Origin of the sequence: Clostridium sp. AUH-JLR23 (assembly GCF_964238065.1) — a bacterium.
In the GTDB taxonomy this organism is placed as follows: Bacteria; Bacillota_I; Bacilli_A; order Erysipelotrichales; family Coprobacillaceae; genus Allocoprobacillus; species Allocoprobacillus merdigallinarum.
Map to the genome: position 1 here is coordinate 1 of NZ_CAXSKY010000022.1, position 47,979 is coordinate 47,979.

At 31.2% G+C, this 47,979-nt stretch carries 45 protein-coding genes; 15 read left to right on the forward strand and 30 right to left on the reverse strand.

The features are described 5' to 3' along the window. Positions 1-103: 103 nt before the first annotated feature. The 11 genes from ACESR5_RS10380 to ACESR5_RS10430 all read right to left on the reverse strand — a co-directional run bounded on the left by ACESR5_RS10380 (position 104) and on the right by ACESR5_RS10430 (position 9,920). On the reverse strand, positions 104-2,110 hold the full coding sequence (locus ACESR5_RS10380) for an FtsX-like permease family protein (RefSeq protein ID WP_373155573.1): 2,007 nt from the start codon (positions 2,108-2,110) through the stop codon (positions 104-106). 1 nt (position 2,111) lies between these two features. Next, positions 2,112-2,870: an ABC transporter ATP-binding protein gene (locus tag ACESR5_RS10385; protein ID WP_087244351.1), complete on the reverse strand. Its 759-nt coding sequence runs from the start codon at positions 2,868-2,870 to the stop codon at positions 2,112-2,114. A gap of 102 nt (positions 2,871-2,972) precedes the next feature. Beyond that, positions 2,973-3,956 (reverse strand): sensor histidine kinase, encoded by a 984-nt coding sequence (locus ACESR5_RS10390; protein ID WP_373155576.1) that lies wholly within the window; start codon positions 3,954-3,956, stop codon positions 2,973-2,975. Continuing rightward, positions 3,949-4,626, reverse strand: coding sequence for a response regulator transcription factor (locus ACESR5_RS10395; RefSeq protein ID WP_373155579.1), 678 nt, complete (start codon positions 4,624-4,626; stop codon positions 3,949-3,951). The genes ACESR5_RS10390 and ACESR5_RS10395 overlap by 8 nt, the downstream gene beginning before the upstream one ends. Positions 4,627-4,649: 23 nt before the next feature. Next, the gene (locus ACESR5_RS10400) at positions 4,650-5,645 is read right to left on the reverse strand and encodes a YafY family protein (RefSeq protein WP_087296835.1); all 996 of its coding nucleotides are present in this window, start codon (positions 5,643-5,645) and stop codon (positions 4,650-4,652) included. Positions 5,646-5,654: 9 nt separating this feature from the next. Continuing rightward, positions 5,655-6,257 carry a hypothetical protein gene (locus ACESR5_RS10405; protein ID WP_373155582.1) on the reverse strand — a complete coding sequence of 201 codons (603 nt, stop codon included), beginning with the start codon at positions 6,255-6,257 and terminating at the stop codon, positions 5,655-5,657. A gap of 131 nt (positions 6,258-6,388) precedes the next feature. Next, positions 6,389-7,447, reverse strand: coding sequence for a hypothetical protein (locus ACESR5_RS10410; protein WP_373155585.1), 1,059 nt, complete (start codon positions 7,445-7,447; stop codon positions 6,389-6,391). A 218-nt stretch (positions 7,448-7,665) separates the two neighbouring features. Further along, positions 7,666-7,923 (reverse strand): hypothetical protein, encoded by a 258-nt coding sequence (locus ACESR5_RS10415; RefSeq protein WP_373155588.1) that lies wholly within the window; start codon positions 7,921-7,923, stop codon positions 7,666-7,668. A gap of 102 nt (positions 7,924-8,025) precedes the next feature. Continuing rightward, positions 8,026-8,721: a hypothetical protein gene (locus ACESR5_RS10420; protein WP_373155591.1), complete on the reverse strand. Its 696-nt coding sequence runs from the start codon at positions 8,719-8,721 to the stop codon at positions 8,026-8,028. Positions 8,722-8,771: 50 nt separating this feature from the next. Beyond that, positions 8,772-9,044, reverse strand: a complete 273-nt coding sequence (locus tag ACESR5_RS10425) for a hypothetical protein (RefSeq protein WP_373155593.1) — start codon at positions 9,042-9,044, stop codon at positions 8,772-8,774. Between the two features lie 12 nt (positions 9,045-9,056). Further along, entirely contained in the window at positions 9,057-9,920 is an 864-nt protein-coding gene (locus ACESR5_RS10430; protein ID WP_373155596.1) for a DegV family protein, read from the reverse strand. Positions 9,921-10,021: 101 nt separating this feature from the next. Between ACESR5_RS10430 and ACESR5_RS10435 the strand changes: the two genes are divergently transcribed. The 3 genes from ACESR5_RS10435 to ACESR5_RS10445 all read left to right on the forward strand — a co-directional run bounded on the left by ACESR5_RS10435 (position 10,022) and on the right by ACESR5_RS10445 (position 11,784). Continuing rightward, positions 10,022-10,618, forward strand: coding sequence for a YigZ family protein (locus ACESR5_RS10435; RefSeq protein ID WP_373155598.1), 597 nt, complete (start codon positions 10,022-10,024; stop codon positions 10,616-10,618). Positions 10,619-10,716: 98 nt separating this feature from the next. Beyond that, a complete protein-coding gene (locus ACESR5_RS10440) occupies positions 10,717-11,277 on the forward strand; it encodes a manganese efflux pump MntP family protein (RefSeq protein ID WP_373155600.1) in 561 nt (186 codons plus the stop codon). 54 nt (positions 11,278-11,331) lie between these two features. Then, positions 11,332-11,784, forward strand: coding sequence for a dUTP diphosphatase (locus tag ACESR5_RS10445; RefSeq protein WP_087244340.1), 453 nt, complete (start codon positions 11,332-11,334; stop codon positions 11,782-11,784). Between the two features lie 38 nt (positions 11,785-11,822). On the opposite strand, the gene mfd is transcribed toward ACESR5_RS10445, so the two are convergent. From mfd to ACESR5_RS10485, 8 genes are all read right to left on the reverse strand, one after another. Next, positions 11,823-15,266: a transcription-repair coupling factor gene (mfd, locus tag ACESR5_RS10450; RefSeq protein ID WP_373155603.1), complete on the reverse strand. Its 3,444-nt coding sequence runs from the start codon at positions 15,264-15,266 to the stop codon at positions 11,823-11,825. A gap of 13 nt (positions 15,267-15,279) precedes the next feature. After that, positions 15,280-15,834, reverse strand: coding sequence for an aminoacyl-tRNA hydrolase (gene pth, locus ACESR5_RS10455; protein ID WP_087244338.1), 555 nt, complete (start codon positions 15,832-15,834; stop codon positions 15,280-15,282). Between the two features lie 9 nt (positions 15,835-15,843). Next, entirely contained in the window at positions 15,844-17,940 is a 2,097-nt protein-coding gene (gene pulA / locus ACESR5_RS10460; RefSeq protein WP_373155608.1) for a type I pullulanase, read from the reverse strand. A gap of 172 nt (positions 17,941-18,112) precedes the next feature. Then, positions 18,113-19,780, reverse strand: coding sequence for a Na/Pi cotransporter family protein (locus tag ACESR5_RS10465; protein ID WP_373155611.1), 1,668 nt, complete (start codon positions 19,778-19,780; stop codon positions 18,113-18,115). 236 nt (positions 19,781-20,016) lie between these two features. Continuing rightward, entirely contained in the window at positions 20,017-22,413 is a 2,397-nt protein-coding gene (locus ACESR5_RS10470; protein ID WP_087304322.1) for a glycogen/starch/alpha-glucan phosphorylase, read from the reverse strand. A 16-nt stretch (positions 22,414-22,429) separates the two neighbouring features. Beyond that, the gene (glgB, locus tag ACESR5_RS10475) at positions 22,430-24,301 is read right to left on the reverse strand and encodes a 1,4-alpha-glucan branching protein GlgB (RefSeq protein WP_087245702.1); all 1,872 of its coding nucleotides are present in this window, start codon (positions 24,299-24,301) and stop codon (positions 22,430-22,432) included. Positions 24,302-24,445: 144 nt separating this feature from the next. Next, positions 24,446-24,652, reverse strand: coding sequence for a helix-turn-helix transcriptional regulator (locus ACESR5_RS10480; protein WP_087245696.1), 207 nt, complete (start codon positions 24,650-24,652; stop codon positions 24,446-24,448). Positions 24,653-24,806: 154 nt separating this feature from the next. Then, positions 24,807-25,793 carry a nucleoid-associated protein gene (locus tag ACESR5_RS10485; RefSeq protein ID WP_087936415.1) on the reverse strand — a complete coding sequence of 329 codons (987 nt, stop codon included), beginning with the start codon at positions 25,791-25,793 and terminating at the stop codon, positions 24,807-24,809. Positions 25,794-25,872: 79 nt separating this feature from the next. On the opposite strand from ACESR5_RS10485, the gene ACESR5_RS10490 reads away from it, so the two are divergent. The 4 genes from ACESR5_RS10490 to ACESR5_RS10505 are packed head-to-tail and all read left to right on the forward strand — an operon-like array spanning position 25,873 to position 27,800. Beyond that, positions 25,873-26,577, forward strand: a complete 705-nt coding sequence (locus ACESR5_RS10490) for a YaaA family protein (RefSeq protein ID WP_373155615.1) — start codon at positions 25,873-25,875, stop codon at positions 26,575-26,577. Between the two features lie 19 nt (positions 26,578-26,596). Further along, complete coding sequence (locus ACESR5_RS10495; RefSeq protein ID WP_129738607.1) at positions 26,597-26,836, forward strand: hypothetical protein; 240 nt, start codon at positions 26,597-26,599, stop codon at positions 26,834-26,836. Beyond that, positions 26,833-27,468 carry a GNAT family N-acetyltransferase gene (locus tag ACESR5_RS10500; RefSeq protein WP_373155619.1) on the forward strand — a complete coding sequence of 212 codons (636 nt, stop codon included), beginning with the start codon at positions 26,833-26,835 and terminating at the stop codon, positions 27,466-27,468. The genes ACESR5_RS10495 and ACESR5_RS10500 overlap by 4 nt, the downstream gene beginning before the upstream one ends. 2 nt (positions 27,469-27,470) lie before the next feature. Further along, complete coding sequence (locus tag ACESR5_RS10505; protein WP_087296850.1) at positions 27,471-27,800, forward strand: inorganic diphosphatase; 330 nt, start codon at positions 27,471-27,473, stop codon at positions 27,798-27,800. A 25-nt stretch (positions 27,801-27,825) separates the two neighbouring features. Here ACESR5_RS10505 and ACESR5_RS10510 read toward each other — a convergent pair whose 3' ends face one another. Further along, the gene (locus ACESR5_RS10510; protein ID WP_087245685.1) at positions 27,826-28,371 is read right to left on the reverse strand and encodes a DJ-1 family glyoxalase III; all 546 of its coding nucleotides are present in this window, start codon (positions 28,369-28,371) and stop codon (positions 27,826-27,828) included. A gap of 115 nt (positions 28,372-28,486) precedes the next feature. On the opposite strand from ACESR5_RS10510, the gene ACESR5_RS10515 reads away from it, so the two are divergent. After that, positions 28,487-29,659, forward strand: a complete 1,173-nt coding sequence (locus ACESR5_RS10515; protein WP_373155622.1) for an AI-2E family transporter — start codon at positions 28,487-28,489, stop codon at positions 29,657-29,659. A 23-nt stretch (positions 29,660-29,682) separates the two neighbouring features. Here ACESR5_RS10515 and ACESR5_RS10520 read toward each other — a convergent pair whose 3' ends face one another. Beyond that, positions 29,683-30,414, reverse strand: coding sequence for a nitroreductase family protein (locus ACESR5_RS10520; protein WP_087304316.1), 732 nt, complete (start codon positions 30,412-30,414; stop codon positions 29,683-29,685). Between the two features lie 90 nt (positions 30,415-30,504). Here ACESR5_RS10520 and pepT point away from each other — a divergent pair, with 90 nt between their 5' ends. From pepT to ACESR5_RS10535, 3 genes are all read left to right on the forward strand, one after another. Then, positions 30,505-31,725: a peptidase T gene (pepT, locus tag ACESR5_RS10525; protein ID WP_373155624.1), complete on the forward strand. Its 1,221-nt coding sequence runs from the start codon at positions 30,505-30,507 to the stop codon at positions 31,723-31,725. Position 31,726: 1 nt separating this feature from the next. Further along, a complete protein-coding gene (locus ACESR5_RS10530) occupies positions 31,727-33,097 on the forward strand; it encodes an aminopeptidase (RefSeq protein ID WP_191492702.1) in 1,371 nt (456 codons plus the stop codon). Positions 33,098-33,179: 82 nt separating this feature from the next. Beyond that, entirely contained in the window at positions 33,180-34,241 is a 1,062-nt protein-coding gene (locus ACESR5_RS10535) for a hypothetical protein (RefSeq protein WP_373155626.1), read from the forward strand. 133 nt (positions 34,242-34,374) lie between these two features. Here the strand turns inward: ACESR5_RS10535 and ACESR5_RS10540 are convergent, their stop codons facing one another. The 6 genes from ACESR5_RS10540 to ACESR5_RS10565 all read right to left on the reverse strand — a co-directional run bounded on the left by ACESR5_RS10540 (position 34,375) and on the right by ACESR5_RS10565 (position 41,108). Then, positions 34,375-35,340: an ABC transporter ATP-binding protein gene (locus ACESR5_RS10540; RefSeq protein WP_168080858.1), complete on the reverse strand. Its 966-nt coding sequence runs from the start codon at positions 35,338-35,340 to the stop codon at positions 34,375-34,377. Continuing rightward, positions 35,340-36,341 carry an ABC transporter ATP-binding protein gene (locus tag ACESR5_RS10545; protein WP_168080860.1) on the reverse strand — a complete coding sequence of 334 codons (1,002 nt, stop codon included), beginning with the start codon at positions 36,339-36,341 and terminating at the stop codon, positions 35,340-35,342. The genes ACESR5_RS10540 and ACESR5_RS10545 overlap by 1 nt, the downstream gene beginning before the upstream one ends. 6 nt (positions 36,342-36,347) lie before the next feature. Next, positions 36,348-37,346 (reverse strand): ABC transporter permease, encoded by a 999-nt coding sequence (locus tag ACESR5_RS10550; protein WP_168080862.1) that lies wholly within the window; start codon positions 37,344-37,346, stop codon positions 36,348-36,350. Positions 37,347-37,356: 10 nt separating this feature from the next. Continuing rightward, on the reverse strand, positions 37,357-38,301 hold the full coding sequence (locus ACESR5_RS10555) for an ABC transporter permease (protein WP_168080864.1): 945 nt from the start codon (positions 38,299-38,301) through the stop codon (positions 37,357-37,359). Positions 38,302-38,414: 113 nt separating this feature from the next. Then, positions 38,415-40,070 (reverse strand): ABC transporter substrate-binding protein, encoded by a 1,656-nt coding sequence (locus tag ACESR5_RS10560; protein WP_373155629.1) that lies wholly within the window; start codon positions 40,068-40,070, stop codon positions 38,415-38,417. A 222-nt stretch (positions 40,071-40,292) separates the two neighbouring features. Next, positions 40,293-41,108, reverse strand: a complete 816-nt coding sequence (locus ACESR5_RS10565; protein WP_191341688.1) for a mechanosensitive ion channel family protein — start codon at positions 41,106-41,108, stop codon at positions 40,293-40,295. A 178-nt stretch (positions 41,109-41,286) separates the two neighbouring features. Here ACESR5_RS10565 and ACESR5_RS10570 point away from each other — a divergent pair, with 178 nt between their 5' ends. The 3 genes from ACESR5_RS10570 to ACESR5_RS10580 all read left to right on the forward strand — a co-directional run bounded on the left by ACESR5_RS10570 (position 41,287) and on the right by ACESR5_RS10580 (position 44,986). Then, entirely contained in the window at positions 41,287-42,156 is an 870-nt protein-coding gene (locus ACESR5_RS10570) for a DegV family protein (protein WP_087244499.1), read from the forward strand. A gap of 269 nt (positions 42,157-42,425) precedes the next feature. Continuing rightward, entirely contained in the window at positions 42,426-44,168 is a 1,743-nt protein-coding gene (gene rnjA / locus ACESR5_RS10575) for a ribonuclease J1 (protein ID WP_087244498.1), read from the forward strand. After that, positions 44,165-44,986 carry a metallophosphoesterase gene (locus ACESR5_RS10580; RefSeq protein WP_373155633.1) on the forward strand — a complete coding sequence of 274 codons (822 nt, stop codon included), beginning with the start codon at positions 44,165-44,167 and terminating at the stop codon, positions 44,984-44,986. Before rnjA ends, ACESR5_RS10580 begins: the two co-directional genes overlap by 4 nt. On the opposite strand, the gene ACESR5_RS10585 is transcribed toward ACESR5_RS10580, so the two are convergent. The 3 genes from ACESR5_RS10585 to ACESR5_RS10595 all read right to left on the reverse strand — a co-directional run bounded on the left by ACESR5_RS10585 (position 44,980) and on the right by ACESR5_RS10595 (position 47,068). Then, complete coding sequence (locus ACESR5_RS10585) at positions 44,980-45,813, reverse strand: MurR/RpiR family transcriptional regulator (protein ID WP_087244496.1); 834 nt, start codon at positions 45,811-45,813, stop codon at positions 44,980-44,982. The two genes, ACESR5_RS10580 and ACESR5_RS10585, sit on opposite strands and share 7 nt — an antisense overlap. Further along, a complete protein-coding gene (locus tag ACESR5_RS10590; protein ID WP_087244495.1) occupies positions 45,810-46,571 on the reverse strand; it encodes a metallophosphoesterase in 762 nt (253 codons plus the stop codon). The genes ACESR5_RS10585 and ACESR5_RS10590 overlap by 4 nt, the downstream gene beginning before the upstream one ends. Positions 46,572-46,681: 110 nt before the next feature. Then, the gene (locus ACESR5_RS10595) at positions 46,682-47,068 is read right to left on the reverse strand and encodes a DUF11 domain-containing protein (RefSeq protein ID WP_373155636.1); all 387 of its coding nucleotides are present in this window, start codon (positions 47,066-47,068) and stop codon (positions 46,682-46,684) included. 121 nt (positions 47,069-47,189) lie between these two features. Between ACESR5_RS10595 and ACESR5_RS10600 the strand changes: the two genes are divergently transcribed. Continuing rightward, positions 47,190-47,816 (forward strand): PTS sugar transporter subunit IIB, encoded by a 627-nt coding sequence (locus ACESR5_RS10600; protein ID WP_158093999.1) that lies wholly within the window; start codon positions 47,190-47,192, stop codon positions 47,814-47,816. Positions 47,817-47,979 lie beyond the last annotated feature (163 nt).

Below are 47,979 nucleotides of genomic sequence, written 5' to 3' on the forward strand. Positions count from 1 at the left end.
ACAATGGATATAATACCATATATTCTTTCATTTGAAAACTAAAAGCTGTTGACTTTTTTACTTTGTCAACAGCCTGAGAAGATGAACATTCATTCATCTTCTATTAATTCTTAACAATACGATAATATGTTCTTGATGTAAAGACATAGACAATCGCATAAACAATCGCCACAATAATGACTGAGATGATTGTACATGTAATAAACACCTCTGTTCCACTCAAAACAATATAACTAAACATCATAGTTATCAAATGGAAAGCAAATGCCATGTGAATAACTGAAGCTATCAGTGGTAAAAAGAAGAAGATTAAAACTTGAGAACGAATAGTCTGTTTCACTTCTTTTGTACTCATTCCAACTTTTTGCATAATTTCAAAGCGTTTTTGGTCTTCATAACCTTCTGATAACTGTTTATAGTACATAATTAATATTGTAGCCATTAAAAATAAGATGCCTAAGAAAATACCTAAGAAAAATAAACTTCCATACAATTCCATCAACATGATTCTGACTTCATATAATGAAGAACGATAGAAAGAAATGCCTCCCTGTTCTGTCTCTGTTTCTAAGGAAAAGTTATCTAAACACTTTCTTAATATGTCTTCAGCTTCTTTTTCTTGAGACTGATCCTGATATACAATAGAAAGATTTTCTGTTGGCTGGATAGTATCTCCAAAGAAATACGACATCATCTCTTGAATAGCTTCTTCATCTTTCATAATGACAATCAGATTTCTTTGTGCAGTAGGATTTTCATTAGGTAATAAATAGGGTTGATGCACAACTTCCTGAATTGGATATTTTTGTTGATCTATGTCTAAAGTATCTCCAAAGTCAAAGAAATTACTGCTCACTAAAATATTCTGACCACTTAATTGAACATTTTGATGATAGGCACGATTATATTCATCCTGTGTCATCCCTACCAAATATCCCACAACAAAATCTCCAGATTCGTCTAATGCCAAAATATGGTCATTTCCAAAACGTACACTGACTGAATATCTTTTGGTATGAATAAAACTATCAATACCAATATCATGATTCTCTAATTCAGTCTGCATTTGTGAATAAAACTTTGCAAACTCCTGATCACTTGGCAACGTTCCATCATCATAGCCATAAACTTTAAGCTGAAAACTATCCTGCTGATAAGCTGTAATTGTATCTTCAATTCCAAAATAGAGTGAGACTGTACTTGACAACATAACCAATATACATGTACATAGAATACAGATACTAGCCAGTCCTACAGCATTTTGTTTCATACGATAGATTAACTGAGACACAGAAGTAAAGTGTTTTGTCTGATAATAGAAATGCTTATTTTTCTTTAAAAGTTTTAAAATTGTAATAGAACCTGCAGTAAATAAACAATAGGTTCCAATAATAACCAAGATAACAGCTACAAAAAACAAGAGCATCGCTGTTGTGGGATCATCAATCGTAATAGCAATATAATATCCTAATCCAAGTGTTACCAAACCGATAATTGTCATCAGCCATTTGGTCTTCGGTTCTTTTTCACCACTTTGAGAACCTCTTAATAATTCAATAGGGTTTGATAATTGAATTTGAATCACATGAATGAGATAAGAAGCCAAATAAATAGGTAAAAAGACAATAACGGTAACTAGAAAAGATGACCATGAAATATGAAATGTCAAGGTTGTAGATAGTCCCATTAAATGAATCAATACTAATGAAACCAGCTGACTAAAAATAATACCAAAAAGAAATCCCATAACAAATGAAATCAATGTTGTGATGATGGTTTCACACAACATCATAATCATAATGTGTTTCTTTTCTAAACCTAAAATATTGTATAAAGCTATTTCTTTTTTTCGACGTTTCATTAAAAAACTATTCATATAAAATAAGAAAATGACAGAAAAGATAACCATCACAATAATTCCTAAATTCAAGATGATCTGCATTGTACTTGAACCCGTTGCCATTTGTTCTAAACCTTTATGTGATGCTAGATAATTAATTAAATAAAACATCATGACAGTAAAGGAACTTGTTAATAAATATGGAAAATATAACTTAGAATTCTTTTTGAGATTGGTTAATGCCAGACGGGGATAAAAGAAAGATTTCATTTTATTTCCCTCCTGTCGCAAGTAATGTTAGTGTATCTGAAATACTTTGATACATTTGCTGATTCGTTTGATTTCCTTTGTAAATTTGATGAAAAACTTCACCATCTCTAATAAATAAGACTCTTGAAGCATAGCTGGCTGCTTTGGTACTATGAGTCACCATTAAAATTGTTTGCCCTTCCTGATTGACTGTATCAAAAATTTCCAACAATTGATCCGTTGACTTTGAATCAAGGGCACCCGTAGGTTCATCTGCCAGAACAAGTTGAGGATGTGTAATGAGTGCTCTTGCAACAGCGACTCTTTGTTTCTGTCCACCAGATATTTCATATGGATATTTCTCTAATAAATCCTCAATACCCAGTTTTGGTGCTAAAGCTTTTAATTTCTGTTGCATAACAGGATAAGGTTCTTTAGATAAGACAAGTGGTAAGAAAATATTATCTTTGATAGAAAATGTATCTAATAGATTAAAATCCTGAAATACAAAACCAAGATTCTTTCTTCTAAACTGTGAGATTTCTTTTTCCTTTAAATGGGTAATATCTTGACCATTTAATAAGACCTGTCCACTGGTTGGCTGATCTAATGAAGCCAGAATATTTAATAAAGTTGTTTTCCCACTTCCAGATTCACCCATAATCGCAACATACTCACCTTCTTCGACACTAAAAGTGACATTGGATAATGCCTGTACCTGTTGATTGGAAAAACGTGTTGTATAAATTTTCTTTAAATTTTTAACTTCCAGTAATGACATTTTAACTCCTCCTTTGTACACTTATAGTTTATAAAAAAAGAGAAATATGTACCATTGATTTATCTTACAATTTCTCTGTTATAACTTACATTTCTGTAAGGTTTATTCAACTTGTAAATCCTTAACATGAAAATCAATCATCACTGTTGTTCCCACTCCTTGAGTTGACTGGATATGAATAGGATGTCCTAAATATTTTAATATGCGAGCACATAAATATAATCCTAGACCACTTGCTTTTTTATCCATTCTTCCATTATATCCTGTAAAGCCTTTTTCAAACAGTCTTGGTAAATCCTCCTGTTTAATCCCAATACCTGTATCTTCAGTATACAAAACTTCATCTTCAACAAAAATATGAATGCCACCTGTTTTGGTATATTTCAATGCATTGGATAAAATCTGTTCCAAAACAAAGGACAACCATTTGGCATCAGTCAAAACCTGTAAATCTATTGGATCAATTTTTAAAGTTAATTTCTTTTGAATAAAAAAAGTGGCTTGTTTTTTTATAACATCTTGAATGAGCTCATTTAAATCATAACGTTTGATACGTAAATCAGAAGAAATCTGTTCTAATTTCATATAATGTAAAGCCATATCTACATATTGTTCAATTCTTAAAACTTGTAAAAGCATATCGTTTGTTGAAGCATTTTGAGATGTAATTAAAAGTCTTAATGCAAAAATAGGTGTTTTGATCTGATGAACCCATAAAGTGAAATAATCTAACATATCCTGATTATGTATTTCATGTTGTTCTTTCATTTCTTTTAATAAATGATGGATCTGATGAATCAATAATTGATATTGAGTTTCAATATATCCAGAACTTTGTGGTAAATCTAATAAAATCATATCTTCTAATTGAAAGATTGATTCTAAATTATTCGTTTTTTGATAATAGAGAAAATAATCAATCGCAAAATAAACAATCAATAAAACCAGACATAAAATAGTCGCATAGATGACAGCTTCAATGAAAACATTATATAAATAAAGAATCAGACAAAAAATACCAATGCATGATAAATAAAGAATATAGAAAGCTTTTTTATCATAAAAATAATGCAGTAATCTATTCATAAGCCAGCTTATAACCTAATCCTTTTTTTGTCTGAATAAGATGTTCAATATGAAAATCATCTAATTTCTTTCTTAATCTATTCATATTTACACTTAGAGTATTATCATCTATAAATTCATTGCTTTGCCATAATGCCATCATTAAATCATCACGTGATACAAATACTTCTGATTTTTCAAAGAGAACCTGTAAAATCTTTAATTCATTTTTCGTCAGTTCAATAGTCTGATGATGATAAGAAATAGTTGCATCTAAGATATTTAAAACCAAATCTTTATATGTTAAAACCTGCATAGATTTAGAAAAAGAATATGTACGACGAAGTAACGCCTGAATTTTCGCTGTTAAGACATGAAAATCAAAAGGTTTTGTGATAAAATCATCTGCTCCCATAGAAATAGCCATGACAATATTCATATTCTCATTAGCAGATGAAATAAAGATAATAGGCACTGAAGATACTTTACGAATCTGTTCACACCAATGATATCCATTATAAAAAGGTAAGGAGATATCTAATAAAATAAGTTCTGGCTGTTTTTGAAGATAAAGATCGAAAACATGTTCAAAATCATCCACAACTTCAACTTCATAATTCCATGTTTCTAAATGTTTTTGAATTGCTAAAGCGATGACTTCATCATCTTCGACAATCATGATTTTTTGCATTTTCATCACCCACTCCAATTCCATTATAACATATCTTGATAAAGGTTGTGCATAGCTTTTATACGGGACTTGATGTCATCATGTAGATACTGTGGAGAAATCACTTTAATTTGAGTTTGCATCATCATAATCCAGCCAATCAATCCTTCTGAAATAGAAACATCTTCAATTGTTAATAATAAACGTTCCTGATATAAACGCTGTACTCGCATATTCAATCCAAAACGTGATACCATCTCTCTTAACTGTTTATAATCACATTCAATAACCAATGTATCACGATGATGAGATATAAACATATTCATCATCTTTTCAATTTCATTTTGGATATCAAATTGTTCCTGAACATTGATATATCCTTTATTTAAAGTCTGAATAGCACGCATACGATCAATACGATAATTGGTTAATTGTTGGGGATGTTTTTCATTATAGGCAATCATATAATAATGATTATTTTGGGAAGTTAAAGAATAAGGAGAAACAATATATTGATCATCTTTATTCCCTCTTTGTGAAGCCACCTCTATGAAGTGATGATTTTGAATATCATAATCAATATATTGAAAAGAAATAGCTTTTTGATGTTCAATCGCTTTCATAATAACTGTTAAATTAATAAATAGAGAAAAAGAATGCTGACGTTCACTTGGTTGAAACAAGACGAGACGTTTTTGTTGATGAAAAGAAGATAGGGTGAGAAGTTTCTTTTGTAAATGTTGCTGATCTTCTCTATTTAAATCCTGATGAAAGGCAATCTGATCTAATAGAAATTGTAATTCACCATCCTCAAATATATCTTCATCTATCCTATAACCCAATTTATGATAAGAGATAATCAAATCTCTACCTATCCAACCATTAAAAAAATCATTGATTTGTTTGATACAAGAATAAACAGTTTTAATATCAATCTTCATATCCTGTTTCATTAAAGCTTCCTGTATTTCTAAAGCTGTAATGGCTTTATTTGGCGTTTGTAAAATCATCTTCAGTACATAAAACATTCTTTTTCCCATAATAGACTCCTAATGACTCATAACAAGCTGATAACTTTTCTTCCTGTTGTAATGACGCATTAATGAAAGATAATCTTTCATGCTGTAGCTACAAAGCAAATCTAAGACAACTTCATCCTGGCAGTCATCTAGTTGCAGTAAATATTGATAGGCCAAATGATATTCATCTTCCAATAGACATATTTTAGCACAATCCAGTGTATCTACATGATATTGATGTTCAAGAATAGAAATGACTTGAGAAAAAGACATATTCTCAAAAGGAATCAGATATCGGATCACACAATATTCTTGTAATGTTATTGTTTTTTTAGCTATTTTTTTAAAAATATCTTCTTTCAACAACAAATAATCCTGATGTGAAAACAAACTATTCATCATCATTAAATCATTTTCCATATCCTGATAATTCTGCGCCTGATATAAATGTCTTAAAGCAGCTATAAAAAGTTGTTGATAAAGTCTTTTATCATGTAATAAATGACTCAATTCTTTTTCATGTAAGCAACTGGCAAATAACTCCAATACAGATGAATCTTTCATAATTTCTAATACATAATTTTTCTTTTGAACAAAAGTGATCATTTCTTGTTTTTGATAAGTTTTTTTCATATATGTCATCTCCTTGTATTATCATTATACCCATTTTATGATTTTGAAGATGACTTTATACCTATTTTAACACCTAAAAAACGGAGTTAAAACACTTTTTTTATTTTTTTTATATAGAAAAAGATTTTGCTTTATACAAAATCTTGCCCAAATGATTGATAAATACCCTGGCCATAATAAGAAGATGGCTCATAAAGTATAGGATAGATTTTCCAGTTATCCTCAAGAATACATTGAAACCATTGTCCCTGATATGTAAAACAATATACACAATAGAGCATACCTTCTTGATATTCCATGGCTTCTTGGTAGCGTGATAGATGAAACTTATTTTTAACAAGATCTAAAATCACGGATGAACTCAATATATGATCTGTCATACCTAAGACTTTGAATAACACTTGACAATGTTGTTTGGATATCTGATGTTTTCTTAATAAAGAATACCCCTCTTCATATGACATCTTGGATAAAGATAAAATGTTTTTTTGAATGGTCTGCCACTGTTTATAATCTTTCAATAATTCATATAATAACTGACAGTCAGGATAAGATAAATAAATCACTGTTTTTATCCATAATGTGCCTTCATTTTTAAACACAGGCATATCACTTTGATAAATCCAATAGCCACCCAGCTCCTGTTTTTTATGTTTATTCCCAGCCAAAATATAATCCTCAATATTCAATGAGAAATCTTTATATTCTTGTCCTGCACCATTTAAAGCATAACTGACTTTATGATTTTGTTCATCAATCATCTCTTTCCATAGAGGAGGTAGACTGTTTTCATCAAGAATATAGGGATGTTCCACCGTTCCATTTCCATCACGTATTGTATATTTCAGTTCATTAAGGATTTGATTATTTGGATTGACAGATCTTCTTTTTATAAACAAAACAATGGCTAAAACAAGTAAAAATATCATCATGATAGAATCAAAGATAATACAAACAGGCTGTGGATTCGTCATTATCCCTATGATTAATGAAAGACATACACTGAAAGCCATCAAAACATTCAACACACAATAGAAAATATGTTCTTTAAAATAAAGAAATACTCCAAAATAAATGATCCACAATAATAAATGAATACCATTCATATATGAAAATTGATATTCAACGTTAGCCATAAATGCACATATAAGAGCTCCTACGTACTCTAAAAAATACCATTTTCTATTCATATATACTCATCCTCTCTTACATTATAACAAAGATTTTGAAGACATAAAAACAAAAGTTGATATTAAAATAATTTTTTATGAGTTGGTTATGATTTATTTATAATAAAAATATTTTTAATAATCAATTTCCTTATAAAAAAGACAATGAATATTACTCACAATATTCATTGTCTTTTTCTATTGAAATATCTTTTTCAAATATTGATTCTATTATACGATTATTTTTCAAATGGTTGATAAGTACCCTTTCCATAATAAAGAGATGGTTCATAAAGAGTTGGTTTCACTTTCCATATGCCCTCTCTCATCTGTAAAAACCAGTTATCATAATAATAAATACAATAAGCACAATCAATCATTCCATCCTGATGTTCCATTGCTTCCTGATAATCTTCTTTTTGAAAACTGAATTTGATAAATGATTTGATGATATCTTTATCAAATATATTATCTTTTTGAGCAATAACTTTCAACAAACTCTTGGCCACATCTTGTGGAATCTGATTGTCTATTAAAAATTGATAACTCTCTTTATAGGATAAGTTTAACACATGTGATATATTTTCTTGAATCATTTGCTAAAAATGATCATCACAAAGCATCTGATATATATTTTTGACATCATCATGCGAAAGATAAACGACACCTTTCATCCAAAGGGTTCCATTTTCCTTTAAAGCAGGCATATCACTTTCATATTTCCAAAAACCACCATAATCTTGTTGGAGATGTTTTTTTCCTACCAATACCTTATCTTTAAAACCAAATGTTGGATCTTCGTATTCTTGACTTCCACCATTAAGTGCATACATCACTTTATGATATTGATGTTCTATTTCATCATTGATGGTAAGCGTCTGATCAATATCTAATCTATATGGATAAGATATTGTCCCATCTCCAGGCAAGTTTTTGTGCTGAATATCTTGAGATAATTCCATATTTTGATTTTGACGATTCCATCTCCTTTTAAAAAGCATGATGATAAAATACAGAATAAAAGATAAGGATAAAATACTATCAAAAATAATAGGAACTGTAGAAGGATTATTGATGATTCCCTGAATCAAAGAATAATCAATACCTATTCCCGTTAATAAGCCTGATATGGGATAAAGGATACTTTCTTTAAAAAAGAATAAACAAATGAAAAAGAAGATAAAAAGAAACGGCTGTATAGTATTCATATAAGTGAAATGATACTCACTATTTAAATTCATTATACAAAAAATTCCACCAATGCATATAGCCAAGTTTCTCATCTTGATATTCATACATATCACCTCTACTTTCATTATATCAAAAAAAGCTGAGTTTCCTCAGCTTATTCGTCTAGTAATTGTTTTAATTCTGCCATTTTTTGATTATATTCTTCAATATGACGATACATATCCATGACTTCTTCATCAACAACACCTGATGTTTGAATTTGTTGATAATAATATTTTCCTAAGTCACGAAAAACATCATCACGATCAGATTCTAAATTTTTCATTTTAAGCTTCAATTTGGCAGTACCAGCTAATTCCTGTGTTTTATCAATAGCTCCTTCTGTCAATTTCGCTGCTTTTTTTGTGAGATCATCAAATAAAGGCATTTGTTCATCCTCCTATCCTGTATATTTTTTGATATATTGTACACCAATACCTCCAACTCCCATATGAGCACCAACAACAGCTGGAAGTTCTCTTAACTCTAATTCAACATTTCCAATTTTTTCTAAAACCATCTGTTTCACTTCTAAAGCTGAACTTTCACATAAGACATGTTCAATTGTGACTTTATATTCCTTAGCATTAACACCTAATTCGACCATGCGATTCACAAGTGTAGCTTTCGCTTTAGATAAGGTTCTGACTTTTCCAAGTACATCTATTTTACCACCCAAGTCATAATTTAATTCCATCACTGGAACAATTTTCAACATGCTAGCAAGTAATGCCACTGCTGGCGTAATACGACCACCTTTCTTTAAATGTTCTAAGTTAGGGGCCATAATAATCGTTCCAGAATGATCAATCATGTTTTCAAGAATATCTTGAATTTCACTAACACTCTTACCTTCTTGAATTAATTTGGCAGCAGTGAATACTAAATATTTTTGATTGCCTGCAGTTCCTTTTGTATCAATTAAAGTGATTGGAATACCCACCATTTCTCCAGCAACTTTCATCCCATTTAAAGTTGATGATAATCCTGTCGCAATGGGTAATCCGATAACTTCATCATAACCAGCATCTTTGATTCTTTGTAAAATATTGACCAGTTCCCCTGTTGCAGGCTGAGAAGTCATGACCATGATATCCTCTTTTTCCATAGTTTCAAAAACTTCCAAACTGGTAATGTCTTTTTGATCTAAATACGTATGATTTTTCATCGTAATACATAAAGGCACAATAAATATACCTTGATCTTCATATTGATTTAATTCTATTTGACAGCCACTATCAGCTAATACTGCAATCTTAGCCATCTCAATCCCTCGCTTCCAAAAGTTAATTTTTCTCTCATTATTATAACACTTTTGACAATAAAATGAAATCATATATAATAAAGAAAGAAAGGTGTGACATCATGATTTCTATTGAAGATTATACAAGCCATACATTAGTTATTAAAAAATCTGAATTCGTTTGTCATTTGATTCCCTGTAGTCAAATTGAACAGGCTAACGATATGATTACAAAATATAGCGATCCACAAGCTACACATAACTGTGTTGCCTATATTATTGGTCCTCATGAAAGAGCATATGATGATGGTGAACCATCTGGAACGGCGGGTATGCCTATGTTAAATGTTTTAAAAATGCAAGGTTTAACAAATATGATAGCGATTGTGACTAGATATTTTGGTGGCATTAAACTTGGCGCTGGGGGATTAACACGAGCATATAGTCAAAGTGTAGCTGAAGCTCTTAAAGTCGCTCATATCGTTGAAAAAGAACTGGTTGATTTATATAATATAACAGTTGATTATACATATACACGTAAACTTGAGCATTTATTAAAAGTTCATCACATAAAGTGTATAGATATTCAATATCAGGAACAAGTTTCTTATCAATGTTATTTACGTAATCTTGATTTTCTGGATATGATTCAAGATTTCACAAACAGTCAGTTTCAAGCTAAAAAAATAGGCAGTGACTATATCCCAAAAGATGTTTGACACTTATATGCAAAGTTGTTATAATTTGGATATGATGAAAACAATAAGACTTGTCTGTACGCTCAACAGTCATGTCTTTTTTATTACAAGGAGGACATATGGGGTTTTTAGAAATATTGATCATTGGTGTCGGGTTATCCATGGATGCTTTTGCGGTGAGCATCTGTAAAGGCTTATCAACACGCATGCTTAAACTCAAACACGCTTTGATTTGTGGTGGTTATTTTGGCTTTTTTCAAGGCTTTATGCCCTTTTTAGGATATGTATTAGGTATTCAGTTTAAAGATAAAATTGAAAGTATTGATCATTGGATTGCTTTTATCTTATTAGCTTTAATTGGAATCAATATGATTAAAGAAGCTTTTGAGGATGAAGAAACATGTAATACAGAATTTTCACCTAAAGTCATGATTCCTTTAGCAATTGCTACTTCCATTGATGCTTTAGCTATTGGTGTTACTTTTGCTTTTTTTAATGTCAATATTTTATCAGCCGTTTCTATCATTGCCTGTACAACTTTTGTGATTTCAATGATAGGTGTGAAAATTGGACATGTCTTTGGTATGAAATATAAATCTAAAGCTGAAATTGCTGGTGGTATTATTTTAATAGGTATGGGTATTAAGATTTTATTAGAACACCTTCATATTTTTGGTTAATCATTCAAATTTTATTCATATTGAGGTAAGATAATAGATAAGAGGTGAAAAATTATGAATGATGTCGCAAAATTATATCAAGTCTATATCAATAGAGAAATTCAAGTCGCTAAAAATGAAATATTAAACACAACAAGAATCAATCAAAAGATTTTATCTTTTTTACATGATTTATCTGAAGTTGCACTTGAATCAAGATGTTATTTATTTTGGGAAAAAGAAGAACCTGTCAATCATCAACAGTTATTAGAAAACTATCTTGAAGGTTTAACGATGTTAATGTCTATTGGTTATGAATTACGTATTGATAGTATTAAAAATCATACAGAAATTCCTGAAAATCAAGATCTTTATTCTTTATTTTTCAAGATTTATCAATCTATTTTAAATGTTCAAAAACAATACTCTAGTGAAGACTATCAAAATACTATTGATGATTATTTTACATTAGGTTTTAAATTAGGTATTGATATTGATGAAATCATTGATAATTATCAAAATGATTAATCCTCATTCTATGAGGATTTTTTTATATGAAAAAGCAATCACTGATGTCGTGATTGCTCATCCATTTTCTTTAATTCATTTAATAATTCTATTGTATGTGGTAACCATTGACCGATTGTTTGAATCATAATCACAATTTCATTTTTAATGTATTTTAACTGTGGTTTATCAAATAAACGATTAACCAATTCAAAAAGCTGATCACCTGCAATATGGGCTGAAAATTCCTGTGTCAACATAATTTGTACATATCCACCTGCATCTTTGACTTCATCAATGAAAGGCTGTGTACATAAAATTTCATATTTTCTTTTCAATACAATATTATTCACTTCTCTAGGCAATGTTCCATATAAATCTTTTAATTCTTTTTCTAAAGATTGTAACTGTGTTAAATGTTGCGCTTTATATATACGTTGATAAAGATTTAATTTTTCCATATCATTTTCTACATAATTTTCAGGAATATAACCATCAACATTGACATTTTGAACAGGCACTTCTTTTTCTTCTTTTTTCTCTCCCGTTTTTTCTTCAATAGCCTCCTGAAGAATCCTCATATACATATCAAAACCAACTGTATCAATAAATCCAGCCTGTTCTCCTCCTAGTATATCACCAGATCCACGAATAGATAAATCACGCATAGCAATCTTATATCCACTACCTAATTGTGCAAATTCTTTAATCGCCTTTAAACGCTTCGTTGCTTCTTCATTCATTTGCTTGTTCTTTGCATACAATAAATATGCATAAGCCAAACGTTCACTACGACCAACACGTCCTTTAATCTGATAAAGCTGCGATAAACCAAAACGATCAGCATTTTCAATAATAATGGTATTGGCATTAGGAATATCAATACCGGTTTCAATGATCGTTGTACAAACCAGAATATCATATTCTTTATCTACAAAAGCCTGCATCACCTTTTCAAGTTCATCTTTGCTCATACGCCCATGTCCAATACCAATTTTTGCCTGTGGAACCAATCTGGCAATTTCATTAGCCACACTTTCAATATTGGCTGTCTGATTATGTAAATAGAAAACTTGTCCTTTTCGCCCAAGTTCACGTTCAATCACCTGTTTGACAAGCTGATTGCTTTTTTCCATGACATAAGTCTGTACTGGCAAACGATTTAACGGTGGTGTTTCAATTTGTGATAATCCACGAATTCCCATTAAAGACATTTGTAAAGTTCTTGGAATTGGTGTAGCAGTTAAAGTTAAAACATCTATTGTCTTTCTGATTTCTTTAATTTTTTCTTTCTGTTTAACACCAAAACGCTGTTCTTCATCAATACATAATAATCCTAAATCTTTAAAAACAACATCATTTGATAAAATACGATGTGTCCCAACTAATAAATCAATCTTTCCTTCCTTTAAATCACTTAAAATCTGTTTTCTTTGTTTCGTCGTTGTAAAACGATTTAATAAAGCAATAGTGACTGGAAAATTTTCAAAACGAGTAACCATCGTATGATAATGCTGTGAAGATAAAATCGTTGTAGGACATAGAAAAGCCACTTGCTTACCACCTAAAATAGCCTTAAAGCAGGCACGTAAAGCCACTTCTGTTTTCCCAAATCCAACATCTCCACACAACAATCTATCCATAGGACGTGGCATTTCCATATCAGCTTTAATTTCTTTGACAGCCTCTTTTTGATCTGGTGTCAGTTCATAACCAAAACATTCTTCAAACTGTATTTGCATAGCATCATCTTTAGGAAATGCAAATCCTGGCTGTTTCATTCTTTGTGAATATATTTCAATTAAACGATCTGCCAAATCATCAACTTTGTTTCTGACTCTTTGTTTTGTTTTTTGCCACTCTGTACTATTTAAAGAATGAATTTTTGGAACTTTCCCATCTCTGGAAGCATATTTTCGTACCAGTTTAAAATTTTCTACGGGAATATATAAAGTATCATTTCCTTTATAGGCAATATACAAGTAATCTTTTTTCACACCTCTGACTTCCAGTGTTTTAATACCCATATATTGTCCAATTCCATTGACATCGTGAACAACATAATCTCCAATATTTAATTCCGTATAGTCATTGATGACTTTTGCATCTTTATATTTAATGTAGCCTTTTTTCTTTTGACTATTAACCTTAAATAACTCTTTTTCTGTCAACAGGATCACATGTTCTTCACAAAAATCTATACCTGTTGATAAATCACCCATATAAATATTAATTCCCTGATAAATATGATCATCATGACCTACCAAGGCATAAGAGAGATGATATTGATCCAATAAATCTGTCATCATTTGAATCTGATGACTATTTTCAAGACACATAAGGATTTTATTTTGAATAAGATAATCTTTGATTTGTTGAATCAATTGATTTTCATTCAATAATGGTAATTGAATTTCTCTTGTTAAAAAGGAAATTTGTTTGTCATTCGTTCTAAAATCAACAAAGTCAATATCTGTCTTTTTTAATAATGAGTCTAAACTTTGAAATAATGACAACCCTTTTACCATTTTCCCCATATCTTGTAATTCATGAGAATAGTAGAATGTTTCTTCTACGTACTGATTATAGACCGATTTTATTTTTTCCTGACTTGATGTTACAATCAGCACATCATCAAAATAACAACGTAATGACGTTGATGATGAAAACAATCCCATGTACTGATAAAGACGAGATGAATAATCATGATTCTTAATAGATTCTATATCAATAGAAATTTCTTCATCCAAATCATCCTGATAATCAGGACACTGCGTTTGACTCTGTAATGTTTCAATCTGTGAAATCACATGTTCTATTTCCTGATCATCATAAAGCAGATCGGTCGCCGGTAAGATTGTGACTTCCTGAACATTTTCTAAAGAACGTTGTGTATTTTTATCAAAGAAACGTAAGCTTTCAATTTCATCATCAAAAAATTCAATACGAATAGGATTCTCATATTGGATAGAGTAAACATCTATAACCCCACCACGTTTTGAATAGTAAAATGGTTCATCAACACGTTGTATCATCTGATATCCACTATGGATAAGTTTTTCTCTTAATGTCAAAGGATCAATGGTCATACCTACAGATAAATGTAACTGAGAACTTTCAAAAAGAGAAGGATGTGGTATATAACGTAAATAACTTTGTGTATGACAAATCACAACGATTGGCTGATGTTGCAGTAATAATGACAAAGTATGAATACGTTCTCCAACTAATTCCTGAGAAGAAGCCAAAGCTTCTACTCGTAATGATTCATCGCATGGAAAGAAAGCGACTTTTTGATGCAACAAAGGATACAGCTCCTGATATAAAAGCTGTGCCTGATATAAGCTATCTTTAATCACCAGCATTGTTTTGGGACAAGCGAAAAAAGCACTAGCAATGAGAATCGCCTCATCGCTAGCGTGAGATACAACAATCTCGCCTTTTCCTTTTTTCATTGCAAGATATGCTGAATTATTTTTTAAAATCTGAATAATCTTCTTCATATCTTTTCATCTCCTAATTAAAAGCATTCATTGCGGCCACAAAATCTTTATCAAGCATCATCTGAACAGCTTGCGTGGCTTTTTGAATACCATCTTCAATAAGTGGCTGCTGCTCTTTGGTGAAACGCCCTAACACATAATCCACCACAGGTATTTGGGGATGTTTATCAATACCCACGCGAATACGTTTAAAATTTTGTGTACCTACATGAGCAATAATACTTTTCACTCCATTATGCCCTCCAGCACTTCCACTTTGTCTTAAACGTAACTTGCCTGTTGGCATATCCATATCATCATAAATCACCAGTAAATCATCGACATCAATTTTAAAGAAGTTCATGACCTGACTTACGGCTTCACCTGAATTATTCATATATGTCATTGGTTTGAGTAAAATAATATCTTCCCCTTGATATTTTAATTTGACATATTCACCTTTAAATTTTTTTGTATTTATAGACACATGAAAATCATCTGCTAAACAATCCATCACCATAAAACCAACATTATGTCTTGTTTTCTCATATTCTTTACCTGGATTTCCTAATCCAACGATTAACTTCATATATAACTCCTATCTTACTAATATCGCTAGACAAACTCCATTCACATCTAATTGATGATCTAAAATTTTACCTTTTTCACTATGATATAAAAGTTGGAAACCATCTTCTACTTCAACCTGAAGTGTTTCTAGAGAAGCATTAAAGTATATGATAAAATCCTTATATTCTCCCTCATTTTGATGTAATGAATATTTAATCATGCGATGATTAATATTTTCTGTTTTCACATTTTTACGTATCATATCATAACTTCCATATCTAAAACAAGGATTATTTTTTCTAAGGTGAATTAAAAACTGTACAAATTGAGTTGTATCAATTTCCATATCTTTACGATTCCAATCTAATGCATTAACCTGATCACCAGCATTATATGTATTAGAAAGTCCACCTTTTGTTCTAAAGAATTCCTGTCCACTATGCAAGAAAGGAACACCTTGCGATAAAATCACTGCGGCCATCATCAGACGTGAACGTCTTTTTCTAATCTTTTCAGATTCATCATAATTCGAAATCTGTAATTTATCATAACATGTCGCATTATCATGACATTCTACATAATTAATAGATTGTGTAATTTTCGCAAACATATCTAAATTACAAATAGCTTTCATCGCATCATTTGTTTTATACGTATCACCAGAAAAATAACCTTTTGTTTCCATCTGGTTCGTACCTCTTAATGTATCTCTAAAGAAATCATTAAAGAAACCAATATATGGTGTTTTCAAATTATTTTGAATCGTTGTACGCATCTCTTCATCTAAAGCTGTAGGCATATTCCATCCTTCACCATAAACAACAAATGAAGGATCTAAAGCTTTTCCCTGTGCATCTACAAGTTTCATTGTTTCCTGGTCAATGATACCCATTAAATCAAAACGGAATCCATCAATACCATATAAAACCTGCCAGCGCCTACACATATCTAAAATATATTTACGACACATCAGTGCTGTTGTATTTAAATCATTACCACACCATGAGCCATTAGAAAGGCTACCATCTTCATTTCTTCTAAAGAAATAATAAGGCACTGTTCTTTCAAGAGCATTGATATTGACATCATGCATATGATTAAAAACAACATCCATCACAACACGTATACCTCTAGAATGTAATGCTTCAACCATTCGTTGTGCTTCAGTAATACGCATATAACCATCGTCTGGATCTGTCACATAGCTTCCTTCTGTCACATTATAAGCTAATGGATCATATCCCCAGTTATATAGTTCCAATGGATTCTTTTCATCCACTGTCGCAAAATCAGCAATAGGCATGAGCTGTAAGTGGGTAATACCTAAACATGATAAATAATCTAATCCCGTTGGATTTCCACTATCTGTTGATGTATTTAATTCTGTAAAAGCTAAAAACTTTCCTTTATTTTTCATCCCACTGGTAGAAGACATAGAAAAATCTCTAACACTTGTTTCATAAATCACCATATCAGTCATTTTCTCTAAAATTGGTAAATCAAACTGACGACATGGTACTTTTTCTAAATCCACAATAATGCTGGCACGTCCATTTGATGATGAAGAATAAGCATAAGGATCTAAAGTCACTTCATAACTGTTTGTATGTCTGATTAAATAAACATATTGTTCCAATTCTAAATCTTCGCAGACTTCAACAAAATAGACACCTTTTTTTTGCCTTTTCATTGGGAACAATTCTGTTTCCCCATTCCATTTCATGACTTTCAAAATAACACCAGTCGCAAGTGGTGCCCATACTTTGAATGTTGTTTTCTCTTTTGTATATTGATTTCCTAAATCATTATGATCATAAAAATATAATTCATCAAATTCTTCACACATAGATAGTTTTGAAAAATCTAAATAACAGCTTAAACCATAGGCATCAACAACCTTATAAACTTTTCCCATTGTAAAATTGGTATGAAATACATATTCCTGAAATCCGTCCTGACTACTATTATTCAACGAATCTCCATTCAGTGGTATCAATTCATCATTTTCAATATTTTTAATATAAAATTGGCTACTAATGCCATTATAATATCCTTTAGATAAGTAAACTCTAATCTCATCAAAAGCAACTGCATAAGCTTTCATCCTTACTGCACTTTTTTCCATATAACCATCCTTTCTCTTTAACACGACTATTAACCATTCCAAGTATAACATAAACAAATCTAAAAAACTATCAAAGAATGTAACCCCTTTACTTTTCTTGTTTAGGTTTGATACTTTATATCAATTGTCATATAAAAAAACAAATATACCTTTCAATAGGTATATCTGCTTTTTATTGATGTTCTATCATCTTCATAGCTTTCATTGCTTCTCTGGCTTTATAGAAACCTTCAGCTATGTTCAATCCATGATCTCCAATTCTTTCAAAATCTGTAAGAATCTTTGTATAGACAACACTGTTCTCTGTTGTACATTTTTTATCTTTCAATCTCTTAAGCTGATTCACTGTAAACTGATGATGTGTCTTGTCTATGTTCTCTTCTATTACATCAACTTTGTCTACAATGCTACTGAACTCATCATAGTTCATGATTCTCAGCTCATCTAGTATATTGACACAAAGACTGCTCATGATTCCTATCTCATCCATGGCTTCATGTGAGAATCGTCTGTCTTCACTTTGAAGTAGCTCGGCCCTTTGGGCTATGTTCACCGCATGATCTCCTATTCTTTCAATGTCTGATGATATCTTCATGAATAAACCAATGGCCTGTGATCCTTCTATTGGAAATTCTGTTGAAATCGCATTTGTTGTAAAGTCTACGATATTTTTATTCAAATAGTTAATATATTCTTCATTCTTTTGTAGCTTTTCATATTTGTCTTCCTTGAACTCTATTAAAAGTTCAAATGATTTGCGGACATTGTCTATTGCAACATCTAGCATGTTCTGTGTTTCGTTGAACAACTGCGTATTCGCAATAGCACTTGTTCCAATATGATAGTCGTTTGTAAAAATACCAAAGTCTAAGTATTTTAACTGCATCTTTCCTTCCAATTCTGGCTTTTCTGGTAAAATAATGAATGATAAATCGACCAGTTTTGTTCCAATTGGCAACAAGATGATTGTTGTCACAACATTAAATACTGTATGTACATTGGCAATTTGTGACACGACATTACCTGGTGTCAATGACTCCATAAACGCAGCAAATGGTGTCAGCATACTAATAATAACAAAGATAATTGTTCCTATAATATTGAATGATAAATGAATAATGGTTGTACGTTTGGCATTACGATTAGCACCAATGGAAGCCAATACAGCCGTAATACATGTTCCGATATTTTGTCCAAATAAAACATAAATGGCAGATGGTAATGTAATAACACCACTCATCGCTAACGCCTGTAAAATACCTACTGACGCTGATGATGACTGAATGATGGCAGTAAAGACTGCACCCACCAAAATACCAATCAATGGATTTTCAAAGTTTGCGACAATATTCGCAAATTCTGGTGAACTTCTTAACGGTGCCATAGCACCAGACATCATTTCCATTCCCATAAATAAAATACCTAAACCAGCAATAATTTCACCAATTGCATCAAGTTTCTTGCTTTTGAAAAAGGCAATCAACACAACCCCAATAAAAGCAATAATAGGTGCTAAAGCTGTAATATCCAAGGCAATCAACTGTCCTGTGATTGTTGTCCCAATATTAGCACCCATGATGACCCATACAGCATTTTTTAATTGCATAAGTCCTGCATTGACAAATCCTACTGCCATAACTGTTGTGGCAGAAGATGATTGCATGATTGCTGTGGTTAAAGCTCCTACTAGCGTTCCTAAAAAACGATTTGTTGTCAATTTTTCCAAAATTGACTTCATCTTATTCCCGGCAGCCAGCTCTAAACCATTTGACATCATTGTCATCCCATAAAGGAATAAAGCTAACCCACCTAGCATAGAGAATATGTTTGTCAGTTCCATCTCTTCCTCCTATTTACACACAAAACAAACTTAACATAATCTTTACATAATGTAAACATGAATTTTACAAAAAAAGATTTGATTTTATCAGCTTTTGTTAAAAAATCTTAATAAAAAAATATCAACAAAGATATTCTATCCATCAAGACTCTTTATAAATAACTATTATTCCCTATTTTCAATTTTAAATGCGTAAAAAAACCAATGAGATCTAATTCTCATTGGTTTCCATTTTTTTATCTTTTCACTCTATCTAATTTCCAGATATCCTTAACATATTCTTCAATTGTACGATCTGATGAGAAATATCCAGATTTTGCGATATTGACAAGACACATTTTAGACCATCTTGAACGATCACGATATAATTCATCTACTTTTGCCTGAGCTTTTAAGTAAGCTTCAAAATCGGCAAATAAGAAGTATTCATCATTACGATTCATCAATTCATCAAAGATCATTCTGAATTCTTCACGTGATTCATGGAATGTTCCATCAACTAATGAGTCAACAACATGTTTAATACGTGGATCATTATTATAATAATCCCATGCGTTATATTGACCATTCCATCTTAATTCATTAATTTCATTATCTTTTAATCCAAAGATAATCACATTGTCATCACCAACACGTTCAGCAATTTCCACATTAGCACCGTCAAGTGTTCCTACTGTGACAGCACCATTCATCATAAATTTCATATTACCTGTACCACTTGCTTCTTTACCAGCTGTTGAAATCTGTTCAGAAACATCTGCAGCAGGCATAATCTTTTCAGCAATTGTGACACCATAGTTTTCAATAAAGACAACTTTTAAATATGGATTTGTTTCAGGATCATTATTCACAACATCTGCAACACTATTAATTAATTTGATAACTTTCTTTGCAAAATAGTAAGCAGGAGCTGCTTTTGCACCAAAGATAAATGTTCTTGGATAAATCTTAAATTCAGGATTCATCTTCATTTGCTGATATAAATAAATCACGTGCATGATATTTAATAATTGTCGTTTATAAGCATGTAATCTTTTGACTTGAATATCAAAAATACTATTGACATCAACTTTAATACCATTGTGTTTATAAATATAATCAGCTAAAACTTGTTTTCTTTGTTGTTTGACATTGTAGAATTTCCCTTGAACAATAGAATCATCAACATAATCCATTAGTTTTTCTAATTCTTCTGGATGTTTAATCCAATCATTTCCAATTGTTTCATTTAATAATGATGATAATTCAGGATTTGAATAAGCTAACCATCTACGATGTGTAATACCATTTGTTTTATTGTTGAATTTCTTTGGATATAAGAAATAGAAATCTTTCATTTCCTGTTCCATTAAAATTTGTGTATGAAGTCTAGCAACACCATTAACACTAAAACTTCCTACAATTGCAAGATGAGCCATATGTACTTGTCCATCTTTTAAAATCATAACACGATTTAATAAATCTTCATCGTTATCACTGATATGTTTCACATATCCAATAAATCTTCTATTGATTTCTTCGATAATCTGATAAACTCTTGGAAGTAATGCCTGCATTGTTGAAATTGGCCATTTTTCCAAGGCTTCTGATAAGATTGTATGATTTGTATAGGCACATGTTTGTGTTGTAATATGCCATGCTTCATCCCAATCCATATCATATTCATCAATTAAGATTCTCATCAATTCAGGAATCACCAATACTGGATGTGTATCATTTAACTGAATAACATTCTTTTCATGGAAATTAGATAATGATGGATAAACTCTTAAATGATTTTTAATAATAGCACGTAATCCTGCTGATACAAAGAAATATTGTTGTTTTAAACGTAATGTACGACCAGCAAGTGTTGAATCATCAGGATATAATGTCTGACAGATATCTCTGACTTCTTGAGCATATTGTCTAAAATCTTTATTAGATGGAATTTCATCACTTGGTTCTGAAGACCATAAACGGAGTGTATTTGTGACAGTTGTATCATTACCAACAATTGGCATATCATAAGGAACAGCCTTGACACATTCAGCATCGATATGATCCCATTTTCCAGTTTCTTCATTCCATACAACACGTCCCCAGAATTTAACATCAACAGCATGTTTAGGTTTTCTCACTTCCCACATATTTCCTAATTTTAACCATTGATCAGGAACTTCAACTTGATATCCATTTTCAATTTTCTGTTTAAATAAACCATATTCATAACGAATTGTATTTCCAAATGCTGGATAAGAAAGTGAAGCTAATGAATCCATGAAGCAGGCAGCAAGTCTTCCTAAACCACCATTTCCAAGTCCTGCGTCAGATTCTAATTCTTCCAAATCATGGATATTAATTCCATAATCTGCTAATCCTTCTTTGGCAATCTCATAAATACCTAAATTCATCATATTGTTTACCAATAAACGTCCAATCAAAAACTCCATAGAGAAGTAATGAACTTGTTTTTGGTAATTTGTTTTTGTAGCCATTTTTGTCATAGCCCAATTGACAGATGCATAATCACGAACCATTCTTTCAAGTGTCATGAACTTTTCTGTAATGTGTGATTCTTCTACTGTACGTCCGTAAGATTCAATAATTCTTCTTGAAAACTCATATTTAAATTCTTCTTTTGTCTTAAACATATCTCGTCTCCCTCAACTATTTTCTCTTCAATTCAAATATCATACTCGAAAATGGTGCAATGTCAACCAAAATTGAATTTTCTTTGTTGACAGCGTGTATTTTTTGTGATTTGATAGCACGTTTATTCGTGAAATTGCTTCCTGTATAGTAGTCTGTATCCGTATTAATAATCTCTTTATAAGTTCCTGCTACGGGAACTGGAATACGATAACCATGATGTGTATTTCCTACAAAGTTCATCACGCAGACAAGCACTTCCCCATCTGGTGCATAACGTGCATAAGCAAAGACACTTTGTTTCATATCATCAACAACGAGCCATTCAAATCCTTCTGGATAATAATCATACTGATATAAAGCAGGATGTTTTAAAATCAGATGATTTAAGTCATGAAAATATCTATGGAAAGAATCATGTTGTGGGAATTTCAATAATACCCATCCTAAAGCTTTCTTTTCATCCCATTCTTTATATTCAGCCAGCTCATTTCCCATAAAGTTCAATTTCTTACCAGGATGTGTCATCATATATAAATACAAAGACTTACATTGCGCAAACTTCTGGTCATTATTTCCCCACATTTTATCTAGAATTGTTCCTTTACTATGAACCACTTCATCATGTGAGAATGGTAAAATATAATTTTCACGATAGAAGTACATCATAGAGAATGTAAGTTTATTATGGACATCTGGATATTGTCGATAAATTGGATCCTTTTTAAAATAAGCCAATGTATCATTCATCCAACCTAAATCCCATTTATAATCAAATCCTAATCCTCCAGATTGTGGAGCTGTTGTAACATTTGGATAATCTGTTGAATCTTCCGCAATCAACATGACACCTGGGAATAATCCATTCATATGTGAATTCATACGTTTCATGAATTCAATAGCGCCATCATTAACGCCACGTTCCTTATTTCCTTTCCAGTAAATCAAATTACTGATCGCATCAAAACGAATACCATCAACATGGAAGTAATTTGCCCAGAAATGAACAGAAGACATCAAGAAACTACGAACTTCTTCTCTTCCTAAATCAAAATAACAGCTATCCCACTCCGTATATCTTAAATTAATATCAGGATATTCATAAACAAAACCACCATCAAACTGATGTAACCCATGTCCATCTTTTACAAAGTGTGCTGGAACAAAATCCATAATGACACCAATGTTATTTTTATGGCAGGCATTAATAAATGCCATTAACTGTTTTGGATTTCCATAACGGCTTGTTGCACTAAAATAACCTGTTGCCTGATATCCCCATGAACCATCAAATGGGAATTCAGTCAATGGCATCAGTTCAATATGTGAAAAACCATTTTCTACAACATAAGGAATGATCTGATCAATCATTTCTTCATAGCTGTAATATTCACCATCTTCTTCATCTGTAAAATCCTTTTTCATTTTCCATGAACCAATATTGGCTTCATAGATATTTAAAACTCTATCAAAATTCTTTGTACGTTTATTTAACCAACGTTTATCAGCCCATCTAAAGCCATCAATTTTATAAACTTTAGACGCTGTTCCTGGTCTTAATTCACTAAAGAAAGCATATGGATCTGCACGATCAACCCAAGATCCATTGGGTGTTTCAATACGATATTTATATGTATCGTATTGTTTGATTTTTGGAATAAATAAAGTATAAATACCCCCATCAGTATATTTTTCCATATAATGATTTTCACCATTCCATTGATTAAAATCACCAACAACCTGCACACTTCTTGCATTTGGAGCATAAACGGTAAATCTTACACCCTTTTGTCCATCTAATTCCTCAAAATGCGCACCAAAAACTCTATACATCTCTAAACAATTTCCCTCATGGAAAAGTTGTATCAAAAAGTTATCCAATTGTGCCATATTAAAACCCCTTTCATAGTTTTTATTATACATGAAAACGCTTAAAAAAGCACCCATTATTTGTCAAATGAGGATTTTCAATGAGTTTCTATCTCCTATTTTCTATGATGTTTTCTACATATATTGAATATAAAAAAAGACAGATTACTCTGCCTCTTTGATAAATTCAATAACGTCATTAGGTGTACAATCTAATGCTTCACATATTTTTTCTAAAGTATATGTTGAAATACCCTTTCCATGTTTAATATTATGGATTGTTCTTGAATTAATTCCATATTGATGGATAAGGGCATATGTTGTTATAGATTTTTCCTTCATTGTCTTAAATAATGGTGCATAACTAATCATCCTATCACAGCCTCTATTTTATTATGCCCATTTCTTAAGATTATGAATATATTGAAAAATGTAACTATAATGACATGTACTAACCTTCTGTCAATGAAAAAGTATGACTCAAAAATGCTTCTTCTATCTTCAAATCATACTTCTTGTTTGAATATTATTTGACAATAACTTCACTGACATCTTTCAATAAAATAGAATATGTTCCATCTTCCTGTTTCACTTTTTCTACCTTATCTCCAGATAAGTATTCTTCTATTGGTAAGCTAATTTCAATATCATCATCTAACACTAGCTTACATTTATCCATTGATGTTAAAGATAAGCTTTCAATACGATCTTCTTCATCAATGCCTAAATCTTTCATCATGATTTCACTTTCTTCCTGTGCCTGACCATCAGATTCCAATACTTTTTTCACAATTTCTAATGGTTTAACAGGTTGATTTGTATCAATTCTTTCCTGAATTTCATGCTTCATTAAAGGTAAAGCTTTTCCATCATTGACATTATAAATATCATCCATCTTTTTCACAACTTTTTTCATTGTTGACATTTTTTGTTTATCCGTCAACTTTTCTTCACCTTTAATCCACTGTGCATTCAAATAGAAATCCATTCTTCCATCAATCATATATTTCTTTTCAATTAAAAATAATTTTTTAGCATCCACATTCACAACAATCGCTTCATCCACAGGAGAACCCATTGTTGGTAAAACCTGTTTTTTGGTAATACGAATGTTTTCTTCATCAATCACACTCATAGGAATATAACGATAGTTGAGCTTTAAGGCTGCCACATATCTTTCCCCATTTTTATAACAATCCACAAACAGCACATTACTGTTAGGCATTTCTTCTATAACTGAACCTAACGCAAATAACTTGTCCGTCATTTCATGTGCCTGTTTGATAAATTCTTCATCACTTTCAATCATCTTGTCACTTCTTAACATCATTTCATGTAAAGAACCAACTGTTAATTCTTTGAGTGAAGGAGAATTTAAAGCTTTTTCTACTTTCTTACGATAATAATCAATAGATGTTTCATTCATATCGACAAAGTCAGTAGAATGATAAATCTTACGATGTTCAAAATCTAACATATGCATTAAAATTTTATTTATGACTATTGTATTCATCTTACCACCCGCAAAGATTATAACATATTTCTTTATCTATGACATTAAATACTTTATAATAATCTCGAGGTGAAATAATATGAAAATTGTCATTGCCCCAAGTAAAACAATGAAATATCAAAAGATTCCTTTTGTTGGTAGTAAACCTTTATTTCCAGAAGAAACACAATATCTTACAAACATTTTAAAACAATATAATGATGAACAGTTATGTCAACTCATGAAAATATCTTATAAACAGGCGACTCAAGTGTATCAGTATTTTCATGAAGAACAGACTGCTCATCCTGCTTTAGCTTTTTATCAAGGAACAGTTTTTAAACAACTTGAATTAGCATCTTATATGAATCATCAAGACTACTTATCTGAACACTTATGTATTTTAGATGCTTACTATGGTGTTTTAAAATACAATACTTTGATAACGCCTTATCGTTTAGATATGACAATGAAACCTGATCATATTAACTTATATGATTATTGGTATACACCTTTATATCAACACTTTGAACAAGTTGATTTCATTATTTCTTTAGCATCTAAAGAATTTACCAATATGTTAAGACATCCTCATATCTATTTTATAGATTTCATGATCAATGATCAGGGGAAAATGAAAAGAAACGCCATGATTATTAAAAAAGCACGTGGTCAGATGTTAAATCAGATGGTCTTAAATGAAATTTGTACATTAGATGAATTGAAAACACTCAATATTGATGGTTTTACATATCAGCCAGATTATAATCAAGAAGGTACTTTAGCATTCGTCAAAGTACTATAATATAAAAAGGGAGATTGTTATGTTAAAAAGTGAAAAAGTTATTGTTATTGGGATTGGATCTTTTATAGGGTTGTTTATCTTGAACTCTTATTTTTTATCTTATATTCTATCATTTCTTATTGTAGGTGGAGATGACTATGTGCTTTCATATATGATGCCAATATACAGTGGTATTGCACTGATTGGAGCCATTATCATCTGTTGTAGCTACATCATTGTCAAAAAAATAAATCAACTAAGAGAGGAAAGAAACAAATGATTACCATTCGTCATGAAGGGAAAAAAGATTATATGACAGTAGAAAATGTTATTAGACAATCCTTTTATAACGTTTATATGCCTGGATGTTATGAACATTATTTAGCACATATCATTCGTAATCATGAAGATTTTATTCATGAATTAGATTTTGTTTTAGAAAAAGATGGAAAAATTATTGGGAATATCATGTATACCAAAGCAAAGCTTATAGATGAAAATAAAAATGAAAAAGTTGTTCTCACTTTTGGTCCTGTCTGCATTTTACCTGAATATCAAAAACAGGGTTATGGAAAAAGACTGATTGAACACTCCATGAAAGAAGCCTATCAGCTTGGATATGATACTATTGTCATTTTAGGCAATCCTGGAACTTATGTTCGTTTGGGATTTCAAAGCTGTAAAGACTTTCATGTCAGTCTGGCAAATGGAAAATATCCAACAGCATTGCTGGTGAAAACTTTAGTTCCTCATGTTTTAGATCATCACTCATGGACTTATTATGAAAGTCCAGCTATGGCATTTGATCCACAAGTTGCGAAAGATTTTGATGATTCCTTAGAAAAAATGGAAAAGATACATCTTGCCAGTCAAGATGAATTTGCGATTATCAGTCGCTCATTTATAGAATAAATATGCAAGTTACCGTGACTATTGATCGTCCTATGGGCAGTTTTCACCCTCAACATAAAAATCTATATTACCCTATTAACTATGGATACATTGAAGGAATCATAGGTGGTGATGGAGAATATCAAGATGCCTATGTTATTGGTGTTGATATACCTTTATCTCATTTTACAGGAAAAGTCATTGCCATTATTCATCGTTTCAATGATAATGAAGATAAATGGGTTATTGCTCCTATATCAAAAACCTATACAAAAAAAGAAATAGAACAATATGTCTATTTCCAAGAACAATTCTTTGAATATGAAATTGAAATGATGATTTCACATTTCTAACGACTTTCTATGAGAGAAGTCGTTTTTACTTTACTAAATAATGATATTGCATACCTTCACGAATATCTTTTGAAGGCTGTCCTAATTTTTCTAAGATTGTATAGGCAAATTCCAAAGCAGCGGCAGGTCCACGTCCTGTAATCATATTCTGATCACAGCATACTAATACATCCTGATAAATCCCTGAAGGAATTTCTTTTTCAAATCCTGGATAACAAGTGAATTTCTTATTGCTTATGACATTGGCTTTTTCTAATGAAATAGGCCCTGCACAAATGGCTCCAATCCATTTTCCCTGTTCATTAAAACTTTTTAAAATATCTATCACTCTTTGATCATCACGAAGAGATGTCGCTCCAGGTAAACCACCAGGTAAAACAACAATATCCACATCATAAACACTTTCATCAAACAATTGATCCATTTTGACTTCTATACCATGTGAACTTTTAACACTCATTGCATCCATTCCAACCATTAGACATGTCAATTGTGCTCTTCTTAACACATCAACAACACTTAATGCTTCTAATTCTTCAAAACCATCTTTAAATAAAACAGCTGCTTTCATCTTCATTCCTCCTTTGATGCTTTTCTTTATTTTAACATATTTTTTTAAATAAACAATGAACTACACTTTTATAAGCAATTATGTTATGATTATAACCATAAAAGAAGGTGAACCTATGATTGACAAAAGTCAAATAGTCAAAAAAAATAAAACAATTTTTTATTTAACATATGCCATTTTACTGGCTTTTGTTGTTTTTAATTATGAAACTGTTTTTGCTATACTCAGTGATATCTTAGCACTTGCGACACCTTTATATATCGCTATTATTATCGCTTTTATTTTAAATATACCTATGCGTAAGATTGAACATTTGTATGGTAAAAAGATCAAACGTAAAGGACTGAAAAGAGGTTTAAGTATTGCAACAACATTAATATTGGCTGTTATCTTGATTATTCTCTTTTCAGCATTTATTATTCCTAGACTTGGTGAAAGTATTGCCTTAATTATTACAAATATTTTTAATTATGCTGATCGTCTCGTCACAATGATTAATGATGCCTTAGCTCATTTCCATATCAATTATGCGATTAATTATGAATCTATTCAACAGGCTCTAACAAGCCTTGATTTGAATCATTTGCTTTCTCAAAGTGGTAATATTTTAGGGAATGCTGGAATTCATCTTATTTTTCAATCTATTGGTATCTTTGGTGTTTTTATTAATGCGATTACATCTTTTATTATGGCTATCTATTTACTGGCCAATAAAGAAACGCATTTAAGACAGTTAAAGAAAATTGTGACTTTCTTATTTGGATATCATCGTTCATTGGTGATTTTTGATATTGGTGCCGAAGCCAATCATTATTTTAATGGTTTTGTTTCTGGTCAGCTGTTAGAAAGCTGTATTTTAATGTTTTTAATGTATGTCGGCTTTAGAATAACAGGCTTACCTTTCCCAGAATTGATTGCCTTTATTATTGGTATTTCCAGTCTTATTCCAATGTTTGGAGGTTATTTTGGATTTGCGGTCAGTTTTATTTTAGTATTAGCTATTAACTCTACACAAGCTATTATCTTTACAATCTGCTTTGTGATTATTCAGCAATTTGAAGCCAATATTATTTATCCTCGTGTTGTAGGCGGAGCTGTTGGTATTTCTGGATTATATGTCTTATTATCATTAGTTATTTTTGGAAACTTATTTGGATTCTTTGGATTATTAATTGCGGTTCCAAGCATGGCTTTAATCTATGCTGTAGGAAGTCGCGTTGTTAATATTTCATTATATCGTAAACATATTGAAATCACAGATAAAACGATTAAAAAATTTGATGAGTAAAAACGGACATTTTGTCCGTTTTATTATTTCCATGATTCGATCATCTTTTTAACAGAGCGATTCATTTCCTTACGATATTGCGCATGAAATTTTCTTTTCGCAAAAGCCTGTATATAATTTTTGAGTTCATCTTCATTTTTACCAGTCTGTTTAATAAACATCTGTTTTGTTTCATCCATTGTTTTATGATGATAAGTATTGACACTTACCATATCTGCTAAATCAAAACGCTGTGGTTTTGGACGATTTTGTTGTTGTAGCGTTGGTTTTCCTAAAACAAGTAAAGTTGCTGGAATGGCATACTTTGGTAAATCAAAAAGCTTTTGATGAATTTCAAAATTTTCTAAAATATCCCCAATATAACATGATCCTATTCCTAAAGACCATGCTGCTACGACTGCATTTTGCGCCGCAATCATACAATCTTCCAAAGCTAAGATCAAATCAGACTCTTCCAATGGTTGGATATCTTTATCATAGTGAGTATATATATCATACCATTTTTGATAATCAGCTAAAAAAAGCAAAACCATAGGTGCCTGACTAATAAATGGCTGATGATCACAAGTGATAGCGAGCTGATCTTTTAAGGACTGATCCTGTATATCAATAATAGAATAAAGAGCCATATTGCCTGCTGTCGGTGCCTGTAAGGCAGATTTTAATATCCATTCTTTTTCCTCTGGCGTTATGATTTCATCACTATAAGCACGAACAGATTTTCTGTCAAATAATTCCTGAATTGTTTGATTCATTTTCAATACCTCCCTATTTATGATTATATCATAATCATGGATTATTTGTGAATTTCCATGTATAATAAGAGAGAAAGCGAGGTAAGATGAATGAGTATAGAAGAAAGATTTTTAAAATATATTAGTTTTGATACACAATCTGATCCTCAATCTTCAACAACACCTTCTTCTATGAAACAATTAGAACTAGGAAAATATCTTGTCGAAGAAATGAAAAAGATTGGTATTGAAGATGCTCACTTGGATCAAAGTGGTATTGTTTATGGAACAATTCCAGCAAACAGTGATCATGGCAAAGTCATTGGTTTTGTTGCCCATATGGATACTTCTCCTGATGCTTCTGGTCAAAATGTCAAACCACAAATCATTAGAGATTATCAGGGAACAACAATTACTCTTAATCAAGAGAAAGAATTATATCTTGATCCTCATGAATTTCCTGAACTTCTCAATGTGATTCATCATGATTTAATCACAACTGATGGAACAACATTGCTTGGTGCAGATGATAAAGCTGGGGTTGCGATTATCATGAGTATGGCTGAATATCTTTACCATCATCCTGAAATCAAGCACAATGATATTAAGATTGCTTTTACTCCTGATGAAGAAGTCGGTCGAGGAACTGAAAACTTTGATGTAGAAGCTTTCCATGCTGATTATGCTTATACAATTGATGGTGGTAATATTGCTGAAATTGAATATGAAAACTTTAATGCATTTAGTGCTGTCGTAGAAATCACAGGGAAAAGTATTCATCCTGGAAGTGCTAAAAATGCGATGATTAACTCTATTCGCATTGCTCAGGAATTTGATGCTATGTTACCAGTTCATGCCAGACCAGAATATACAGAAGGATATGAAGGTTTTAATCATCTTGAAAATATTCAGGGAAAATGTGAAAAAACAGTGATGGAATACATCATTAGAAATCATGAATTAACATTAGCTAAAAAACAATGTCAGGATTTTGAAAATATTGCTGCATTCTTAAATCAAAAGTATGGATATCCAATGGTTAAAGTCACAATTGAACAAAGTTACTTAAATATGCGTGAACATATTGAACAACATATGTATATCGTTGAAAATGCCATGGCAGCCATGAAAGAATGTGGTATTGAGCCATATGCTGTACCTATTCGCGGAGGTACTGATGGTGCTAATTTAACATATATGGGACTTCCTTGTCCAAATCTAGGAACTGGTGGATATAATTTTCATGGACCTTTTGAATATGTATCATTAACAATGATGAAAAAACAAGTAGAAGTTCTATTAAAAATAATTGAAAGAAATGAGGTTATATAAAATGTACGCAAAAAATGCTTGGGACAAATACGAAAGTAATCAATATCAAGATGTTATGGATTTTAATGAAGGTTATAAAGCTTTCTTAACAGCCGGTAAAACAGAAAGAGCTTGTGTAAAAGAATCTGTTGAACTTGCTAAAAAAGCTGGTTTTCAAGATATTGAAAATATGGACAGTTTAAAACCTGGAGATAAATTCTATGTAATCAATAAAGATAAAAACTTAGCTTTATTTATTATGGGAGAAAAACCATTAGTTGATGGAATGAGAATCTTAGGAGCACATATTGATTCACCACGTTTAGATTTAAAACAGAATCCACTTTATGAAAGTGATGGTTTTGCTTTATTAGATACTCATTATTATGGTGGTGTTAAAAAATATCAATGGGTGACTATTCCTTTATCATTATATGGTGTTGTTATTAAAAAAGATGGAACTAAGATTGATGTTGTGATTGGTGAAGATGATCATGATCCTGTTGTAGGTATTACAGATTTATTAATTCATTTATCTGCTGATCAAATGCAAAAAACAGCTGCGAAAGTGATTGAAGGAGAAAATTTAGATGTGACATTAGGAAGCATTCCTTTAAAAGATACTGAAAAAGATGCTGTTAAAGCGAATATTTTAAAACTTCTTCAAGAAAAATATGATATTGAAGAAGAAGATTTCTTAAGTGCAGAAATTGAAGTTGTACCAAGTGGCCCTGCCAGAGATTATGGTTTAGATAGAAGCATGGTTATGGGTTATGGACATGATGATCGTGTCTGTGCTTATACATCTTTAAAAGCTATTTTAGATATTCAGGAAATCCCACAATATACATCTTGTTGTATTTTAGTTGACAAAGAAGAAATTGGTAGTGTTGGTGCGACTGGTGCTCAATCTTTATTCTTTGAAAATACAATTGCTCAAATCTTACACTTATGTGGTGATGATACATTCTTATCTGTTAGAAAAGCTTTAGCTCATTCTATGATGTTATCAAGTGATGTCAGTGCTGGTTTTGACCCATTATATAAAGAAGTGAATGATCCTAAAAATGCTGCATATCTAGGAAAAGGAATTGTTTTCAATAAATACACTGGTTCTCGTGGTAAGAGCGGAAGCAATGATGCTAATCCTGAATACTTTGCTAAAATTAGAAATGTTATGGATCAAGCTGGTGTCCATTTCCAAACTGCTGAACTTGGTAAAGTTGATCAAGGTGGTGGAGGTACTATTGCCTACATCTTAGGAAATTATGATATGAATGTTATTGATGCAGGAATTGCTGTTTTAAACATGCATGCTCCTCATGAAATCGTATCAAAAGTCGATGTTTATGAAGCTTACTTAGCTTATACACAATTCTTACTTCAATTATAAAAAGCTCATCATGAGCTTTTTTTCTTACATAGACAAGTTTAGTTGTCTTTGATATAATAACCACATTAAGGAGGAAATTCTTATGAAAATTAAGTTCATTCATTATAAACCTTATGAATATGAGTTATTACAGGAAGAATTAGATAAATTAGGTAAACAAGGATACAGCACAAATGATTTATCTATAATCTCATTTTTTAGAAAGAAAGATAAACCAGTTTATTATACAATTGATTTTTTTAATCCTACAGGTTCCTCAAAAATTTCTCAAAGAACAAGTCATTATCATTTTATTGATCAAAAAGAAGAACAGGGTTTAAAATATATTTATAGTAAAAATAATATGTATGTCTTTACTTCAAATGAAGAAAAAAACTTTCCTTTTCACCATGAATCAAAAATAGATGCTTTATCATTCAAAATAAGACTTTCGTCTTTGATTTATTTTATCATTGCTCTTATTATTTCCATCATGTATCTTAATTATTTACTTCATGCATCTTTTGATCAGTTTAACAGCTATGGTATCACAACAACTTACATTGGAATCATTTTCTTATTAATAACAGTTTTATATAGAAATTTCTGTAATTTTTATGGTATAAGTAGCTTTTATAAACAAATACAAAGTGATCAGCCACATTTCCAGATTAAAAAACTAAAATTCTTTAGAACTCTGTATTCTTTCCTTGCAATACTATCATTCATCCTGGTTGTTGGTGGTTTAGCCGAAGATACTTTCAATGCTAAATCTTTTACACCTGAACAACATGCCATATTACAGTTAAATGATTTTGATATTCAAAAGTCAACTGAGCTATCAACACAATCTTATGCAAGCTTTACTATCCCACATACTTATATTTCTTTAGAAACTGCAAAACAGGGTAATGAAGCTCTCTATATTAAAGAATACCAGTTTAATTCATCTCAACGTGCTCAACACATATTTGAACAGATAAAAAGTGAACCTCAACTTTATGGAAGTAATAAAATAAAAGAAGATCATTCTTGTATTTATGGTTATGCAGATAATCAATTGGTTTCACTTGTTTTATTACATAAACAATCAGTTATCATTGTCATGCCATCTTTTGAATTATCACAAGAAAATATCACTATTATTCAAAACTATTATAAATAATTTATATAAAAAAATCCTACTTTTTCATAGGATTTTTTTATATAAACTCATATATATCTCATGTTAGAATTATTCAATAAAAAAACTCTATACATACCTCATGTATAAGAGTCTTTTTATTATCTAGACATTTTTATTTTACAAGTGGGTGATGACAAGCAACGAAGTGTCCTGGTTTTACTTCTTCTAAAGAAGGTTTATTTGTCTTACATTCTTCTGTTGCATAACGACATCTTCCAGCAAATGGACAACCAGCTGGGAGATTAATTGGGCTTGGTACATCACCTTCAAGAATGATACGCTGTTTATCTTTTTCTAATTGAGGATCAGGAATTGGTACAGCAGATAATAACGCTTCTGAATAAGGGTGTAATGAATGAGAATATACTTCATCACTTGTTCCTAATTCTACCAAATGTCCTAAATACATAACTGCAATACGATCTGAAATATATCTTACAATATCCAAATCATGCGCAATAAATAAGTATGTTAATCCTAATTTTTTCTGTAAATCAATTAATAAGTTAATAACCTGTGATTGGATTGATACATCTAACGCTGAAATTGGTTCATCACAAACTAAAAATTCTGGTTCAATAGCCAAAGCTCTGGCAATACCAATACGTTGACGTTGTCCACCTGAGAACTCATGAGGGAAACGGTTTGCATGTTCTTTATTTAAACCAACAAGTTCAAGTAATTCATGAACTCTTTGCTTTCTTTTTTCAGGTGTATACATCTTATGAATTTCCATACCTTCAGCAATAATAGATTCAACAGTCATACGTGGATTTAATGATGCATAAGGATCTTGAAAAATCATTTGTGCATGTTTTGCATATTCAGCACGTTTTTTTGAATTCTTAATATGCATTTCTTGTCCATCATAAATAATTTTTCCATCTGTTGGTTCATAAATCCCCATAACAACACGTCCAAGTGTTGATTTACCACAACCAGATTCACCAACAAGACCTAAAGTCTCACCTTTTTTAATATCTAAAGTAACACCATTAACAGCTTTTAATATTCCACCTTCTACTCTAAAGTGTTTAGAGACATTATCAACTTTTAATAAAATATTTTCATCAGCCATTATGATTTTCCTCCTTGAGATGATGGGCAATCTTTATGTAATAACCAGCATGAAGCTTCATGACCATCATTTAATTTGAAAATTGGTGGTTGTTTATTTTGACAAATTTTCATACATTTTTCACAACGTGATGCAAAAGCACATCCTTTTGGTGGATCTAATAAATCAGGTGGTGTTCCTGGAATTGATGATAATTTATCAGATTTATTCGTATCATGTTTTGGTAAACTGTTCAGTAAGGCAACTGTATATGGATGAGATGGATTATAGAAGATATCCTTAGCTGCACCTGTTTCAACAACTTTTCCAGCATACATAACAGCAATTCTATCAGCAAGTGATGCTACAACTCCTAAATCGTGAGTGATTAAAACAATTGCTGTTCCAGTTTTCTTTCTGATATCATCTAACAAATCAATAATCTGTGCCTGAATCGTAACGTCCAACGCTGTTGTTGGTTCATCAGCAATCAATAGTTTTGGGTTACATGATAAAGCCATCGCAATCATAGCACGTTGACGCATCCCACCAGAGAACTGATGTGGATATTGATTTGCTCTTTCTTCTGCATTAGGAATTTGTACTAATTTTAACATTTCAATAGCTTTCGCATTTGCTTCTTCTTTAGAAAGTTTTTGATGGTGAACAATCGCTTCAACAATTTGTTTACCAACCTTCATTGTTGGATTCATACAAGTCATTGGATCCTGAAAGATCATACTGACTTCTTTTCCACGAATCTTTTGCATATCTTCTTCTGGAGTATGAATAATATCTATTCCTGATAAAGTCAATTCACCAGATTTAATTCTTGCTGGTGGCATAGGATTTAGTTTCATGATTGTTTGTGCAGTAACACTTTTTCCACATCCTGATTCACCTACGACAGCCAATACTTCACCTTCGTTAACGTGATAAGACACTCCACGAACAGCTTGAACTTCACCAGCATAAGTATCAAATGAAACATATAAATCTTTTATATCTAATACACGATTCATCGATGATTACCTCCTTAACTTAGGATCAAATGCATCTCTCAATTTATCGCCTAATAAATTGAAGCTAAGCATTGTTAAACTAATAAATAATGCAGGAATAACTAATTCAATTGGATATTGCTGGAAGAACTGACTTCCGTTATTAGCAAGTGTTCCCATTGATGCTAATGGAACTGGAACACCTAAACCAATATATGATAAGAATGCTTCAGTGAAAATAGCATTAGGAATAGCTAAAGTCAAGTTAACAATAACAACTGATAAAGTATTAGGAACTAAATGTTTTGCAATAATACGTGTTGGTGAAGCTCCCATACTTTTTGCAGAAATAACAAATTCCTGTTCTTTCAAACGAATAACTTCTCCACGAACCAGCCTGGCCGTTCCAACCCAACCGACAAGTGAATAAGCAAAAATGATTGTCATAACACCTTTTTCCATAACCAAACTTAACAAAATAATGATTAATAGATAAGGAATACCGTTAATGATTTCAACAACACGCATCATAATATTGTCAGCTAATCCACCGAAATATCCTGAAATACCACCGTAAATAACACCAACAATCACATTAATAAAAACTGCAGCAAGAGCAATTGTTAAAGAAATTCTTGCTCCATAGAATATACGTGTAAACTGATCACGACCCAAATCATCTGTACCAAATATATGCATATGGTCACCAGCGTTATAAAATAAACCAGCATGAGTATGTTCAATATGTTGTTCAGAAATAGTATATGGAGAAAACATTGGAACAGCGACTGACAAAATTCCTAAAACAATTAAGAAAATAATAATAGTCATAGCAACTTTATCTTTTCTAATACGATTGAAAGCATCTTTCCAGAAGCTGACACTTGGTCGTCCAATCGCTTGCATTTTTTCTTCATCCTGACCAACCCATTCAAATTCTTCTGCGTCAATATCGCAATCAGGTGAAAGAACATCTTCATCTACTAAAGAAATTTCATTTAATTCTTGTTCTACTTTCTTTTCCATGACTCTCCCCCTATTCTTTCACATTAGCAACATTAACACGAGGGTCAATGACACCATATAATAAATCGACAACTAAAATAGCGACAATTAAGAATACACCATAAAATAATGTAACTCCAGCAATCATTGTAAAGTCATTTTGTGTAATTGAATCAACAAAATAACGCCCCATACCTGGAATTGTAAATATCTTTTCAACAACGAAACCACCAGTTAAAACTGCTGCTGCAGTTGGACCTAAAACAGTAAGTACAGGCATCAATGCATTACGTAAAGCATGTTTCCATAAAATCTGTTTTTCAGAAAGACCTTTAGCTTTTGCAGTTTTAATATAATCTGAGCTTAAAACATCTAGCATACTTGTACGCATCAAACGTGAAACTGTAGCTAGCGAACTAAAACTCAAAGCCAATGCAGGCAGAATCATTTGATTCAAACTTCCCCATCCTGTAATCTGGAAAAGTCTTAATCCTGTCCACTGATAAAGTTTCAATGCCAAGAAATATTGCAATAAAGAGGCAATAATAAAACTTGGGATAGAAACACCGATAACAGATAATACCATCGCAAATGTATCTGTTTTCTTTCCTCTACGAATAGCTGCAAGTGCTCCTAAGAATACCCCAGCGATAACAGCGAAAATTAAAGATACCATACCTAATTGGAATGATACTGGGAAAGTTTCCATAATAATATCCATAACTGGACGATTATATATAATTGAAGTTCCTAAATCTCCCTGAAAAGCATTCACAACAAAGATAAAAAATTGTTCTAAAATGGGTTTATCTAACCCATAGAATTTCTCTAATGCCGCAAGTGTAGCAGGATCAAACCCTTTACCAGTACTGAATGGATCTCCAGGTAAGTTATGCATCATTAAAAATGTTAATAGCATTAATACAAAAATTGTTAACAACGCATATATAACTCTTTTAACTACATATTTTAACATTTTTTCACATCCTTTTTTAAAAAACACTTTTTTTTCATTCAATAAAGATGGGCTATATTAGCATATAGCCCAGTCTAAAATAATTATCATATTAATATGAAATTTTTATTTAATTATTGTTCAATATATGCATAGTTTAAGTTAATATCTTGGAATGCAGTTCTTACAACACCTTTTACACTTGGATTCAAGATATAATCTTTATTTCTATTATATAAGAAACCAACTGGTTGTTCATCAGCTAAAATTTCTTCAGCTTTCTTTAATTCTGCAAAATATTTATCTTGATCAGCAATAGTTTGTGCATTAGTAACGATTTCATCGTATTCTGGATTTGCATATCCTGCATGGTTATTTAAACTATCGCTTAAATATAAGTCTAAATATGTCATAGGGTCATTATAATCTGGTCCCCATCCAGCTAATACGAAGTCATAATTTTTCTTATCCATATCAGCTAAACGTGCTTTGTAAGTTTTTTGATCAACTTCAACAGTTAAACCTAAATTTGTTTTTAATTGTTCTTGAATATAGTTAGCTTGTTTTACAGCAGAAGTTGTTTCATCACATAATAATTTTGGTTTGAAAGTTTCTAAAGTTAATCCTTCTTCAGCTAAACCTTCTTCTAGTAATTTTTTTGCTTCTGCAAAATCTTTACGTACTAAGATATCTCCACAATATTCACCAAATTTACCATTAGTAATTGCTGGTGGTGTAAACATGTTAGAAACTTTTGAATGTTTTGATAACATGATTTTTTCAACTAATGATTGTACATCAATACCTGAAGTAATTGCTTGACGTACTTTTTTATTGTTAAATCCTTTGCTTGTGAAGTTGTATTCAAAATACCAAGCTCCACCATCATCAAAGTTTGCTAATTGATCTTTATATTGATCATCTGCTTCTAATGTTTGAACTTGTTCACCGTTAACTTCCATCATATCTAAGTTACCAGCTTTGTATTCATTTAAAGCAGTATTAGCATCAGCAATCATTTTCATTGTGATTTTGTCTAATTTAACAGAATCTTTGTCCCAATAATTATCATTTTTAGTTAATTCTAATGATTCATTATGAGTCCATTTTGTAATAGTAAATCTACCATTATAAAGTAAGTTTGTTTCAGTAGTACCATATTTTTTATCATATCCACCCATTTCTTCATATGCTTTTTGATTTACTGGGAAGAATGATGGGAATGCTAATAAGTCTAATGCATATCCAAATGGTTCAGTAAATTCTACAACGAATGTATAGTCATCTACTGCTTTCCATCCAGCATATTGATCAATAACTTTTTGAGCTTCTTCAGTGCTTAATCCTTTAGTTTTAGCATAAACTTCTTCAGCACCTTTAATTTTTGATTTCCAAGTACTTGCATAAGTTGCTCCAGTATTTACATTGAAATGAGTATCAAATGCAAATTTGAAATCTTGTGCAGTAACAGGATCACCGTTACTCCATTTTGCATCTTTTCTTAAGTGGAATGTATAAGTTTTGCTATCATCAGATACATCCCAAGTTTCAGCAACACCAGGAACGATTTCATCGTTTTCTTTTTGCATTACTAAACCTTCCATACAATGTCTAAGAACGTTCATAGACCCTGTACTTGTAGTCAAAATTGAATTTAATTCAGGTGGCTCCTGTCCCAAATTCACTGTGACTTCGTTTGCGTGTGTTTGTGCATTTCCACCACCACATCCAACTAACATAGCTAAGCATGTTACAGAAGCGGCAGCTTTTGCAAACCAATTCTTTTTCATTATTTAATTTCCCTCCTCCAAAATAACCAATCACGTTAGTTATTTTCTACTAATATATCACAACTCTTTTAAGATTGCTATACTTTTTTTAATGTTTTTTTGCTTTTTTGTCATAACCCAACCGAAACACACGTTTTTTTGTATTTTAACTAAATATAGATATTATTTTTTGACATCTGTATACAATTATATCGGTATTGTATGAATGTTTAAACATTTTTTCTATGATTTTATATCATTTTGTTGAATATGGACATCAATTTGTTGTGATGGAATTTTGATATTTTGTTCTTTGAAAATATCTCTGACTGCTACCCACAAATCATCATTCAAATCATAAAAATATTCATTTTTAGACCATACCCATATTTGCATGGAAACACTTCTTTCTTTATATTCGCCAATTTTCACAACTGGTGCTGGTTCCTTTAAAGCATATGGATGCTGATCTATAACTTTCATAAGAGCACTCTTAAATTTTTGAACATCGCTATCAGGATGTAATTCTACCGTCATAGTCACACGACGGATATCTTCATGTGAATAATTGACAAAACTAGATGAAACCAGATCATTATTAGGAATAACAACCATTTTATTATCAAATGTCATGACAATTGTATATAGAAGCTGTATTTCCTGAACAGTTCCTACATAGCCATCTATTTCTATAATATCTCCTTTAATAAATGGTTTAGAAAATAAAATCGTAATACCTGAAGCAACACCTTTCATAGAGTCTTGCAAGCCTAATGCAATAGCGGCTCCAGCTGTTGTTAAAACAGCTACTAATGATGTTGTAGGTACACCTAACTGTGCAATGACAGTAATAATCACAATAATTTTTAATCCTATATTTAATATAGATATAACAAAATTCTCAATAATCGCATCAATCTGACTTCTTCTCATCATCTTTGAAAGAATATGTAATATTATTTTCACAGCATACCATCCAACTATAAATATAATGGTAGCTTCTATGACACTCATACCAAAGCCAGCATATTTTTCAATCAATCGATCTAGCATTTTCATTCCTCTTTTCTTTTTTCATTATCTTATCACATTCACAATCTATATCATATCTTTTTTGCAATTTTATATGAATATATCATTATTATTTTCACCCTAGAAATATATCGCAATGCACAAAAAGAGTTGCATTATTTTTTTATTTAGATACAATAATATTATTAACATAAGGAGGAATTTCATGAAAGTAGCAATTATGACTGACAGTAATAGTGGAATTACGCAAAGTGAAGCCAAGGAATTAGGAATTTTTGTTTTACCTATGCCTTTTACTATTGATGGTCAGGAATATAAAGAAGATATCAATCTGACTCAAGAAGAGTTTTATGATAAGTTAATGAATGGAGCTGAAGTTTTTACTTCACAGCCAGCCGCTGGAGAAGTGACGGCTTTCTTTGATCGTATTTTAGAAGATTATGATCAGATTGTGCATATTCCAATGTCAAGTGGTTTAAGTGGTTCTTGCCAGACTGCTATGATGTTAGCTGATGATGAAGATTATAAAGGAAAAGTCTTTGTTGTAGACTCACAACGTATTTCTGTGACTCAAAAACGGGATGTTTTGGATGCCATGGCATTAGCGAAACAAGGTAAAGATGCAAAAGAAATTCATGATATCTTAATGGAAAATAAATTCAATGCATCTATCTATATTACTGTGAACACTTTGGAATATTTAAAAAAAGGTGGTCGTATTACACCAGCTGCTGCAGCCTTAGGAGGATTATTAAAAATCAAACCTGTTCTCACAATTCAAGGTGAAAAATTAGATTCTTTCCAAAAAACACGTACAATGCAAAAAGCATCAAAAATAATGATTGAAGCCCTTCAAAAAGATATTAAAGAACGTATTGATCCAATACACGAAGATATGTCAGAGGCTCATATCATGATTGCTTATACATATGATAGAGATTTGGCACTTGAATTCAAAAAAGAAGTGGAAGAAGCTTTCCCAAATCATGAAGTCATTTGTGACCCACTTTCATTAAGTGTTGCTTGTCATATTGGACCTCATTCTTTAGCAATTGGTGCATGTAAAAAGATTTAACGGCTACTCAAAGGAGTAGCTTTTTTGTTAAATTCGTATCTTCTATTTGCATTTCACTATATTTTCAGTTATGATACAGTATGTCAATAAGATAGATTTTCATTTTTCAACATTTTTTTATCATAATAATAGATAAAATAGAGAGCACTAATGAAAAAACATATGAAAAATGGTATAATATATATAAGTATAGATACTTTCATCATGCTGTTGAAAACTATCTCAAAAAGACATTCATTATAAATCAATAGAAAGAAAGGTGAGAATGAATGGCAGATATGCCTCAAAAACGTTCTTTTCAAAGAAGAACATCCTATAATAATAAAAACAAACATAAAAAAGAATCATTATCCACTGATACAAAAGTTTTTGCTTTAGGTGGTCTTAACGAAGTTGGAAAAAATATGTATTGCATTGAACACAATGATGAATTGGTCATTATTGATGCCGGTGTTAAATTTGCAGAAGATGGACTTCCTGGAATTGATTATGTCATTCCAGACTATACATATTTAAAACGTAACCAAAAGAAAATTAAAGCTTTATTGATTACGCATGGACATGAAGATCATATTGGAGGAATTCCTTTTCTATTACAGGTTGTGAACATTCCTTTTATATATGCTTCACCATTAGCTTGTGCCATGATTAGAAGAAAGCTTGAAGAAAAACGTTTAACTCAAGCTACAAAATTGATTCAAATTAATAATTTATCGCAGGTTAAAACAAAATATTTTAATATTGGTTTCTTTAAAACTAACCACTCTATTCCTGAATCTTTAGGAATTGTTGTGAACACACCTAATGGTCGCATTGTTTCGACTGGAGATTTTAAATTTGATTTAACACCAGTTGGTGATCCTGCTGATTTTCAGGTTATGTCCTTTTTAGGTGAAACAGGTGTGACTCTTCTTTTAAGTGATTCTACGAATGCTGAAGTTCCTAACTTCTCCATTAGCGAAAAACAGGTTGCTTATAGTGTACAAGAAGAATTCAGAAAGACGGAAGGTCGCTTAATTGTTGCGACATTCGCTTCTAACGTCCACCGTGTTCAACAGATTATTGATGCGGCTGTTAAATTCAATCGTAAGATTTTAGTATTTGGTCGTTCTATGGAAAACAATATTCAGGTTTCTAGAAAACTGGGATATATTAAATGTCCTGACCGTTTCTTTATTAAAAATGATGAAGCTAAAAACTTACCTGATAATGAAATTTTAATTCTATGTACTGGTAGCCAAGGAGAAGCGCTTGCTGCATTAAGCCGAATTGCGAATGGAACACATCGTCAAGTTTCTATTAAACCAGGAGATACTGTTGTCTTTTCATCAAATCCAATTCCTGGAAATGCCAGCAGTGTCAGCAAGGTTATCAATAAATTATACCGTGCTGGTGCCAGAGTTTTAACTAATGAAGCCATCAATAACTTACATACTTCAGGACATGCCTCTCAAGAGGAACAAAAATTAATGTTATTATTAACACGACCTAAATATTTCTTCCCGGTTCATGGGGAATACCGTATGTTAAAAATTCATGCGAAGTTATTTGAAGAAGTTGGACTCACAAAAGGAAACGCCTTTGTTTTATCTAATGGTGATTCTATTCTTTTACACAATGAAGAAGCACGTCTTGGACCACGTATTCATGTTGATGATATCTATGTAGATGGTAATGATATTACTGGTTTATCTACTGCTGTCTTAAGAGACCGTCAGATTTTAAGTGAAGATGGTATGGTTTCAGTCCTTATTTCTATGGACTCTCGCGGAGGATGTTTATTAAATAAACCAATCATTATGTCACGTGGTTTTGTGTATATGCAAGATAGCAAGGATATGATTCGTGAAGCTGAGTTGTTGGTTAGTCGAGAACTTTCTAAATTATTAAAAAGAAAAACAACTTTTGGTGAAATCAAAAATACAATCAGGGATACATTGGCTCCTTATTTCTATCAGAAAACAAAAAGAAATCCAATGATTATTCCTGTCATTATGAATAAAAAAGTATGAAAAAGCTGATTAGACGATTAATTTTATTATTAATCGTCTTTGGTTTATGTTTTCTCGGTTATTATGTTTATGCCATTTCACCAGAAGATTATGAATTTCATGAACAAAAATATATAAGTTCTCTTGTTTCTTCACAATTAAATGGCTTTAAAATTGCTTTCATATCAGATGTTAATCTCACTGACCAAGATAGCATCACACGTTTTGAAAAAATTGTTGATGAATTAAATGAATATCCATTTGATATGGTTATCTTTGGTGGAGATTTATATGATGAACAAGTTTTTAAAGCTGATGAAGTTTCTCAAATCTTAAAAAAGATTCAATGTCAGTATGGTAAATTAGCTGTTCTTGGTGAACATGATGAAGCTTCATCATTAGAAGTCACACAAGTGTTGAATAATGGTGGTTTTGAAGTTCTCAGCAATGAAACAAGACCTATTTATTATAAGGAAACCAATTTTACTTTAGTTGCCTATGATAATGAATATGATTTTTCTCAATTCAAAACATCTCAAGATAAATTGATTCTTGGCATTTCACACCAGCCTGATACATTTACACAAGCCAAAAATGTTGTGGATTTACAATTATCAGGACATAGTTATGGTGGTTCTGTATATCTGCCTTATTTGGGTGCTATGTTCCCAATTGAGGGAGCTAAGACTTATAATCATGGAAAATATGAAGAAAAAAATGCGACATTAATCGTTTCTAATGGATTAAGCGGTCCTTCTTCATTCCCATATAAAGTGTTATGTCCAAATCAGGTGAATTTTGTTGTCTTAACTTCAAAAAGCAACGATACTTCTCAGTAATCGTTGCTTTTTTCATTGCTTTTCATACCGTATTTAAGATGATATAAGGCTTCTAATACTTCAAAGATATATGTAATAGAAAATTTACCAATCAATGAATGATGATCATTTCCTACTCTTAAAATCATATCGACCTTATCACTATATGGAAACTCCTCTAATTGTGTAATAGCAATCACATATGCTTCTGTCTTCACCAGTTCTCTCATTGTTTCAATATGATCTTTGAAAAAACCACCAGCAATAGAAGATACAATAATTAAATCACAATCCTTTAAAGTTTTATAAATGTTTTTTTGTTGTTCCAAAGGATACATAGCCACACAATCTTTACCCAAATAACAAAGTTCAATCTGTAATTGCATTGACACTGACTGAGTAAAGAAATTACCTGCAAAACAGATATGTTTGGCATCATGAATTTTATCTACAATATAGATCAAATCTTCATAACGAATATTATCATACGTATCCTGAAGATTGCGAATTACATTTTGAAAATGATTCTTAAAAATTTCTTTTCCTTCTCCTATTGTTTCAGGTGATGGAAGCTGATGATCAAAAAGTAATCTTTTTGCATCTTGATTAAAATAATGAAGATTCATTGTAACATCTTTTTTAAAATCAGCAAATGATTCATAATTCAATTTACGACAAAGTCTGGAAATAGTTGCTGTGGATACATAACACATTTTCGCAACATCAGTAATACTACTCTCTGGAATCTTATAAATATTCTGTAATATTTTCTTTGCTGCACCCCAATAGACATCATGAATATTTGTCATATTGATGAAGTTTATCAAATTATAGAAGGCACTTCTCATTGAGATTGTCCTTCCTCATATTTAATGACTGTAACCTCACCGTTTGTTAAACATAAACAATTCAGCTGACCTTTATTCCCTACTGCCAAACCACCATCAATTGCAATTTTATTATGATAATCTGGATCATACCAGATATCAAATGAATGATCATCATTAATAAAGCAACAAGGTGTATGTCCAAAGATGTACGTGTAATCTGGATTTGCTTCATTCAAATAGAAATATTCTCGAATCCATGCTAAAATTTCTTCATCATTTTCTTCTAATGGGATTTCTGGGTCTACCCCAGCATGTACCAATACATAGTGCTTTCCATTCAAATCTAATTCATAATAACTTGGCAATGAATCAATAAATGAAATTAATTCTTTGATAAACATACGTTTTAAATCAAAATACTCTTCATAAGGAATGTAATCTTTTTGTAAATACTCTCTAATACTATCAATTGTTTTATGCCCACCATTTTGTTTCCATAAACGATATGGGTTCGATCTTTCTGAATCCAAATCATTATATTTCAAAGCAGCCAGCATAGATTGACGCATCATAATTTCATGATTACCCTTAATCATATGAATATTATCCATCGCCTTTACAAAATAATAAATATCAATACTATTAGGTCCACGATCCATAATATCCCCTAATATATAAAGTTCATCATTTTCAGTAAAACCAATACGCTCTAATAACAATTGAAGCAATACAAATTGTCCATGAAGATCTGATATAACAAATATTCTTTTTTCCATATATCATCACCCCATTACATTCTATCATAATTATATTTTTTTATAAACTAAACCCACTTTTATTTTAAAAAAAATTATGTCTTTAAAAGAGAAATAGAGGTCAAAGACCTCTATTCTGTAATACGCACTTGGAAAACAATTTCAGTAGTTGACATTGGATCAATAGATGGAATCACATAATAAAGTGTATGATTATCAATTGCGGGTGTTTGTTCATGACCATTAACATAAAATGAATCTTCCACATATTCCACATTTTCATCCATATAATCACTAAAGACAACTTGTGTTTCTTTTACCAATGATGGATTCTTAATTTTAATTGTATAAGTGAGTGTTTCTCCCTGACACGCTTCTTCTTTATCCACTTTTTTACAAATATGAAGTGGTTTTTTCACTAATGTTTCCACATCATTGCTGACACTTGTATGACAAGATGTTTTCACTTGTGCAGTATTGCACACACGAGAACGTTTCAGAAATTTCCCTCCTTCCATTTATAAGTTATGCAAATTCATTGTGTTGTTCTGTTCATTTACAACGTTTCTTTTCTTTTTTTGTAAAAATTATCTATTTTTTAAAAAATAGTATATGATAAAAGAAGTAGGTGAGAAAATTATGTTTGATGAATTCTATCGTACAATTTATAATCAATTATTTTTTAAATGGATTCTGTGTCATGATAAACAATATCAACAAGATCATATTCAGTATCATGTGGAAACAGAAAATGAAAAATTAAAAGTTATCTGTTTGTCTACAACAAAAGTGAAAGGGAAAATAACGATTTGGTATAATAATATCGTAGAAGAAGAGATTTTGCGTATCAAAGATGAAAAACTTGTCTTTTATTTACATTTTACGATTACTGATTTGGCACAATGTTATCACTTATTCCATAAATTTTATCAAACCATCATTCAGTATACCCAACAAAAAGAATGGAAAATTGCGCTCTGTTGTACTGGTGGTTTATCAACTTCTGTATTCATTGAAGAAATGCAACAAGTCTGTGAACTGGAAAACCTACATTTTCAGCTCGTTTCATTATCATTAGATCAGCTTTATCAAAATTATCAAAACTATGATGCCTTGTATCTGGCACCACAAATTGCACATATGGAACCTGAAATTCTAGCTTATACCCAACATCAAATTCCAGTTTATTGTATTGATGCAACTTTATTTGCGACGAAAAACTATCGTGGCATTATTCAAACAATTCAAAAAAACATTCAAGCATAGATATATTCTATGTTTTTTTCATATCATTTTTACATGATTTTCCATATTTACTCTATGATTCTTTGTTATTTATTTTTTATATTTTAATAAAGGAGCTAACTATATAAAATTCAAGTCATTTGATGAAAAAGTTTGAAAATGTTAAATGATTTGATTATGGTAG

Excerpts from the sequence above, each read along its gene's own strand:
- ACESR5_RS10430 (WP_373155596.1), bottom strand. The coding sequence starts at position 9,920 with ATGGCTAAGATTGCAGTATTAGCTGATAGTGGCTGTCAAATAGAATTA.
- ACESR5_RS10470 (WP_087304322.1), bottom strand. The coding sequence starts at position 22,413 with ATGTTTAAGACAAAAGAAGAATTTAAATATGAGTTTTCAAGAAGAATT.
- ACESR5_RS10480 (WP_087245696.1), bottom strand. The coding sequence starts at position 24,652 with ATGATTAGTTATGCACCATTATTTAAGACAATGAAGGAAAAATCTATA.
- ACESR5_RS10485 (WP_087936415.1), bottom strand. The coding sequence starts at position 25,793 with ATGAATACAATAGTCATAAATAAAATTTTAATGCATATGTTAGATTTT.
- ACESR5_RS10440 (WP_373155600.1), top strand. The coding sequence starts at position 10,717 with ATGGGGTTTTTAGAAATATTGATCATTGGTGTCGGGTTATCCATGGAT.
- pepT (WP_373155624.1), top strand. The coding sequence starts at position 30,505 with ATGAGTATAGAAGAAAGATTTTTAAAATATATTAGTTTTGATACACAA.
- ACESR5_RS10570 (WP_087244499.1), top strand. The coding sequence starts at position 41,287 with ATGAAAGTAGCAATTATGACTGACAGTAATAGTGGAATTACGCAAAGT.
- pth (WP_087244338.1), bottom strand. The coding sequence starts at position 15,834 with ATGAAGTTAATCGTTGGATTAGGAAATCCAGGTAAAGAATATGAGAAA.
- glgB (WP_087245702.1), bottom strand. The coding sequence starts at position 24,301 with ATGGCACAATTGGATAACTTTTTGATACAACTTTTCCATGAGGGAAAT.
- ACESR5_RS10390 (WP_373155576.1), bottom strand. The coding sequence starts at position 3,956 with ATGAATAGATTACTGCATTATTTTTATGATAAAAAAGCTTTCTATATT.
- ACESR5_RS10590 (WP_087244495.1), bottom strand. The coding sequence starts at position 46,571 with ATGGAAAAAAGAATATTTGTTATATCAGATCTTCATGGACAATTTGTA.
- ACESR5_RS10435 (WP_373155598.1), top strand. The coding sequence starts at position 10,022 with ATGATTTCTATTGAAGATTATACAAGCCATACATTAGTTATTAAAAAA.
- ACESR5_RS10500 (WP_373155619.1), top strand. The coding sequence starts at position 26,833 with ATGATTACCATTCGTCATGAAGGGAAAAAAGATTATATGACAGTAGAA.
- ACESR5_RS10515 (WP_373155622.1), top strand. The coding sequence starts at position 28,487 with ATGATTGACAAAAGTCAAATAGTCAAAAAAAATAAAACAATTTTTTAT.
- ACESR5_RS10595 (WP_373155636.1), bottom strand. The coding sequence starts at position 47,068 with ATGGAAGGAGGGAAATTTCTGAAACGTTCTCGTGTGTGCAATACTGCA.
- ACESR5_RS10425 (WP_373155593.1), bottom strand. The coding sequence starts at position 9,044 with ATGCCTTTATTTGATGATCTCACAAAAAAAGCAGCGAAATTGACAGAA.
- ACESR5_RS10580 (WP_373155633.1), top strand. The coding sequence starts at position 44,165 with ATGAAAAAGCTGATTAGACGATTAATTTTATTATTAATCGTCTTTGGT.
- ACESR5_RS10585 (WP_087244496.1), bottom strand. The coding sequence starts at position 45,813 with ATGAGAAGTGCCTTCTATAATTTGATAAACTTCATCAATATGACAAAT.
- ACESR5_RS10445 (WP_087244340.1), top strand. The coding sequence starts at position 11,332 with ATGAATGATGTCGCAAAATTATATCAAGTCTATATCAATAGAGAAATT.
- ACESR5_RS10540 (WP_168080858.1), bottom strand. The coding sequence starts at position 35,340 with ATGGCTGATGAAAATATTTTATTAAAAGTTGATAATGTCTCTAAACAC.
- ACESR5_RS10510 (WP_087245685.1), bottom strand. The coding sequence starts at position 28,371 with ATGAAAGCAGCTGTTTTATTTAAAGATGGTTTTGAAGAATTAGAAGCA.
- ACESR5_RS10495 (WP_129738607.1), top strand. The coding sequence starts at position 26,597 with ATGTTAAAAAGTGAAAAAGTTATTGTTATTGGGATTGGATCTTTTATA.
- ACESR5_RS10490 (WP_373155615.1), top strand. The coding sequence starts at position 25,873 with ATGAAAATTGTCATTGCCCCAAGTAAAACAATGAAATATCAAAAGATT.
- pulA (WP_373155608.1), bottom strand. The coding sequence starts at position 17,940 with ATGGAAAAAAGTGCAGTAAGGATGAAAGCTTATGCAGTTGCTTTTGAT.
- ACESR5_RS10545 (WP_168080860.1), bottom strand. The coding sequence starts at position 36,341 with ATGAATCGTGTATTAGATATAAAAGATTTATATGTTTCATTTGATACT.
- ACESR5_RS10530 (WP_191492702.1), top strand. The coding sequence starts at position 31,727 with ATGTACGCAAAAAATGCTTGGGACAAATACGAAAGTAATCAATATCAA.
- ACESR5_RS10410 (WP_373155585.1), bottom strand. The coding sequence starts at position 7,447 with ATGAATAGAAAATGGTATTTTTTAGAGTACGTAGGAGCTCTTATATGT.
- ACESR5_RS10505 (WP_087296850.1), top strand. The coding sequence starts at position 27,471 with ATGCAAGTTACCGTGACTATTGATCGTCCTATGGGCAGTTTTCACCCT.
- ACESR5_RS10535 (WP_373155626.1), top strand. The coding sequence starts at position 33,180 with ATGAAAATTAAGTTCATTCATTATAAACCTTATGAATATGAGTTATTA.
- ACESR5_RS10465 (WP_373155611.1), bottom strand. The coding sequence starts at position 19,780 with ATGGAACTGACAAACATATTCTCTATGCTAGGTGGGTTAGCTTTATTC.
- ACESR5_RS10400 (WP_087296835.1), bottom strand. The coding sequence starts at position 5,645 with ATGGGAAAAAGAATGTTTTATGTACTGAAGATGATTTTACAAACGCCA.
- ACESR5_RS10565 (WP_191341688.1), bottom strand. The coding sequence starts at position 41,108 with ATGAAAATGCTAGATCGATTGATTGAAAAATATGCTGGCTTTGGTATG.
- mfd (WP_373155603.1), bottom strand. The coding sequence starts at position 15,266 with ATGAAGAAGATTATTCAGATTTTAAAAAATAATTCAGCATATCTTGCA.
- ACESR5_RS10555 (WP_168080864.1), bottom strand. The coding sequence starts at position 38,301 with ATGTTAAAATATGTAGTTAAAAGAGTTATATATGCGTTGTTAACAATT.
- ACESR5_RS10520 (WP_087304316.1), bottom strand. The coding sequence starts at position 30,414 with ATGAATCAAACAATTCAGGAATTATTTGACAGAAAATCTGTTCGTGCT.
- ACESR5_RS10405 (WP_373155582.1), bottom strand. The coding sequence starts at position 6,257 with ATGAAAAAAACTTATCAAAAACAAGAAATGATCACTTTTGTTCAAAAG.
- ACESR5_RS10420 (WP_373155591.1), bottom strand. The coding sequence starts at position 8,721 with ATGAATATCAAGATGAGAAACTTGGCTATATGCATTGGTGGAATTTTT.
- ACESR5_RS10550 (WP_168080862.1), bottom strand. The coding sequence starts at position 37,346 with ATGGAAAAGAAAGTAGAACAAGAATTAAATGAAATTTCTTTAGTAGAT.
- ACESR5_RS10600 (WP_158093999.1), top strand. The coding sequence starts at position 47,190 with ATGTTTGATGAATTCTATCGTACAATTTATAATCAATTATTTTTTAAA.
- ACESR5_RS10380 (WP_373155573.1), bottom strand. The coding sequence starts at position 2,110 with ATGAAATCTTTCTTTTATCCCCGTCTGGCATTAACCAATCTCAAAAAG.
- ACESR5_RS10385 (WP_087244351.1), bottom strand. The coding sequence starts at position 2,870 with ATGTCATTACTGGAAGTTAAAAATTTAAAGAAAATTTATACAACACGT.
- ACESR5_RS10560 (WP_373155629.1), bottom strand. The coding sequence starts at position 40,070 with ATGAAAAAGAATTGGTTTGCAAAAGCTGCCGCTTCTGTAACATGCTTA.
- rnjA (WP_087244498.1), top strand. The coding sequence starts at position 42,426 with ATGGCAGATATGCCTCAAAAACGTTCTTTTCAAAGAAGAACATCCTAT.
- ACESR5_RS10395 (WP_373155579.1), bottom strand. The coding sequence starts at position 4,626 with ATGCAAAAAATCATGATTGTCGAAGATGATGAAGTCATCGCTTTAGCA.